Genomic DNA, 56,610 nt, shown 5'->3' with positions numbered 1-56,610 from the left:
CAAGGGCGAAACGACGACGGTCAATCCATCCAGCAACAACGCGGGGATTTGATAGCACAGAGATTTGCCGCCGCCGGTGGGCATGACGACCAGACAGTCGCGACCGGAGAGCGCAGTATCAATAATCGCTTCCTGGCCCGGGCGAAACTGTTGGTAGCCAAAGGTTTCCTGCAAAACCTGTTTGGCCCCTGATTCCAGATTCAACACTTCCGCCTGCGCCACATTAACCCCGTTCACCATAAATCAAAACAGGCGCTATTTTCAGCGCCTGCGAGAGAAACTGCAATGTTTAAAACACAATCCAATCAGAAGATATCGTTAAGCATCACGCCGACGCCGACACGTGTCTGATTAAAATTATAGTCGATCAGCGATTCGCCATAGCCGCTGTACACCTGGGTATAAAGCCGGACATGTTTGGTGACCGGATAGCTTAATCCAACTTCCGCGCCGCCGTAGCCTGTATTCCAGTTGTACTGGCCTTTGGCGCTTAATACCGCCTCGCCCAGGTGATAACCGATTTTAAGCTGGTAATAACCCATATATTTGGTGATGTCCGGATTATCATCGGTACTGCCAATCACGTACCACGGTTTGACCTCTACCAGCCAGTTACCGTTTTCGGCCATCAGACGGGTATACAGACGGTTCCAGCTACGCGAGGTGGGGTCCGAACGTCCGTTAGAGTCATGGTTGTAGCCCATCTCTACGTCGCGCAGCGTCCAGCCGGCAAAGCGATAATCGGTAGCAAAACCAAGAAAAAGCTGCGGTTCGTAGTTGGTTTCGCGAAACGGCGAAGACTCTTTACTGTTGGAAAGCTGCCACCAGGATTTCTGCGTATAGGAAGCGCCCAGTACCGAGTTCGGCCCCAGTATTCCGCGCCACAGCGGAAACGCCAGGCTCAACTGAAATTTCACTTCATCTTTACGTGCGTTTTCAGACCAGTTGTAGGTACTTATGGCCTCTTTGTTCAGATCGCTGGTGTTCGTGTAGATCAAGTAGTTCGTGTCATAAGGGTAAAGCGTAAAAGGGTTATCATGCTCCTGTAGCATGTTAGCGATGATACTTCCCCGTACTGCAGGCGCATCATGAACCTCTTTTATCGTAGCTTCTTGTGCATATGCCGCTAATGGCAGTAGCGTGGCTGGCAACAACCCTCTCAAAATCGCCCGCATTCTTGACGTTCTCCTGACGAAGTATTTTCAGCTTGAATCATTCTCTGCCAACCATTTTTACATATTTACACACATAGCCGTTAGTTATCCCTTCTTAAAGTAGAAAACAACAATTAAGAAGCATAATATCAACATTTCATTAACCAATGAGGTGTCAGGAATCTATGTCCGCTGTACTTACCGCTGAACAAGCTCTGAAATTAGTGGGTGAAATGTTTGTCTACCACATGCCGTTTAATCGGGCGTTAGGGCTGGAGCTGGAACGCTATGAAAAAGCGTTCGCCCAACTGGCCTTCAACAACCAGCCGATGATGGTCGGCAACTGGGCGCAAAGCATTTTACACGGCGGCGTGATCGCCTCTGCGCTGGATGTCGCCGCCGGACTGGTATGCGTCGGCAGCACGCTAACTCGCCACGAAACCATCAGCGAAGATGAACTACGCCAGCGCCTGTCGCGGATGGGTACGATTGACCTGCGCGTCGATTACCTGCGTCCGGGCAGAGGCAACCGCTTTACGGCCACCAGTAGCCTGCTGCGCGCAGGGAATAAAGTGGCCGTCGCCCGCGTGGAATTACACAATGAAGATCAGCTGTACATCGCCAGCGCCACCGCTACTTATATGGTGGGATAAAAGCAGGTAAACTGTTGTTACACTTCAGATACGAGTTTTCCGGATGGACGCAAAACAAACACGGCAGGGCGTATTACTCGCTCTTGCCGCCTATTTTATTTGGGGGATCGCCCCCGCGTATTTCAAGCTGATCTATTACGTTCCCGCAGATGAGATCCTGACGCACCGCGTGATTTGGTCATTTTTCTTTATGGTGGCGCTGCTTAGCGTCAGTCGGCAGTGGCGACAGGTTAAGCGCCTACTGAAAACGCCAAAGAAGATTTTCCTGCTGGCCCTGTCCGCCGTACTGGTCGGCGGTAACTGGCTATTGTTCATTTGGGCGGTAAATAATCACCATATGCTGGAGGCCAGCCTGGGTTATTTCATTAATCCGCTGGTTAACATCTTGCTGGGGATGATTTTTCTTGGCGAACGCTTCCGTCGAATGCAGTGGCTGGCGGTGATTCTGGCGGTGTGCGGCGTGCTGGTGCAACTCTGGACCTTTGGTTCACTGCCGATTATCGCGCTGGGGCTGGCGTTTAGTTTTGCGTTTTACGGCCTGGTGCGTAAGAAGATCGCCGTTGAAGCGCAGACGGGTATGCTGGTCGAAACGCTATGGCTGCTGCCGGTCGCGGCAATTTATCTGTTTGGCATCGCCGATAGCCCTACCAGCCATATGGGGCAAAACGCATTATCGTTGAACTTACTGTTAATGGCGGCGGGTGTGGTCACTACGATTCCGCTGTTGTGCTTTACCGGAGCGGCTACGCGTCTGCGTCTTTCTACACTGGGCTTTTTCCAGTATATCGGCCCAACGCTGATGTTTTTACTGGCGGTGACGTTTTATGGCGAAGTGCCGGGCGCGGATAAGATGGTGACATTTGCGTTTATCTGGGTCGCGCTGGCGATTTTCGTGATGGATGCGATTTATACGCAGCGGCGTAAGCATTAAATAATAAAATGGCAGCTATTATCTGGCTGCCATTTTATGTTATTTCTTCTTAGTAAATAGCAATACAATAAATAATATAATATTTGTTACTGGAAACACGCCCAACACACCAATAAACTTATTCCAACCAACAAACGTTAAATAGCGGGCATGGATCTGGCAAAAGCCGAATCCCAACGCTATTCCAATCCCCCTCAAATTTAATGAAGTACAAATCGACAGTACACCGAGCAGGACAATAGCAATCACCCACCATCCAATCCAGGCTTTAATGAATTCGGCTTTAGAAAAAGGGTCTTTACCAAAATAAATTTGCCAGAAATTTTTCTTTTGCATTTTATGAAATCCATTCATTGAAATTGTTAATTACCAGATAATATATTTAATTATTATCGATTGCTGTACAGCGTAATTATCATGACATTAATTACCATTGCTGTCATTAGAAAATTCAGTGTAATATATTTACATGTGAGATCTGAAGTTGGTTATCAATATGGAAAAAATAATATGATTAGGATTATTAAAGATATTTTTCACCCTTCCCCAAGGGATACATTGAAGCGAGCAAAGTTTGTTATTTATACATTATCATCATGGATAATATTATTTACTATAATGCCTAAAAACCAATATCTTAATTTAATATTTATTATTGCCAATACCTATATCTATATTAATATTGGCGCGAAGAGAATCAGAGATTCAGGTTGCAGGGCACTTTATTTCATCGCATTGTCTATAGGTGTAAATGTCTTCTGTACAGTCAGTGTCGCACTCAATGGGGCTGATTGCGATAACATTGGTATACAACTCAATATTGCCTGGGTAATACTCACAACACTACTGCTATCTTTCATCGCTTCTTCAAAACAAGAACTTTCCTCATGATGAAGAACTTCCAACGGACTGGCGGTTAAATCGCCAGTCCGTATATTTTACAGCCAGTTCTTGCGCTTAAAGTACAGATACGGCGCAAGCCCCGCCAGAATCATAAAGATAATCGCGCCTGGATAACCAAAGCTCCACTTCAGTTCCGGCATAAACTCGAAGTTCATCCCATAGCTGGAAGCGACCAGAGTCGGCGGCAGGAACACCACGGAAACCACCGAGAAGATTTTGATAATGCGGTTCTGCTCGATGTTGATAAAACCCATCGCCGCCTGCATCAGGAAGTTCACCTTCTGGAACAGCGATTCATTGTGCGGCAGCAGAGATTCGATATCGCGCAGGATCTCACGCGCCTGCTCCAGCTGTCCGCCCGGTAAGCGCGCCTTGCGCACCAGGAAGTTCAGCGCGCGTTGGGTATCCATCAGACACAGGCGTACCTTCCAGCCGATATCTTCCAGTTCCGCCAGCGTGGAGAGCGCTTCGTCGTATTCATCGCCCTGATGCCCTTCCATAATGACGCGGCTCAGTTTTTCCAGATCGCTGTAAATGTTTTCGATCTCATCCGCTAGCTGTTCAATTTTGGTTTCGAACAGATCGAGCAGTAATTCATAAGCATTACCGTCGACCATCGCCTGGCTGCGGGCGCGCATACGATACAAACGGAAGGCGGGCAGTTCGCGTTCACGCAGCGTAAACAGACGGCCATCGCGAATAGTGAATGCCACCGTAGAGTTACCGGCATGATCTTCCGCATCTTCGAAGAAGAAGAAGGAGTGGATATGCAGTCCGTCTTCGTCTTCAAAGAAGCGCGCGGATGCTTCGATATCTTCCAGTTCAGGACGCGTCGCCAGACTCTGGCCCAGCTCAGATTGTACGCGCAATCGCTCGTCGTCGTCCGGTTCGACCAAATCGACCCATACGGCATCAATCAGGCTTTGTGACTCCTCGACTTCCAGCCGGGTCAGTCGGTTTTTTTCCAGTTGAAATGCGCTCAGCATGACCGGGACTCCCAATGCGTAAAAATATCGGACAGTTCAGATGGGCACACAGAAACAAATTGGGTTTCAGACCATTAAACAGCCTGACTCAACGCGACGGGAAAAAATGAAAGGTCGCTGACAACCGCTAAGGCTATCAGCAAAAAGGGATAGCCTTAGGAGTTGATCCTGGATGACAGGATAATGAGCCAGTATCTACTGGGTGTGTCCAAGGCGAATGTCCTCTTAGCGTAATCGTGGGCGCATGTTACGCCAGCAAAAATTTGCCGTCAACACGCAACGAAACGCGAAAAAGCAATAATTTCCCCTTATGCAGAAAGGTTAGCAGAGTGAGAGTATTTATCTATGATTTCAGAATATTAACATCAATATATCGCCGGATGGCGGCTTCGCCTTATCCGGCCTACAAATCAAAATGTTAGCCAGCGCGTAGGCCGGATAAGACGCGCCATCCGGCACTATGAGAGTCGGTCAAACCGTTTCCAGCTTCGCATACGCGGCAACCAGCCATTTGATCCCTTGCCCCTGAAAAGCCACCTGCAACCGGCTATGCTCGCCGCTGCCCTCCAGGTTGACAATAGTTCCCTCGCCGAACTTCGCATGGCGCACGCGTTGGCCGAGTTTGTAGCCTGTGTCGTTTTCCGCCAGCGGCGTTCCCATTCGTTGATGGCTCACCGGACGACTGACGGTGGCGCGCAGACGGACCTCTTCCACGCACTCCTCCGGCAACTCGCCGATAAAACGCGACGGGCGATGGTAGACCTCTTTACCGTACAGACGGCGAGTTTCGGCATAGGTTAGCGTCAGTTTCTGCATGGCACGGGTAACGCCGACGTAGGCCAGACGACGCTCCTCTTCCAAACGCCCGCCCTCATCCAGCGACATCTGGCTGGGGAACATGCCCTCTTCCATGCCGACGATAAACACCTGCGGAAACTCCAGCCCTTTGGCCGAGTGCAGCGTCATCAGCTGTACCGCATCCTGCCAGGTATCCGCCTGCCCCTCGCCCGCTTCCAGCGCCGCGTGAGAGAGGAAGGCCTGCAACGGCATCAAATCTTCATCTTCGTCGTTGTAGCTGAACTGCCGCGTCGCCGTCACCAGTTCCTCTAAGTTTTCGATGCGCGTCTGGCCTTTCTCGCCTTTTTCTTGCTCATACATGGTGCGCAGGCCGGAATCTTTGATCACCCGGTCAGTCTGCACATGCAGCGGCATGTCGGCAGTTTCCTGCGCCAGGGCGTCGATCAGTTCCATAAAGCGTTGCAGCGCGCTGGCCGCACGCCCGGCCAGGGCTTTTTCCTGTAACAATTCACGGCACGCCTGCCACAATGTTAGCTGGCGATCGCGCGAGGTCTGGCGCACCACGTCCAGCGTGCGGTCACCGATGCCGCGCGTTGGGGTATTCACCACGCGTTCAAAGGCGGCATCATCGTTGCGATTGGCAATCAAACGCAGATAAGAGAGCGCATCTTTGATCTCCTGGCGTTCGAAGAAGCGCATACCGCCGTAAATGCGGTACGGCATACTGGCCTGTAATAACGCTTCTTCCAGCACGCGCGACTGGGCGTTGCTGCGATAAAGGATGGCGCATTGCGCAAGCGCGCCGCCGTTGTCCTGCCAGGTTTTGATACGGTTAACCACAAAGCGCGCTTCATCCAGTTCGTTGAAAGCGCAGTACAGAGATATCGGTTCGCCGTCAACGCCGTCAGTCCACAGCTTTTTACCCAAACGCCCGTTGTTGTTTTCAATCAGAGCGTTCGCCGCGCTAAGGATGTTGCTGGTCGAGCGGTAATTCTGCTCCAGACGAATGGTCTGCGCGCCGGGGAAATCATTGAGGAAGCGCTGGATGTTCTCTACCTGGGCCCCGCGCCAGCCGTAGATCGACTGGTCATCGTCGCCGACAATCATCACCTTACCAGTATCGCCCGCCAGCAGACGAACCCAGGCGTACTGAATGTTGTTGGTATCCTGGAATTCGTCCACCAGGATGTTAGTAAACCGCTCGCGATAGTGTTGCAGGATGTGCGGCTTGTTCAGCCATAGTTCATGAGCGCGCAGCAGTAGCTCGGCGAAATCCACCAGACCAGCGCGATCGCACGCTTCCTGATAGGCCTGATACACCTTCTGCCAGGTCTGTTCCACCGGGTTGCCATAGCTTTGAATATGGTGCGGGCGTAGCCCTTCGTCTTTCTGGCTATTGATGTACCACATCGCCTGACGCGGCGGCCACTGCTTCTCATCAAGATTCATCGCCTTAATCAGGCGTTTAAGCAAACGCATCTGATCTTCGCTGTCGAGAATCTGGAAATCCTGCGGCAAATTAGCGTCCATATGATGCGCGCGCAGCAGGCGGTGCGCCAGACCGTGGAACGTCCCTACCCACATTCCACCCTGGCTGGTCCCCATCAACTGGCCAATACGATGGCGCATTTCCGCCGCCGCTTTGTTGGTAAAGGTCACCGCCATGATGGAATATGGCGAGTTGTTTTCTACGCTCAGTAACCAGGCGATACGGTGCACCAGCACGCGGGTTTTCCCGCTTCCCGCGCCCGCCAACACCAGCATGTTGCTACGTGGCGCGGCCACCGCTTCGCGCTGTTTATCATTAAGGCTGTCGAGCAGGTAAGAAACGTCCATTGGCACCGCCGCGTAAAAACATGAAAACTAAAAACGCCCGGTGGCGCTTCGCTTACCGGGGCTACTTATCGTAGGGCGGATAAGCATAGCGCCATCCACCAGAATAACTGGGAATTTATACAGAACTACTGGTGATTATATCAGCGAGGTGAGAGATGCCAACCGAGAAATTTCGATATGCGGCAGTAAACGGCTGTCCTGCGTCCGCATCAGGTCGGCATTTTCAGGTTTAATCCAGCAGGCCTGCATCCCACAGCGAATAGCGCCAGCCACATCGGTAGTCAGATCGTCGCCGACATGCAGGATCTCGCCGATCGGCACATGCAGCTTTTCCGCCGCTAGGAAATACATGTCGCTAAACGGCTTGGAACGTCCATCCGGGCCGGCGCGCAGTACAAACTTAAAGTAATCGCCGAGACCAAACAGTTCCGGCTGGGCGTTGCCGTTAGTGATCGCCACCAGCGGCCATTTTTTCGCAAGCTGCTGTAATGTCTCATGGGTAGCCTGCGGAACCTCAATCTGGCTGCGCCATTTGGCAAAATGCATCATCGCCGCATTCGCGCCGGCAATGGCCTCCTGCGCCGATAATCCCGCATCCCGCATGGCCTGCTCTATCGCGCGATGGCGCCAGCGGGTAACGTCATGATAGATTTCCGGCTCCGCTTCACGCACCGCCTGCCGTATCCGCTGTAAATCGACGTTTTGAAACGAACGTAGCGACGGGTGATAATTTTGCATAAAAGCGAGCGCTTCCTGCTCAGTACGCAAAATCACCGGACGGTTATCATAAAGGGTATCATCCAGGTCAAAGGTGAGCGCGGCAATACGCCCCAAAGGCCGGTAAAAACGCATTATTTCCCCCGTTTAGCGCGCGGATGCGCCGCGTCGTACACTGAAGCAAGGTGTTGAAAATCAAGATGAGTATAAATTTGGGTGGTGGAAAGGTTGGCATGACCCAGCAGCTCTTGCACGCCGCGCAGATCGCCGCTCGATTCCAGCATATGGGTCGCGAACGAATGGCGCAGCTTATGTGGATGCACGTGGCTGTTTAGCCCCTGCTTTATGCCCCATTCGGCGAACCGTTTTTGGACATTGCGCGCGGAGATACGCTTGCCGAGCTTCGACAGGAATAACGCCTCTTCATCGCTGGCGAACAGGCCGCGCAGATCCAGCCAGTGCTCAATCCACGTCACCGCGTTACGGCCAATCGGCAGGCGTCGCTCTTTGCTGCCTTTACCCATTACCCACACTTCTCCGGTATCGAGATCGAGGTGCTTTATATCCAGGCCAACCAGTTCGGATAAACGCAGCCCCGCGCCGTACATGACCTCCAGCATCGCCCGGTCACGTACGGCGAGCGGATCGTTAAGATCGATGTCCAGCAGGCGGTTAACGTCGTCGACATCAATATTTTTCGGCAGATGACGCGGCGCTTTCGGTGCGGAGACGCCCTTCGCCGGGTTAGCTTTCAATTCGCCCTGACTGACTAACCAGTCAAAAAAGCTTCGCAATGCCGAGAGACGTAGCGCCAGACTGGCAGGGCCAAGCCCTTTACGCCGACTGCGCACCGCAAAACTGCGCACAATCGCAGCGTCACATTGTTGCCAGCTTTTCAGCCCGGCTTCTCCGGCTAAAGCGATAATGGCATCAAGCTGACGCTGGTAGTTCAGCAGGGTAATGGGGCTAAGCTGGCGCTCCACGCCTAAATAGCGCAGGAACCGCGAGACATCCTGAGAAAGCGCGACATCCGTCATACGCGTTTAATCCAGCGTTCCAGCAGTTCCGGCAGCATCAGCGCGATCTCCTGTAAAAGCTGCGTCCCCTGCCCCGGCTGATAGTGGTGCGGGTCACGGCTGCTGAAGAGAATCACCCCGAGGTCGCCATCGCTGCCCATCATCGACATAGCTACCGAGCCTACAGCCTTCGCCTCCGGCAAGACCACCAGCAGTTCCGGGCCGTTTAGCGGGCCAAGATAATGCTGCGACTGTCCCAGTCGTTGAATACGCAGCGGCTCGAAGGCCTGACGGTTTAAAGCCAGATGCGTATAGCGCGATGGCGCTCCAAGACGCCACCGATCCGGGAACAAACGCAGCGTCGCGCCGGCAAGCCCCAAATCGCGCGCCCAGCGGTGAAACCGCATCAGCATCTCATCCAGACTATCCGCGGCGACCAGACGGCTTTGCTGATGCAGCAAGCGATAAAACAGGCTTTCATTGGCATGAGCCTGTTCCATCAGCAGCGTCATATTTTCTTCAAGCACATTGATGTGATTACGCGCGCGGGCCATATGCCACTCAACGAGCGAAACCGTTCCCCGCACGGGATGTGGAACACGCATCGCTTCCACGGCATGGGCGTTACGGATAAAAAACTCAGGGTGGTGGCGCAGGTAATCGACGACCGCTCGATCGTCCAGTTCCGTGAGCGTTTCCTGTAGTTCTTCCTCTGGTTGCTTCATAAATGGATAAATCCGTCGTAGATATGTGCCGCCGGACCAGTCATGTATAACGGATGACCCGGACCTTTCCAGGCGATATCCAGCCGACCGCCCGGTAATTCCACGCGTACTTCTTCAGCCAGCAGCCCCTGCTGAATCCCCACGGCAACGGCAGCGCACGCGCCGCTGCCGCACGCGCGGGTCTCCCCTGCGCCGCGTTCATAGACTCGCAGCCGGATATGCTCGCGTCTTACAACCTGCATAAAACCAATGTTGGCGCGTTCGGGAAAACGCTCATGGCTTTCCAGAACCGGCCCCAGCGTTTCAACGGCCGCCGTGTCGACGTTATCAACCTGAATAACACAGTGCGGATTGCCCATTGAAACCACGCCGCACAGTATGGTCTGTTCCGCCGCTCGCATAATATACGTCTTTTCCGCTTTGTTGGCGCGAAAAGGCACCTGCGCGGGTTCAAAGTTTGGCTCCCCCATATTCACCCGCACCAGTTCATCTTCCGTGACGCTCAGTACCATCCGGCCATTCGCGGTACTGACCCGAATGTCGCGTTTATTGGTTAGCCCTTTCAGGCGAACAAATCGCGCGAAACAGCGCGCGCCATTGCCGCACTGCGAGACTTCACTGCCGTCGGCGTTGAAGATGCGGTAATGAAAGTCCAACTCAGGATCATAGGGCGGCTCAACCACCAGCAGCTGATCGAACCCTACGCCCAGGTGTCTGTCGGATAGCCGACGAATCAGTTCCGGCGAAAAAAAGACATTCTGCGTTACCGCGTCGACGACCATAAAATCGTTGCCAAGGCCATGCATTTTAGAGAATTGCATCATTCACTCCGTTCACGCGGGGACAGAAAACTATCCTCAGTAATTGACCTGGGACGGGCCATCTCCCGTTGCGCGATCGTTCTTATCGGGCATCGTGGACTGCGTTTGCGAATCGACTTTTTTCGTCGGCGGCGGCGCATTTTTATCGGCTGGCGGGAAATAAAGCGGCCCTTTCAAACCGCAGCCCGTCAGGCTGAACAGAGTCAGAAGTACAGCGAGTGTCTTAAACACGTTTTTCATTATGGATTGCCTGTAAGTTCATGCTTTCTATTTTCTATCATCGCAGGAGAAGGCGTAAAAGCAAGCGTTTAGGGGCTCTTTATAAAATCTGAAAAGCGGCGCGTTGCCATGATTATTGCGCATTTACATCAGGGAACATGCTTTGCTAATCACTTTAGGTTTACGTACCACGTCCGGATGACCTTATGCAATATCGTAATTTGTTTTGCCTTTTTTCGCTTTCACTTCTGCTGCCTCCCGCCTGGGGATACCGGCTGAGTGAATCTCCGCACAATGTTTATCAACGGCAAGGCAGCGGCGTGGTTTATCTCCAGCCAGAAGAGGAGAACAATCTTTCGTTGCCGGAGGTGAATTTCAAACGCCTGCGTCGGTTACCCAATTCATTGATTAACCCGGCAACTCAGGGCTGGAACTGGATAGCACAGCCCCCTTCCTGAACCAGAAAATTAACGCCGGAAAAGAGCATGGCTATTTTATGCGTGATAGCCAGCAAGGTCAGGGTATTCATGTCTTTAGCATCAATGGGCCGCTAAAAGTCACCGAGCGTTTTGCGTATGACAACCGCTATGTTTATACGTGGATTGGCAGCCAGCTTTACCGAACAGCATCCCCCTGCCCGGATAAGACGCATACTCTGAATAGGAACGTCATGTACACCAACAATAAAGACATCATCATAACGCAGGCACCGGAATGCCAAAAATGACGCCGCTAAACCGTTTTGCGCGTTTGAATAAACATCTGAAAAACGCCCTTCGGGGCGTGGGGATCGGTTCATGCATTTACGTCATTGTTGAAAGCGTTATGCACGGCACGATAAACGGTGTTGAAGCTGCCGGGGTTCTGACGATAAGCGCGGTACTCGGTCTGCTTAGCGCTCTTTTGGATATCAAAGCAAAGCCGCGCGCCCCCTTAATCCTGTTGCATTTTCTCCTCTGCAGCGGCTGCGTCGCGCTGATGGTGGCAATGCTGTCGGCTCTGAACCATTTCCCGGTTAACGCGTCCGTCATACTTATCACCAGTGCGCTATTTATCGTCATTTATCTACCGCTGGGTTTTATCCTTTACCGCTCACAACGGTAATTCGTATCGGTTCCAGAAGCTGACGCTTCCCCTTATACTAGCGCTATCACTAAATAGCGGGATAAAACAATGAACGACAGTGAATTTCATCGCCTTGCCGACACTCTGTGGTTAGCCATCGAAGAACGCCTCGATAGCTGGGACGGCGACAGCGATATCGACTGCGAAATCAACGGTGGCGTGCTAACCCTCAGCTTTGAGAACGGCAGTAAAATCATTATTAACCGTCAGGAGCCGTTGCACCAGGTGTGGCTGGCGACCAAACAGGGCGGCTATCACTTTGACCTGAAAGATGACGAGTGGGTTTGCGATCGCAGCGGCGAAACCTTCTGGGATCTGCTGGAGCAGGCGGCAACGCAGCAGGCGGGTGAAAAGGTGAGTTTTCGTTGATTTATTTGCCGGATGCGCTTTGCTTATCCGGCTTACTGTAGGCCCGGTAAGGCGTAGCCGCCACCGGGCGAAAATCCTCAGGAGAAATACTGCTGCAATAGCGGCGCGTCATGATCCTGGTTTGCTGGCGGCACGGTGTTGATAGGCTGCGTACGGAATGGGATCACCTGCGCGCGGCCATCGGTTTTCACTATCTGGTAGAACTGCGGCAGGTTGAAGTTGATAAAGCTGGAGCCATACGTGAAGCGATCGTGCGATGACGAATAGAAGCGACTGACGTCGCGCACCAGTTCTTCCTTGCTACCCTCGCAGTGGTGATACACTTCCGCCCGGTTACTTTCATCCAGAATATAAATATTAAAGCCTTTCTCATCGCCCGTTTCTTCAAAGAAGAACTGGATGATCCCTTCGCTGGCGAAGCCATCCACCACTGACGGCAATTTCACCTGGTTGGTTTCCACCTGTACCGACAGCCCGTGCAGCTTGTTATGCGAAATCGCGCCGTAGAATTCGATAGCGTTCTCCAGCTTCTGCACCGAGACATTCAAGCGTTCGAAGAATAGTCCCCACGTCTGCCCGGAAACCCGCAGCGCCTTGAAGCGACCGGTCTCCTGACGGGTGCTGGAAAGACGTAGCTCGATACATTCGGAGACCAGTTGCTGCACGCGGGTGCGAATCAGACCGCGAAGATGCTGACTGTAACAGAACACCTCCACGCTATCCGGCGGCGCGGCATCCTGGTGCATTTTCCCCAGAATCGTTTTCAGCGCTTCGATCATCGCCTGCTCGCCGTTAAAGTGCAGAGTACGCACTTCGTTCCACGAGTTGCGATATAACAAGTCGATACTGCCTATCAGACAGTTTTGCTCTTCGCCAAAGCTGAAAACGTCCAGCTTACGGAAGTCAAAATGGACCACTTTATTGCGAAACGCCGCCGTCGGGTCATATTCGAGGTTAACGATAATCGCCAGATGGCGAATTTCACAGGGGCTGTAGAACGCTTTCGGCGTCGGAGCAGGCAAGCGCAGCGGGAAATGGTGCGAAACATCGGCGACCATCTCCTGCAACTTAGGCAGGTCGACAATACCGTTGCCCTTAATAAACAGATGCGTTCGCGACGTCAGCAGGCCGTTGAACCACGCCCACGCGACCAGCTTATTAAGATAACGGTTATATTCCAGCGGCTGATGGCTGATGATGGAATCCATGTTCGGCGCGCGGTTGTAGAGATACCAGCCTGAACGGTTGGCGCGTCCCGGCGGCACATGGATAAAGGTTAAATTCGGCTCGGACAGATCCGGCGATATCTGCGGGTTCACCAGCGTGACTTTACCCGGCAACGCTTCAAAAGCCGCGTACAGCTTACGCGTCAGTACGCCGATATCCTGCGGGCTGGCACTCACGCTGAGGTTGTTGCGCCGCGCAAAGCGAATCAGATTACGATAGCTTTGCATCATGGCGTCGAGCAATTCGTTGTGGGCTTCGCGCACCTGATCGATTTTCCAGTTTGCGCGATTATCGAGCATGGTCAGACGCGCGTCGTCCCATCCCCACTCGCTGACTAACTGGCTTAATACTTCCCGACGCCAGCCTACGCAGGCGCGCTCGCGACTTAATTTCTCGCACACTTTCAGGTAAAAGCAGCGGCGGACTAAATCCAGCCGCGTCGGATCTTCAATCGCCGTCAGGTATTCAGTGACCCGTTCCAGCATCATGCAGTAGGGATCGAGTCCAAACGATACGATTTCACCGTCATGCAGACGTTGTTTAATATCTTTCGCCAGCAGACGTGGGTTGGGATATTCCCATGAGTAGGCTTCCAGCAGCAGCGTTTTCAGCACCGCTTTGTACGGCGAGTCAATGCTCTTGTATAGCTGCCACAGGCTGGCGCCAAAGTACTCTTCGGCGGAGAGCGAGCTTAAGCCCCCCAGATCCAGCCATTCGTTTGGCGTTAATACGCCCTGCGCGTAGAGCGTCATGACATAGTCGTCGTAATGCTCTTCTTCGTCGCACGGCACCATACTCCACAGGATACGCTTCCCGGCCAGGCGCACAGCGGTACGATAAAACTCATCAAGCAACAGGATATGCTGCGTAGAACCACAGTCTTCCCCGCCCAGACTGCCGCTTTCGTTATGGCGGAAACGGTTCTCGTCGATCAGGAAGAAGCTCACCTCAACGCCAAGCGAGGCGGCCCAGCTTTCCAGCAGGCTACACTTACGTTGCAGCAACTGACGCTCTTCGCCGTCGAGCCAGGACTGATGGCACACCCAGATATCCAGGTCGGACGAGCAGCTCTGCCCGACCGAGGAGGTGCTGCCCATGGTGTAAACACCGGTAATCGGCAGCTCGCCCTTCGGCGGGTCCTGCGGCGTCATACCGCGGTACAGCTCAAGTTCGTTCAGATAGTGGCGTTGGGTTTCATCAGGCGTGTAGAAGCAAATACCGCTGGGAACGTTACCATCAAGGTAACCCGGCATCAGTGGATGGTGATAGTGCAATAATGTCGGCAGAAGACTGTAAACCTGCTGAAAAGCGGGTCCCATGGCAGCAAGCGCGCGATCCACACGCAGTTGATTTATGGCATCCAGTCTCTGTTTCAGAGTCTCAATATAGAGGTACAAGACGTATCGCCTGATGTTGCTACCCGTCATGGTGCAGGTCAGTACTTGACCGTCGCCATTCGGGATAAACCGTATGTCAAAAATAACCGTTACCCTTTCTCGCCTGCATATTTTTATCTAATACCGACGAAAAAATGGTCTAAAACGTGATCAATTTAACACCTTGCTCATTGACCGTAAAGAAAGATGCGCTACATACAAGTGTAGCACCGTTCGCTGCGTGTAAATTCTTAAATACGGGCTGGCGGTTTCTCGTCATTATTCACTGTCCTTGACGACACTGCGCCTTATCCTCTCACTCACGGTGACCGGAAAACTAACATACTCTCTATAAGGATGTTAGGATGGTCAATGATTGATAATGACGGTAACAAGCATGTTAGACAATGTTTTAAGAATTGCCACACGCCAAAGTCCCCTTGCGCTTTGGCAGGCACATTATGTCAAAGACGCATTGATGGCAACCCATCCGGGACTGACGGTAGAACTGGTGCCGATGGTCACACGCGGCGACGTGATTCTCGATACTCCCCTGGCGAAAGTGGGCGGTAAGGGACTGTTTGTTAAAGAGCTTGAAATCGCGCTGCTGGAAAAACGCGCTGATATCGCCGTGCACTCTATGAAAGACGTTCCGGTGGCCTTCCCGGACGGTCTCGGTCTGGTGACCATTTGCGAGCGCGAAGATCCGCGCGACGCGTTTGTCTCGAATAAATATCACAGTCTGGACGATCTGCCCGCGGGTAGTATCGTCGGGACGTCCAGTTTGCGTCGTCAGTGTCAACTGGCGGAACGCCGTCCGGACCTCATTATCCGTTCGTTACGCGGCAACGTCGGCACACGTCTCGGCAAGCTGGACAACGGCGACTATGACGCCATTATCCTGGCCGTGGCCGGTCTGAAACGCTTAGGTCTGGAGTCGCGCATTCGCACAGCCTTGCCGCCCGACATTTCGCTTCCTGCCGTAGGCCAGGGCGCCGTCGGGATTGAGTGTCGTCTTGACGACGCGCGAACGCAGGCGCTGCTCGCACCGTTGAATCACTCGCAAACCGCGCTGCGCGTAACGGCGGAACGCGCTATGAACACCCGCCTGGAAGGCGGTTGTCAGGTGCCGATTGGCAGCTATGCAGAAATCATCAACGGTGAAATTTGGTTACGCGCGCTGGTTGGAGCGCCGGACGGTTCGGTGATGGTGCGCGGCGAACGTCGTGGTTCTCCCGAGCAGGCGGAGCAAATGGGCATCTCGCTTGCAGAGGAACTGCTGGAAAACGGCGCGCGCGCGATTCTGACGGAAGTTTATAACGGCGAGACGCCCGCATGAGTATTCTGATCACCCGCCCCTCTCCCGCAGGGGAAGCGTTAGTGAGCCGTCTGCGCGCACTGGGGCAGGTGGCCTGGAGTTTTCCACTGATTGAATTTGTCGCCGGTCGGGAGCTACCCACCCTGGCCGACCGCCTGGCGACACTGACGGAAAACGATCTGGTTTTTGCCCTTTCACAGCACGCCGTCGCCTTTGCTCACGCCCAGCTCCAGCGGGATGGCCGAAACTGGCCTGCGTCGCCGCGCTATTTCGCGATTGGCCGCACCACGGCGCTCGCCCTTCATACCGTTAGCGGGTTCGATATTCGTTATCCATTGGATCGGGAAATCAGCGAAGCCTTGCTACAATTACCTGAATTACAAAATATTGCGGGCAAACGCGCGCTGATTTTGCGTGGCAATGGCGGCCGCGAACTGCTGGGCGAAACCCTGACAGCGCGCGGAGCCGAAGTCAGTTTTTGTGAATGTTATCAACGATGTGCGAAACATTACGATGGCGCGGAAGAAGCGATGCGCTGGCATACTCGCGGCGTAACAACGCTTGTTGTTACCAGCGGCGAGATGTTGCAACGGCTCTGGTCGCTGACTCCCCAGTGGTATCGTGAGCACTGGTTACTACGCTGTCGGCTATTGGTCGTCAGTGAGCGTCTGGCGCACCTCGCCCGGGAACTGGGCTGGCAAGATATTAAGGTCGCTGATAACGCCGACAACGATGCGCTGTTGCGCGCATTACAATAACTCTCATAATGGGATGCCATAATGACGGAACAAGAAAAATCCTCCGCCGTGGTTGATGAGACCAGGGAGAGCGTGGAAACCACGCCACAGCCAGTTAATACCGAGAAAAAAAGTAAGAACGGCGCCGCGCTGGTATTAAGCGCGGTGGCGATTGCGATTGCCCTGGCGGCAGGTATTGGGCTTTATGGCTGGGGGAAACAGCAAGCAACCGCGCAAACGGAAACCAGCGATGCGCTGGCGACGCAACTGACCGCCTTGCAAAAGGCGCAGGAGAGCCAAAAAGCGGAGCTGGAAGGGATTATCAAAAAACAAGCGGCGCAGTTAGATGACGCGAATCGCCAACAGGCGGCGCTGGCGAAACAGCTTGATGAAGTACAACAAAAAGTCGCCACTATTTCCGGCAGCGATGCCAAAACCTGGCTGCTGGCGCAGGCTGATTTCCTGGTGAAACTCGCCGGACGCAAGCTGTGGAGCGATCAGGACGTCACTACCGCCGCTGCGCTGCTCAAAAGCGCTGACGCCAGTCTGGCGGACATGAATGACCCCAGCCTGATTACCGCACGACGCGCGATTACTGACGATATCGCCAGCCTGTCATCCGTTGCGCAGATCGACTACGACGGCATTATTCTCAAGCTCAATCAGCTCTCTAACCAAATCGATAACCTGCGTCTGGCGGATAACGATACCGATGGTTCGCCGATGGATTCAGACAGCAGCGAGCTGTCCAGCTCGTTAAGCGAATGGCGTGTTAACCTGCAAAAAAGCTGGCAGAACTTTATGGACAGCTTTATTACCATTCGCCGCCGCGATGATACCGCCGTACCGCTGTTGGCGCCCAACCAGGACGTCTATTTACGCGAAAATATTCGCTCCCGCCTGTTAGTCGCCGCGCAGGCCGTGCCACGCCATCAGGAAGAAACATACCGTCAGGCGCTGGATAACGTTTCGACCTGGGTTCGCGCTTATTACGATACTGACGACGCCGCGACAAAAGCCTTCCTGGAGGAGATCGATAAATTAAGCCAGCAAAATATCACGATGGATCTGCCGGAAACCCTGGGAAGCCAGGCGATTCTTGAAAAACTGATGCAAACCCGCGTGCGTAATCTGCTGGCGCAACCGACAGTCTCTACGGCAGCGCCTGCCACGCAGACAGACGCTCCGGCAGCCGCGCCGCAAGGAGAATAATGATGCTAAAAGTATTATTGCTCTTTGTGTTGTTGCTCGCGGGTATCGTGGTCGGCCCGATGATAGCCGGTCACCAGGGCTATGTGTTAATCCAGACCGATAACTACAACATTGAAACCAGCGTCACCGGCCTGGCGATCATTCTCATCGTCGCTATGGTGGTGCTATTCGCCATTGAGTGGTTACTACGCCGTCTGTTTCGTACCGGCGCGCACACCCGCGGTTGGTTTGCCGGTCGTAAACGCCGTCGCGCTCGCAAGCAGACCGAACAGGCGCTGCTGAAGCTGGCGGAGGGCGACTATCAGCAGGTTGAAAAGCTGATGTCAAAAAATGCCGACCATGCTGAACAACCGGTGGTAAATTATCTGCTGGCGGCAGAAGCGGCGCAGCAGCGCGGCGATGAAGCACGCGCTAATCAGCACCTTGAACGTGCGGCAGAGCTGGCGGGGAACGACACCATCCCGGTCGAGATCACGCGCGTGCGCTTACAGCTGGCGCGCAATGAAAATCACGCAGCGCGTCACGGCGTGGACAAACTGCTGGAGGTCACGCCGCGTCACCCGGAAGTTCTGCGTCTGGCGGAGCAGGCCTATATTCGCACCAGCGCATGGAGTTCGTTACTGGATATCATCCCATCCATGGCGAAAGCGCACGTCGGCGATGAAGCGCATCGCGCCATGCTCGAACAACAGGCGTGGATAGGACTCATGGATCAGGCGCGCGCCGAGCAGGGCAGCGAAGGATTACGCACCTGGTGGAAAAACCAAAGCCGTAAAACCCGCCATCAGGTGGCGCTGCAGGTCGCAATGGCCGAGCATCTGATCGAATGTGACGATCATGATATGGCGCAGCAGATTATCATTGACGGTCTGAAACGCCAGTATGACGATCGGCTGGTGCTGCCCATTCCTCGCCTCAGAACCAATAATCCGGAACAACTGGAGAAAGTGCTGCGCCAGCAAATCAAGACGGTAGGCGATCGCCCGCTGTTATGGAGCACGCTCGGCCAGTCGCTAATGAAACACGGTGAATGGCAGGAGGCGACCCTGGCTTTCCGCGCCGCGCTGAAACAACGCCCGGACGCGTATGATTATGCCTGGCTTGCCGATGCGCTTGATCGACTGCATCAACCGGAAGAGGCTGCCGCCATGCGGCGCGACGGCCTGATGCTGACATTACAGAACAATCCCCCGCAGTAATTCCCTCTTGCCCGGTGGCGCTTCGCTTACCGGGCCTACCGCCTACACAAAATCATTCGAGATGCATAAAAAAACGCCTGCCCGGTTAAGGGGCAGGCGTCAAAACAGGTCTGTATGACAACATAAAGGGGTGCTTCACTCAACGTTGTGTCCAGGGTGTTTGATGAGGCGTAAGCGACATCTGTCAGTGGACGATAAGCACCGTAAACGGCTCTGCATCATTCCTGAGTTTATGAGGCCAGAAGGCGAACATAAGAGATGGAATGAGCATCTACCCGTACATTATTGCACATAACGTGCCATCTTTGCACCGCTAAAAAACAGGCGCAGGCATTAAAAAAACGTAGACAATTCACGCGATTGTCATCCCCCCGCCGCTGGCGAGGTTTTAGCGTGTCGCCCGGCGGAGACAGAACAGGATGCTTTTTACAAAGTGATTATAAATCAATAGATTACTCGTCACCGAATAGCGACAAATGAAGCCTGGGATATCGCCAACAAATCATAATGGCAACACGTGCGGGATAAGGGGTTGAAAAGGAACAGAAAACAAAAAACCCCGCCGAAGCGGGGTTCAAAATTGGTCGGCGAGAGAGGATTCGAACCTCCGACCCACTGGTCCCAAACCAGTTGCGCTACCAAGCTGCGCTACTCGCCGATATACTGCTTTTTTGAATTTTTAGTTCAATTCATTGAGTCGTGGTGCGAGGGGGGGGACTTGAACCCCCACGTCCGTAAGGACACTAACACCTGAAGCTAGCGCGTCTACCAATTCCGCCACCTTCGCGTTTCACAACTCTATATTAATGGGGTGGCTAATGGGATTCGAACCCACGACAACTGGAATCACAATCCAGGGCTCTACCAACTGAGCTATAGCCACCACTGAAACTTTTTACGCGGTATTAAACCACCGCAGCTCAAGCACCTAAATAAATGGTACGCCCGACAGGATTCGAACCTGAGACCTCTGCCTCCGGAGGGCAGCGCTCTATCCAGCTGAGCTACGGGCGCTTAGCGCCGTTGCGGGGGTGGATAATACGGACTTCACACCCCGCTGTCCAGTGCCTTTTTAAATAAAATGCGCGTTTGGTTATGCTTTGCGCATTTTGGCGCTTATTCCCCCACCTTGTGGGCGGTTCCGTGACGATTCAGACCGAAAACTTTGTAGACCAGCGTGACGGCCAGCAGGAAGATGACGCCGACAAACAGCGACATGCGCGTATCTTCATTAAAGTACATGCCGATTAAAACGCAAACCAGAAACGCCATCGTCAAATAGTTCGCCCACGGAAACATAATGGAACGAAAAGGATGATCCGCAATCGCTTCTTTATGCGCCCGACGAAAGCGCAGTTGGCTAATCAGAATGACAAACCACGGCACCATCCCCGGCAGTACGCTGGCGCTATAAACGTAAACAAAGACGCGCTGCGGATTGGGGATGATGTAGTTCAGGCAAGAACCTACCAGCAAAATCAAAATAGAGAGCGCCACGCCCGCGACCGGCACGCCGTGGCGAGAGACTTTCGCGACTGCCGCCGGCAGTTGACGGTTTTTCGCCAGCGCGTAAAGCATACGCCCACAGCTATACATTCCGCTGTTACAGCCGGAGAGCGCCGCCGTCAGCACGACAAAATTGATAATGCCTGCCGCGGCGGTGATGCCGATTTTCGCGAAGGTGAGCACAAAGGGGCTGCCGTTGCTGCCAATCTCATTCCACGGGAAAATGGTGACGATCACGAAAATCGCGCCAACATAAAAAATCAGGATACGCCACAGCACTTTACCCACCGCGCTACGCAACGTCACCTGCGGATTCTTCGCTTCACCGGCGGTAATACCGATCAACTCAACCCCCTGATAAGAGGCCACCACGATACATAATGCGGTCAGAAAGCCTTTCCAGCCGCCGGCAAAAAAGCCGCCATGCTCGGTCAGATTACCAAAGCCAATCGCCTGGCCGCCGTTACCAAAGCCGAAGAAAATCACCCCCAAGCCGATGATGATCATCACAATAATCGTGGTGACTTTGATCATCGCAAACCAGAACTCGATTTCACCATACAGGCGCACCGCGGCCAAATTCGCCAACGCAACCAGTCCGACGGCAATCAGCGCCGGTATCCACTGCGCCATCTCCGGAAACCAGAACTGGACGTAGACCCCAATGGCGGTAATTTCCGAGATCCCGACCGCCATCCACATAAACCAGTATGACCAGGCGGTAAGATAGCCAAAAAAAGGACTCATATACCGGTGGGCGTACACGGCAAAGGAGCCGGTAACAGGTTCCAGAAAGAGCATCTCCCCCATCGAACGCATGATGAAAAAGACGAACAATCCGGCGATGATATACGCCAGCAGCACTGACGGGCCCGCCCATTTAAGCGTACTGGCGGCGCCCATAAAGAGTCCGACGCCGATGGTGCCCCCGAGGGCAATCAATTCAATATGACGAGCTTCCAGCCCACGCTGTAGCTCCGGTTTTTTCTCTGCCATAAATCCTCATGTCGTGTTTGCAACGGTTCCGGTAGTACCGGTTATTGTTATGGGTACATCGATTGTTGCGAATATTTTCTTAAATTTGGACAAATGGCAAATGGAGCATTAAAAAAATGCACTTATTGTGTAAGAAATCATCGATTATGTTGTAAATGAGCAGCACCATAAGCACAATCCGCTGCTCAAGTCATCAGAAGGGAGAATTAGAGATCGCCAGTATAGTGCCAGCGAAGATAGCGCAGCAGACGCATCTGGCGGGTAATACGCTTCGGTTGAGAAAGCAGACGATACAACCACTCCAGCCCCAGGTTCTGCCATATTTTTGGGGCGCGTTTGACGTGACCGGTAAACACATCATAGGTACCGCCCACCCCCATATATAACGCATGGGGATGCACTTCCCGACAATCGCGCATGAGTAATTCCTGTTTTGGCGATCCCATCGCGACGGTGACAATTTTCGCGCCGCTGGCATGGATACGCGCAAATAGCGCCTGACGCTGCTCCGGCGTAAAGTAACCATCCTGGCTACCCACAATATTGACGTTCCACTGCGTCCGCAGTTTTGCTTCCGTCTGCGCCAGCACCTCAGGCTTGCCGCCGACAAGAAATACCGGCGTGCCTTCTTTCCCCGCGCGCGCCATTAACGCTTCCCAAAGGTCGGCGCCAGCCACACGAGAAACCTGCGCCTGCGGAAATTTTTTACGTATTGAACGCACCACGCTGATGCCATCGGCATATTTAAATTCCGCCGCCGCTATCAACGCGCGGACTTCCGGATTATCTTCCGCCGTCAGCAGCTTTTCGGCGTTGATCGCCACCAACGTGCCTTGCTTCAGTTGACCATCGGCAAACAGATAATTCAGCGCGTGTGACATGTCGCGCCAGCCAATCAGAGGTAACCCGCGCAGCGAGTAAAGGGGCGCAGCGGCATTATTGGTCATAGTTTTCCTTCCACCTGTGCCTGAGGGAGCGAAGTTGTACGTTTATGAATCAGTCCGGCGCTATCAAATAACCAGAACAGAAGCTTAGCGACCAGCAGGCTGGCGCCAAAAACCACCAGGAAGAAAACCACGCGCGAAACAAACGAATCCAGCCCTTCTCGCGCCAGCACAATCATATTAAAGATGGCGCCAAAGCAGAAACTGTGCAGAATCGCCGCCTTATAGCGATTGGGCTCCCGGTTACCCAGTTCATACAGCCAGTCGAACCATTTGATAATCAACCCGACAACGATCGCGCCGAGCGGAATAAACAGCGCCCCGCCCATGACCACCAGCGATCCGATAAGCGTTGGCGATATCGCCAGGCCAGAATGGTTGTTCAGGACTTCCCAGGTGAAGTAATTCGCAGAATTCAGCACGATGCTGGGTCGTCCCGGCCATAACCAGGTGGGAATAAAGACGTAGAAATCACGCACGATAGGGGCCAGCCCCTGAAACTCGATATTGTGGTAATTTTGCAACAGCAGCGCCAGATTCTCCCACGGCGAAAAGGTATCGCGCGTCAGATAAAGAAACGTATAGAACGCCTCATCGCCGCTCACATTTAATCCGTAGCGTTTGAGCGCCAGCCAGAACATACCGACAATCCCCAGCACGCCCGCCGCCGCCAGCATCCACAGGCTGATCCAGCCCCGAATAATGCCGATAAACAGGAAGATAGCAAACGCAATAATGATGTTAGCGCGCGTGCCGCCGACAATCATGTAGGTCAACAGACCAAACGCGACGGTGCTCACCAGAAAGAACAGCCACGCTTTGCTGTCCTGGCGCAGGAAATAGACCACCAGCATCGCCGGAATGAAGAAATAGAAGAACCGTTTTAACGCCACGCCGGAGACTTCGCTGGAAAAGATCTGGCTGTAGGAGTGCAGCCGGAACAGCAAAAAGCCGTTATGCATAAAGAAAATCGCCACGCTCACCAGCGCGATGCCCATCAGGATCACCCAGGTAAGGTGGGTTTCCACCCGGTTCATGGTAAATAGCGGCTTGCGTGGTACATCCACAACGCGTTTGCGTAAACGCGTTTTATAGGTCACGTAATACACGCCGTAGAAACAGGCGGCGGATAATAGAGCCTGCAATAAGATTTCCGGCGGCGCGACGCCAACGTCGAAACGAAATACCAGCACGCTGGTTAGCGGAAAACCAAAAAAGAAGGTCAACAAAAACAGCAACGAAAAGAAAACGTTGAAGTTAAAACGCACGCGGCGGAATTCAAACCAGGTCAGCGTGGCGATAAACAGCGTAGAGAGCAGCCAGACCACCAGCAGCCCGCTGAATTGCATTACACTCATTCGGCTTCTCCTGCGGCGATTCTCAACGCATTATGCCACGGTTGCAGGTAGTTGGGGCTAAAGAAGGTGATGCCGCTTTTATCTACCGATGCGAGCTGACGCTGCGCCTCGCGCACGACCTGCTCATTAAGATCGTCCGTGGTAAACAGGACGGGCAGATGCTGTTCCGCCATATCCTGCCAGAAAGGATTGTCGCGATTCAGTACGCACGGGATATCGGCCTGAATTAGCAGACATAACGTCCCGATCCCCTGTTGGCGGGCAAAAATAAAATAACCGAGGTCGCACTGGCGCAACAGCGCAAGATAGGCATCAAATTCCATTTTTTCGCTAAGAATTTGTAAATTTTCGGCGCTAAATAGCGCCAGACCGGCCTGACGAACCTCATCAATATAGGCCTGGTTATTGGCCGGATAGCCCATCGGCACCACCACGTTTACCGTGTCGCCAAACTGCTGATACACCGCCCGTAACGCCGCAATATGTTGGTTACTGCGATCGCCGGAGTTCCCTACCAAAATGGTCAATTTCCCCGCACGTTGGCGCTCTTTTGCCATAGCATTCAGGGAAGGGTCCATGCGCGTCGGGAAATAGAGCAACTCGCCGCGTACGCCCGGGTGCTGGCGCGCAAAATAGCTGAGATCGCCGCGCGTCGCGAATACGCCCCCTACTCGCCCCTGCGCGATACGACGAAGCGGGTAGAAAAGGCGGAATTTCAGCCCGTGGGACACTTCGTAGAGATCCGCGCCCCAGATATGCCAGTAAAACTGAGCTGGCTTAATACCGCCGCTTAACAGCGCCAGCCACAGGCTGGTGTTGAACTGACCGTGAAAGAAGAATCTCTGTCGACGATTTGCTTTCGCTTTGGCGATGACCGCCTGCGCCAACACTTTCTTACTGCCATAAAAACGAAGCGAGAGCGCCGGACAGCTTTCCGTGAAACCGTTATCTTCGCCGGCAACCATAAATTCGCGCGCGTGCTCGCTTGTGGCGGCCAGCGTATCATTGAAAAACCGCAGCACGGTGTGGTTATGGTGAGGGATATCCGATCCCAGGACGTGAATCAGTACAGTCATGCTCGCCTACGCCAGAGTAAAAATACGCCGCAACAAAGTGAAAAATAGACAATATAGGTGGCCATATAAGCCTGTGCCGCACCCAGCGCGCCGTGAGCGGGAATCAGCCAGTGAGCGAACGCCGTTAACAGAATGAACTGACTAATTTCGGCCAGAATGTAAAATCGCAACGACGCTTTGGCAATCACCAGATAACCGAAAACATAGGCTCCGACTTTCAGCACGTCGCCCACTAACTGCCAGGCGAACAGATCGCGCATCGCGGTGAATTTGGCGGAAAAAAGCAGCCAGATAGCAAAATCGCGCAGTAGCCAGACGGTAAAACTCGCCGCCGCAACCGCCGGTAAAACAAATTTCAGCGCTTTTACCACTTCACGCGTAATGTCCTGTTTTTCCGTCAGGCGTGAGAGCGTGGGTAACAGGTAAACGCTGAAGGAGGCGGTGATAAATTGCAGATAGGCGTCAGAAATACTGCTTACGCCCTGCCAGATCCCGACATCGCTCCAGCTATAGTGCGCGGCCAGTTGGTTTCGCATCATCACATAGGCGACCGGCATCGTAACGGAGGTAATCAGCGCCATCAGGGTAAATTTACTGAGCTGCCCTGCCAGACCATTATCCCAGGAGGGCTTGAGATAGCGTAGCGGGACGGTGCCGCGCTTAATCAGTATTATACCGGCAGGTACTACTACCAGCGCCGGCACCAGCGCCAGGCCAAGCAGAGCGCCTTCATAGCCGCCGACACGGTAGCAGAGATACCAGGCGGCGACGCCCAAAAAGCTGCCGACAATTAACGATAAGGCATTACCCGACGCGTCACGAAAGCCCTTCATTAGCGCCTGCAGCAGGTTCGCCCAGGCGATCCCCATTTGTACCAGTGCAACCAGACGCACCAGCCCTTGATAGTCCGTGTGACCGAACAATCCCTGGCTAATCGGCGCCGCCGCCAGCAGGAAGACCAGCGCCAGCAGCGTAGAGAACCCCAATACCATCGCGGAGGAGGTTCCCACCACGGTACGTAACTGCGCCGGGTCATCATGATGTTGTGCGACGAGTTTGGTAACGCCGTTAAATATCCCCGCGCCAGCCAATACGCCCAGCACGGTGATCATCTGGCGGAAGTTACCCGCTTGTCCGACGCCCGCCGGGCCAAAAGAGACGGCCAGTAGTTTCACCACCAGCAGTCCGGCGCCAATTTTTACCAGCGTACTGACCGCCGTCCACAGGGAGGCTTTAGCAAGCGACATATCAGGAGAAATAATTTAGCAAGGTAGTAATCACCGTTCGTTGATCGACGGGCGCAAGGTTATAAAACAGCGGCAGACGCAGCAAACGTTCGCTCTCTTTTGTGGTGTAGACATCGTCCCCGATAAACTCGCCGAATTTATCGCCCGCCGGACAATCATGCAGCGGAATGTAATGGAATACCGCCATGATTTCCGCCTCTTTCAGAAAATTAATCAGCGCGCTGCGATCGGCGATATCTCGCAGTTTGATGTAAAACATGTGGGCATTATGCCCGCAGTTTTCCGGAATAGAAGGCAGCTCGATACGCCCGGCGCGCGCCAGCGGCGTTAACGCATCGTAGTAAGTCTGCCACAGCGACAGACGCTGTTGATTGATACGATCGGCGGCCTCCAGTTGCGCCCACAGATAGGCAGCCTGCAGATCGGACATCAAATAACTGGAGCCGATATCCCGCCAGGTGTATTTGTCCACCTGACCACGGAAGAACTGGCTACGGTTGGTGCCTTTTTCGCGGATGATCTCCGCGCGTTCAATTAGCGTACGATCGTTGATCAGCGTCGCGCCGCCTTCGCCGCCAGCGGTGTAATTTTTGGTTTCATGGAAGCTAAAACAGCCGATGTGACCGATCGTCCCTAATGCGCGCCCTTTGTACGTGGACATCACACCCTGGGCGGCATCCTCGACAACGAACAGATTATACTTATCCGCCAGCGCCATGATGACGTCCATTTCACAAGCGACGCCAGCGTAGTGTACCGGCACGATAGCGCGGGTTTTATCAGTAATCGCCGCCTCAATCAGCGTTTCGTCAATATTCATCGTATCCGGACGAATATCGACAAACACAATTTTCGCGCCGCGCAGGACAAAAGCGTTAGCAGTGGAGACAAACGTAAAGCTCGGCATGATCACTTCATCGCCGGGCTGAATATCCAACAACAGAGCCGCCATCTCCAGCGATGCGGTACAGGAAGGCGTTAGCAACACCTTCGCGCTGCCGAAATGTTGCTCCAGCCACTGCTGGCAACGACGCGTAAAGCCGCCGTCGCCGCACAGTTTGCCTCTGCTCATTGCAGACTGCATGTATTCGAGTTCGGTTCCCACCACCGGCGGCGCATTAAAAGGAATCATGTTGTCACCTGTATAACCAATACGCAGTGCTTTCGATGTTGGCACCGCTTTGTATGTAACGTTTAAGCGCGGCGGTGTTGCCCAACTGGGTCGCCACCCGCAATGTTGCTTTGCCGCGACTCTGCGCCCAACAGATCGCCGCCTGCATAAGTTCCGCTCCCGCGCCGCGTCCGGCCAACAGGCCAATGCGCGCGTCGGTATCATTCAATTCCCGCAGCGAGACGTAACCGCGGATAGCGCCTGTCTCCGTGCGAAGCACCAGGCATTGGTGATCAAACGTGCCGCGTACCGCATTCTCAATCCACTGGGCGTAAAAACGGGCGCTGGCGTCGGGCGCATACCACGGCGCGCGAAAACGACTCTGCGTAAACGCCTCTCCGGCCAACTGACGCAAAGCAGGAATGTCCGTAAGGTGTGCAATTTCCGCGCCATGCTGGTCGCGATGCCCTTTTACCGGCAACGCAAAATCCACCTCGCCTTCAACCAAAGAGAATCCCAGCGATTGCAACGCCGACAGCCAGGCGATGTTTTCAGCCGGCACTTTTACCTGCACGCGTTGCCACGCCTGCAGCGCTTCTGGCGTTAATTCGGGCGCTGAGGCATCGATACGCACAATGCCGCTATTCACGCCAAAAAACGTATTTTCCCAGAGTAACGGTTCAATACTGGCGCGGACGGGCACGGAGCAACTCCAGTAAATATTGGCCATAGCCGGTTTTTTCAAGCTGACTGGCGGCGCGTTTCAAACCATCATCATCCAGCCAGCCGTTGCGCCAGGCAATCTCCTCCAGACAGGCAATTTTGAAGCCCTGGCGCTTTTCCACCGTCTGCACAAAAGTGCTCGCCTCAATCAGACTGTCGTGGGTGCCCGTATCCAGCCAGGCGAAGCCGCGGCCCAGCAGTTCAACGGTCAGCTTACCTTCCTCCAGATACATCTGGTTGATAGAAGTGATCTCCAGCTCACCACGCCCGGACGGTTTCACGCGCTTCGCATACTCGACGACCTTGCTGTCATAGAAATAGAGGCCGGTGACCGCCCAGTTAGATTTAGGCTGTTTCGGCTTTTCTTCCAGCGAGAGCGCGCGAAAATCATCGTCAAACTCCACGACGCCAAAGCGTTCCGGGTCCATGACCTGATAGCCAAATACTGTGGCACCTTCGGTACGCGCCGCGACCTGACGGAGTTTGGGGCTAAAGCCCTGACCAAAAAAGATATTGTCGCCCAATACCAGGCATGAGGGTTCACCGTTGAGGAACGTTTCGCCAATGATAAAGGCCTGCGCCAGCCCATCCGGGCTGGGCTGCTCGGCATAATGTAAATCGATACCGAATGCTGCGCCGTCGCCCAACAAACGCTGAAAGTCGCGTTTATCCTCCGGCGTGGTGATGATCAAGATCTCACGAATGCCCGCCAGCATTAGCACCGATAACGGATAGTAAATCATCGGTTTGTCGTAGACGGCCAGAAGCTGCTTTGATACGCCGCGCGTAATGGGATGCAACCGGGTACCGGAACCTCCCGCCAGAATGATGCCTTTCATTCGTTTCTCCTCCAGGAGTAAGAACCTGTCGTTTAGCGTTTCAGTCCTAAGCGTTCGCCCTGATAACTGCCATCCTGCACGGGTTTCCACCAGGCCTCATTGGCGAGATACCACTGAACGGTTTTTCGCATCCCACTTTCGAAGGTTTCCTGCGGCGTCCAGCCCAGCTCGCGGGCGATTTTCGACGCGTCGATGGCATAGCGTAAGTCATGGCCGGGTCGATCGTCGACGAAGGTAATCAGATCGTGATAATTCGCCACACCCTGCGGTTTTTGCGGGGCCAGTTCCTCCAACAGAGCGCAGATCGTCCTGACCACATCCAGATTTTTACGTTCGTTATGACCGCCGATATTATACGTTTCGCCCACCGCACCGTTCGTCACCACGTGATACAACGCACGGGCATGATCCTCTACATACAGCCAGTCGCGAATTTGCTGACCGTTGCCATAGACCGGCAATGGTTTACCCGCCAGCGCGTTCAGAATCATCAGCGGGATCAGTTTTTCCGGAAAATGGTAGGGCCCGTAGTTATTAGAGCAGTTGGTGACAAGCGTAGGCAGACCGTAGGTACGTAACCAAGCGCGTACCAGATGGTCGCTGCTGGCTTTGGAGGCGGAATAAGGACTGCTTGGCGCATATGGCGTGGTTTCGGTGAAGAAATCGTCTGCAGTATGCAGATCGCCATACACTTCATCGGTGGAGATATGGTGGAAGCGGAACGCCGCTTTAGCGTCCGCGTCAAGCGCGGACCAGTAAGCGCGAGCGGCTTCCAGCAAGGTGTAAGTACCAACGATATTCGTTTCAATAAACGCCGCCGGGCCGTCGATGGAACGGTCTACATGGCTTTCCGCCGCCAGGTGCATCACGCTATTGGGCTGATACTGCTGGAAGACTCGCTCCAGTGATGCCCAATCGCAGATATCCACCTTCTCAAAGGCGAAACGGTCGCTTTGCGTCACCGATGCCAGAGACATCAGGTTGCCCGCATAGGTGAGTTTATCCACCACCACCACCGCGTCTGCCGTTTCATGGATGATATGCCGCACCACCGCAGATCCGATAAAGCCTGCGCCGCCGGTCACCAGAATGCGTTTCATCAGCGCCAGACTCCTTTGGTATCAACCACATAACGTTGATGAACCGCATCGCCGGGAATCGCTTTAAATTCGTCGTGATCGACCAGCATCACCAGCACATCGGCGGCGGTCAGCGCCGCGTCCAGTTTCGCCAGCGTGCAAAGTCCGTCCAATTTTTTCGGCAACTGACGGATATTCGGTTCGACGACCAGGGTTTCGCCGCTGTGCCAGCGGGCGATACTTTGGGCGATCCCCATCGCCGGGCTTTCGCGCAGATCGTCGATATTCGGCTTAAAGGCCAGCCCAAAACAGGCGATTTTCACTTCGCTGGCGCGTTTATCGGTGGCCGCCAGGCAATCTGCGACCGCGGCTTTTACCTGATCGACCACCCAGTGCGGTTTGCCGTCATTCACTTCACGCGCGGTGCGAATCAGTCTCGCCTGCTGCGGATTTTGCGCCACAATAAACCACGGATCGACCGCAATGCAGTGCCCGCCAACGCCTGGGCCCGGCTGCAAAATATTGACGCGCGGATGGCGGTTCGCCAGACGGATCAATTCCCAGACGTTAATCCCCTGTTCGGCGCAAATCAGCGACAATTCATTCGCAAAGGCGATATTCACATCACGGAAGCTATTTTCCGTCAGCTTGCACATCTCTGCGGTGCGCGAGTTGGTGACAACGCATTCGCCCTCAAGGAAAATTTTGTACAGCGCGCTGGCGCGAGCCGAACATACTGGCGTCATACCGCCAATCACGCGGTCATTTTTAATGAGTTCCACCATCACCTGACCCGGCAGCACACGCTCCGGACAATAGGCGATATTCACGTCGGCCTGCTCGCCCGCCTGCTGGGGAAAGGTCAGATCCGGGCGCATCCCGGCCAGCCAGCCAGCCATTTGCTCCGTTGCGCCGACCGGCGATGTTGATTCCAGAATCACCAGTGCCCCTTTTTTTAATACCGGCGCAATGGATTTCGCCGCGGCTTCCACATAGGCCATGTCAGGGTCGTGATCGCCTTTGAATGGCGTCGGCACGGCAATCAGGTACGCATCGGCCTCGACAGGTGTCGTCGTCGCACGCAGAAAGCCGCCTTCCACCGCCATCTTCACCACATTGCCCAACGCCGGCTCCACGATGTGAATTTCACCGCGATTTATGGTGTCTACCGCATGTTGGTTGATATCCACGCCGATAACCTGCTTCTGGCGGGAAGCAAAAGCGGCCGCAGTCGGTAATCCGATATACCCCAGCCCAATAACAGAAATGGTCGTAAAACTCATAACGATACCCGATAACTTTTTAACGCCTGTAAAATGCGCGCGCATGATTGCCCGTCACCATAAGGATTATGGGCGCGGCTCATGGTTTGATATTCATTTTCGTCGTGCAGCAGACGCATAACTTCCGCCACAATGCGCCGGGAGTCCGTGCCGATCAGTCTTACCGTACCAGCGGTAATGGCTTCCGGACGCTCTGTGGTTTCACGCATGACCAATACCGGCTTACCTAATGACGGCGCTTCTTCCTGAATACCGCCGGAATCGGTCAGAATGAGCCAGGCGTGATTCATCAGCCAGACAAAAGGTAAGTAGTCCTGCGGCTCAATCAGTACCACGTTTTCAACATGGCCGAGGATACGGTTGACAGGTTCGCTGACGTTGGGATTGAGATGCACCGGATAGACAATTTGCACATTCTGGTTCGCGGCGGCGATTTCCGCCAGCGCCTGGCAGATATGCTCAAAGCCCTGACCAAAGCTTTCACGCCGATGACCGGTCACCAAAATCATCTTCTTATTCGCGTTGAGGAAAGGATACTGCTCGGCCAGTTCAGCCTGTAATGTATCGCTCGTCAGAACGCGATCGCGTACCCAGATCAGCGCGTCGATAACGGTATTGCCAGTGACAAAAATGCGCTCATCCGGAATGTTCTCCCGCAACAGATTCTGCCGCGAGTTTTCCGTCGGCGCAAAGTGGTACATCGCCAGATGTCCGGTCAGCGTACGGTTTGCCTCTTCCGGCCAGGGGGAATAGAGATCGCCGGTTCGCAACCCGGCTTCTACGTGCCCTACCGGAATTCGTTGATAGAAAGCCGCCAGGCTGGTAGCAATCGTAGTGGTGGTATCTCCATGAACCAGCACCACATCAGGTTTAAAATCTGCCAGGATCGGCTTTAATCCCTCCAGAATTCGGCAGGTAATTTCCGTCAACCCCTGTCCCGGCTGCATAATGTTGAGATCGAAATCAGGCACAATAGAAAAAAGAGTTAATACCTGATCAAGCATCTCCCGATGCTGCGCAGTAACGCATACTTTGGCCTCGAAATGAGGATCTTTTTCCAGCGCATGGACCAGAGGCGCCATCTTAATGGCCTCCGGTCGTGTACCAAATACAGTCAGTACTTTCACATCGATTCTCTTCGAATAGACAGTATGGGCCCAGCCCCCTACTGCAGAGGTGTTGCTAAATCGTGCGGCGACGGGTTAAGGCAACGCCCGCACCGATTAGCGCCCCAACGATACCCCACATAATCATCAGGAAGGCTCGGCGTGGGCTATCACGTTTTACCGGTTCTTCCGGCGTACGCAAATAACGATAGGTCTGAAAACGAGGGTCCAGGGTCGGCCCCACATTAAGCGTATTCAACATTGCCCGATTTTGAAAGTAGTCCAAATCGAACGCAGGGCCAACCGCTTGCAGATTTTCAAGACGCGCCTGCAACATAGGGCGACCGAGTAAAAAAAGCTCTGAGTCCGGTAATTCATCTGCCGGGACATCCGTCGCGCTACGAGAAATATTATGTTGTTCCGCAATTTTGAGCGCCTGCTCAATACTGTTTACACGACGTGAATAGATCGCTTTCGCAACCTCTTCCTGCCGTTTGACCTGGGCTTTCATCTGCACGGTACGCGCAGCCCAGGCACCTTTTAATTCATCATTCAGATGGCTCGCCGCCCGCTGGCTGGCGAATGCGACATACTGACGCAGCAGATTATTGGCGTCCGGCGCAGTTTCAGCAATCAGCTTCACATTGTCGTTGATGGCGCGTGTAAAATCGCCGGGCGTAAACTGTATGTTATTGATCAGTTCATCAAGCATTGCCGCATCAGCTTTGCTATTCCCGACCATTCGCTGCTTGTAATAGTCCGTCTGTAACCAGAAATCGCGACGCGTATCCCAGGAGGCAAGTTGCATGATGAACTCTTTATACGCTTCATCCATCACCGAGGGCTTATCGGAAGAAGAGGGATCGGTCTTAATATCCAGGTTGCGCAGAAACTGCTGCTGGGAGTAATAACCGCCCAACATATTTACGGTTGGGCGATCGGTGATCGCCGTCGCACTCCACTCCTGACGAGCAAAAAAGGTATAGGCTAACGCGATAAGGGCAAATAGCAGGCCAATGCCGATAATCCAGAATTTGCCAGCCCATAAAGTACGAAACAACCCGCGAATATCCAGTTCATTTTCAGCGCTCACCGCGCGTGCCCCCGGTAATGGTTGTGTCATCGTATCCTCATTTACTTGGTTAAGTTTGGCCGGTTCTTACGGTGCCTGCGCAGGCGACGCTTCACACGCTTAATAAATCTCGCCACCTTCCAGGCCCGCTTAATGCAGTAGCCATAGAGGAAGAATGCTAGCAAAAAGAGCACCAACATAACCCATTCAGGAACAAAATGAGAATATTCTGCCGCTACGCCGACTCCCGCCAGAATGGCGGCGGCAAGCGTAATCAGTACAAACGCCTGACGAGAGGTAAATCCGGCGCGCATGATAAGATGGTGAATGTGCTGACGATCAGGGGAAAAGGGACTCATTCCTTTACGCAGACGGCGATACATAATCGCCACCATATCCATCAGCGGGATAGCGATAATCCATAGCGCGGTAACCGGACTGATAGGGTGAGTTTTCCCCTGCGTCGTTTCCAGTAAGATCCAGATAACGGTAAACCCAATCAGAGTACTACCGGCATCGCCCATAAAGACTTTATAACGCCGCCCCAAAATACCGAGATTAAGCATAATGTAAGGCAGAATCGCGGCGATCATGGCGAAGCACCATATTGCCAGGCTGGTTTGTCCGTCAAACCATAAAATCAGCCCCATCGCCGCGAATGAGACGCTGGATAGCCCGCCCAACAGGCCGTCAATACCGTCCACCATATTGAAAGCGTTGATCGCCGCCCATACGGCAAACAGAGTAAGGAAATAACCGAAGGGACCGAGCACCATCTCCCAGGAGCCAAAGATATAGCCGAGGCTGCTAAGATAGAGCTTACCGAATACCATCATAATGATACCGATCGCGGCCTGTATGGTCGCACGGATCTTTACGCTGATATCAAAACGGTCGTCCAGCGCACCGATAAAAACCAGTACGCCCGCACAAGAAAGATAAAGCGACGCATGAGGAATATAGTGATCAACAATTCCGAATGTGAAGCAAATCCCTGCGTAAACCGAAATCCCTCCAACCAACGGTATCAGCCCCTGGTGGCGTTTACGAAAGTTGGGTTTATCCACTAAACCGATTTTTTTTGCAACTTTACGCGCAAAAAACAGGAACAGTGTCGTGAATAAAAAAATACTGATGAGATCAGTACTCACGGTCAGTAAATTCACAATGCGTGCTCTCAGATAAAATTAGTACCAGAAGTATAACCATGAAGACCTTTATTCAGAAGGGAAACCCTGCTCTGAATCAGGCAGAATTGTTTAAATATCAACCACACGATACCGATAACGAATGGATGGCGAAGCCCGGACCCGGTTTATCATCGTTTTGTAAATGTGTCGTTAAGATTACAGATATAAAACAAAAACGCCACGTAAAAACGTGGCGTTTTCAGGTAAAGACCAGGTTATGAGCGCTTCATCATCTCGAAAAAGTCGTCATTAGTTTTGGTCATCGCCAGTTTGTTAATGAGGAATTCCATCGCGTCAATTTCACCCATCGGATGGATGATTTTACGCAGGATCCACATTTTCTGCAGCTCTTCCTGAGTGGTGAGCAGCTCTTCTTTACGGGTACCGGAACGGTTGTAGTCGATAGCCGGGAAGACACGTTTTTCAGCGATCTTACGCGAGAGATGCAGCTCCATGTTACCGGTGCCTTTAAACTCTTCGTAGATAACTTCGTCCATCTTGGAACCGGTATCGATTAGCGCCGTCGCGATGATAGTCAGGCTACCGCCCTCTTCCACGTTACGCGCCGCGCCGAAGAAACGCTTCGGACGATGCAGGGCGTTAGCGTCCACACCACCGGTCAGTACTTTACCGGAAGCCGGCACCACGGTGTTGTAGGCACGCGCCAGACGGGTGATGGAGTCGAGCAGGATGATAACGTCTTTCTTGTGTTCAACCAGACGTTTCGCCTTCTCGATAACCATTTCGGCAACCTGAACGTGGCGGGATGCCGGTTCGTCAAAGGTAGACGCAACCACTTCGCCTTTCACCAGACGCTGCATCTCGGTCACTTCTTCCGGACGTTCGTCAATCAGCAGCACCATCAGCACGCAGTCTGGGTGGTTATACGCGATGCTCTGCGCGATGTTCTGCAGCAGCATGGTTTTACCCGCCTTCGGCGGCGCGACAATCAGACCGCGCTGGCCGCGACCGATCGGCGAAGCCAGATCCAGAACGCGCGCCGTTAAGTCTTCGGTAGAACCGTTACCACGCTCCATACGCAGGCGAGAGTTTGCGTGCAGCGGGGTTAAGTTCTCAAAGAGGATTTTGTTACGGGCGTTTTCCGGTTTGTCGTAGTTAACTTCGTTAACTTTCAACAGCGCAAAATAGCGTTCACCTTCTTTCGGCGGGCGAATCTTACCAGAAATGGTATCACCAGTGCGGAGGTTGAAACGGCGGATTTGGCTGGGGGAAACGTAGATATCATCAGGACCGGCGAGGTAGGAGCTGTCTGCAGAACGGAGGAAACCAAATCCATCCTGCAATATCTCCAGCACACCGTCGCCAAAGATATCTTCGCCACTCTTTGCGTGCTGCTTCAGGATGGCAAAAATAATGTCCTGCTTGCGCATACGGGCCAGGTTTTCCAGCCCCATACTTTCGCCGAGAGTGATCAGCTCAGAAACCGGCGTATTCTTTAATTCGGTAAGATTCATAATGGTGTGAGTTCTTAAACTTGGGGTAAATCTCGAACTTAATGTTGTGAATGGTATGGCAGGGTCATCCATGCCTGTTTACGGCTATCAACTCATGTCTGTTCGCTGTCTGGTCACAGGAAAGTACGCAGAACTGAAACGACAAGACGGAATGAGCGAAGAGCCAGGAATCTTTCCACTTCTCGTGCGAGAAAAAACGGGAAGTGACGGATAAAACCAGATTCAAACTTAATAAGGTATGTTTAATTCGAAGTCAATACTAACTTAGCACGACTCAGACCGGGCGTCCAGAGATCCTGACAATTTAAGAATAACGTAAGGACAACAGACGCCACGAAACTGCCTGATACCTTAATCATTCGTCGAATGACAGACGCCTGACTATACAGCGCCTTTGTCATTCGACGTATAAAAGGTATTACGCCAGATTGGCGTCGAGAAACTCTTTCAACTGACCTTTAGACAGTGCGCCTACTTTGGTTGCCGCCACTTCGCCGTTTTTAAACAGCAGCAGAGTCGGAATACCGCGGATGCCATATTTAGGCGCAGTACCTGGGTTCTGGTCAATGTTCAGTTTGGCAACGGTCAATTTGCCCTGATATTCGTCAGCGATTTCATCCAGAATCGGAGCGATCATTTTACACGGCCCGCACCACTCTGCCCAGAAATCAACGAGGATAGCCCCGTCCGCTTTGAGTACATCCGTGCCAAAACTGTCGTCAGTCAGGTGAATAATTTTATCGCTCATATATAACTCCACAGGAATAAGCCTGGCGTGTTGGTGTAGCATTAACCAACGAGGTGCTGATGTTAACTTCGCCAACAAAGGTTGACTTTATTTCACCGGATACGCTTTCGTAAAGCAATAGTAAGCTGATATTCTACCACACTATGAGCAAAACACATTTAACAGAACAGAAGTTTTCCGACTTCGCCCTGCACCCACAGGTGGTTGAAGCCCTTGAAAAAAAAGGGTTTTATAATTGTACGCCCATTCAGGCACTGGCCCTTCCGCTAACGCTGGCGGGTCGTGACGTTGCAGGGCAGGCGCAAACCGGTACCGGGAAAACGATGGCGTTTCTGACGTCAACGTTTCATTATTTACTTTCTCATCCCGCGATCGACGATCGCAAGGTGAACCAGCCGCGCGCGCTGATCATGGCGCCGACGCGTGAATTAGCCGTACAAATTCACGCAGACGCGGAGCCGTTGGCGCAAGCGACAGGCTTAAAATTAGGCCTGGCTTACGGCGGCGATGGTTACGACAAGCAGCTTAAAGTGCTGGAAAGCGGCGTTGATATTCTTATTGGTACAACGGGCCGACTGATCGACTACGCCAAACAAAATCACATTAACCTCGGCACCATTCAGGTCGTCGTACTCGATGAAGCCGATCGCATGTACGATTTGGGCTTTATTAAAGATATCCGCTGGCTGTTCCGTCGTATGCCGCCGGCTGCGCAGCGTCTGAACATGTTGTTCTCCGCCACCCTGTCTTATCGGGTTCGCGAGCTGGCGTTTGAACAGATGAACAACGCCGAATATGTTGAAGTGGAACCGGAGCAAAAGACCGGCCACCGCATTAAAGAAGAGCTTTTCTATCCCTCTAATGAAGAGAAAATGCGTTTACTGCAAACGCTGATCGAAGAAGAGTGGCCGGATCGCGCCATTATTTTCGCCAACACCAAGCATCGTTGCGAAGATATCTGGGGACACCTGGCGGCAGATGGCCATCGTGTTGGTCTGCTGACCGGCGACGTCGCGCAGAAAAAGCGCCTGCGGATTCTGGATGAGTTCACCCGCGGCGATCTGGATATTCTTGTGGCGACCGATGTCGCGGCGCGCGGGTTGCATATCCCCGCCGTAACGCACGTCTTTAACTACGATCTGCCAGACGATTGTGAAGACTATGTTCACCGTATCGGTCGTACCGGTCGCGCTGGCGCCAGCGGGCATTCCATCAGCCTGGCTTGCGAAGAGTATGCGCTGAATCTGCCCGCCATTGAGAGCTATATCGGCCACTCGATTCCGGTCAGCAAATACAATCCGGAAGCGCTCATGAACGATCTGCCCAAGCCGTTGCGCCTGACGCGTTCGCGTCCTGGCAATGGTCCGCGCCGCGCTGGCGCTCCGCGTAATCGTCGTCGTTCAGGTTAAGAAAAGTTATGCCATACACAAAATCATTTAGCCTGTATCAAGGCGGCAAGAAAACAAATCCCGATGAGCTTAGGAAGAGTACGCAGCCAACACGGATACAGGTTGAAGGATGAAGTGTATGAATTCCACCTCGTTGTATGCCGCCATTGATCTCGGTTCCAATAGTTTTCATATGCTGGTCGTGCGCGAGGCGGCGGGAAGCATCCAGACGCTGACCCGAATAAAACGCAAGGTGCGTCTGGCCGCGGGTCTGAACAACGACAACCACCTTTCAGCCGAAGCGATGGAACGCGGCTGGCAATGTCTGCGCCTGTTTGCTGAACGTTTGCAGGATATTCCGCAGCCGCAAATCCGCGTGGTTGCCACCGCAACATTGCGTCTCGCCGTCAATGCGGGTGAATTTATCGCGAAAGCGCAGACTATCCTTGGTTGTCCGGTGCAGGTTATCAGCGGCGAAGAAGAGGCGCGGCTGATTTATCAGGGGGTCGCTCATACCACCGGCGGCGCAGATCAGCGACTGGTGGTGGATATCGGCGGCGCCAGCACTGAACTGGTTACCGGCACTGGCGCGCAAACCACGTCGCTATTTAGCCTGTCGATGGGCTGCGTAACGTGGCTTGAACGCTATTTTAGCGATCGTAATCTGGCGCAAGAAAACTTTGATGATGCGGAGAAGGCCGCGCGCGATGTACTGCGTCCGGTCGCCGATGAACTGCGTTTTCATGGCTGGAAGGTCTGCGTGGGTGCCTCCGGCACCGTACAGGCATTGCAGGAAATCATGATGGCGCAGGGGATGGACGAGCGCATTACGCTCGCCAAACTGCAGCAGCTAAAACAACGCGCGATACAGTGCGGGCGTCTGGAAGAGCTGGAAATCGAAGGCCTGACGCTGGAGCGCGCGCTGGTTTTCCCAAGCGGGCTGGCTATTCTGATCGCGATATTTACCGAGCTGAACATCCAGAGCATGACGCTGGCAGGCGGCGCGTTACGCGAAGGGCTGGTGTATGGGATGTTGCATCTGGCGGTAGATCAGGATATCCGCAGCCGCACGCTGCGAAACATTCAGCGTCGGTTTATCGTCGATACCGATCAGGCAAATCGCGTGGCGAAGCTGGCAGATAACTTCCTCAAACAGGTAGAAAATGCCTGGCATATTGAGCCTATTAGTCGTGAACTGTTGCTGAGCGCTTGCCAATTGCATGAGATCGGTCTGAGCGTTGATTTTAAACAGGCGCCCTATCATGCCGCCTATTTAGTACGCCATTTGGATCTGCCTGGCTATACGCCCGCGCAGAAAAAATTGCTCGCCACCCTCTTACTGAATCAGACCAATCCGGTCGATCTCTCTTCGCTTCATCAGCAAAACGCGGTACCGCCCCGTGTTGCGGAACAGCTATGCCGTTTGCTGCGCCTGGCGATTCTTTTTGCTGGTCGCCGTCGTGACGATCTGGTACCAGAAATTACGCTACGGGCGCTAAATGAAAATCTGACGTTAACCTTGCCTGGCGACTGGCTGGCGCATCACCCGCTGGGTAAAGAGTTGATTGATCAGGAAAGCCAGTGGCAAAGCTATGTACACTGGCCGCTGGACGTTCGCTAACCATCGTCTGATTGCCGGATGGCGCTTCGCTTATCCGGCCTACGATTTCGCTCGCTTTGCCGCCATCATGGCTTTCAGATTAGCCAGGTGACTTTGCCCTTTTTGCATTCGCTCCTCAGCGCTTACCACTTTGCGCTCCTGCTCCCAGATTAAATCATCCTGCGGGAGTTCTAACAGGAAGCGGCTGGGTTCCGGGCGCACCAGTTCCCCATACTGACGGCGCTCTTTACATAATGTAAAGGTGAGCTCTTTCTGCGCGCGAGTGATCCCAACATAGGCCAGCCGACGCTCTTCCTCAATATTATCTTCGTCAATGCTGCTTTGATGCGGCAAAAATCCTTCTTCCATTCCCACCATATAGACATACGGGAATTCCAGTCCTTTCGATGCATGAAGCGTCATCAACTGTACCTGATCCAGCTCTTCTTCGCTCTCGCCACGCTCCATCATATCGCGCAGCGTAAAGCGTGTAACCACCTGGGTCAGCGTCATCGGCTCATCGAGTTCGTTGCCTTCCAGCATCTCAGTCATCCAGCTAAAGAGCTGGTTAACGTTTTTCATACGCATTTCCGCCGCTTTGGGGCTCGGCGAGGTTTCGTACAACCAGGATTCATAGTCAATACCGTGGATGAGATCGCGCACGGCGGCGACAGGCTCGCGTTCGGCCAGACGCTGGATTTCCCCCAGCCAGTGGGTAAAACGCGTCAATGAATCGTAACCACGTCCGGTCAGCTTTTGGCTAAGTCCCATATCAAAGCTGGCGGTAAACAAGCTTTTATTACGCGTCATTGCCCATTCACCCAGCTTTTGCAGCGTGGCCGGACCGATTTCGCGTTTTGGCGTATTCACGATGCGCAGGAAAGCGCTGTCATCATCCGGGTTGGTCAACACCCGCAGGTAGGCCAGCAGGTCTTTAATCTCCGGACGGGAGAAAAATGAGGTGCCGCCGGAAATTTTGTACGGAATACGGTTCTGCATGAGGAATTTTTCAAATACCCGCGACTGATGATTCCCGCGATACAGAATGGCGTAATCCTTGTACTGGGTCTTGTTCACAAAGTGATGGGCAATCAGTTCGCCGGTAACGCGCTCAGCTTCATGCTCTTCATTGTTTGCGCTTAACACTTTGAGTTCCGCGCCGTAACCGAGCTCGGAAAAGAGGCGCTTTTCAAAGACGTGCGGATTGTTGGCGATGAGAATATTCGCCGCTTTCAGGATGCGGCCCGAAGAACGATAGTTTTGCTCCAGCTTAATCACCTGCAGCGCCGGAAAATCCTGGCTCAGTAACACCAGGTTTTGCGGACGCGCCCCGCGCCAGGAGTAGATAGACTGATCGTCATCGCCTACGACCGTAAAGCGCGCGCGTTGCCCGACCAGCAGCTTAACCAACTCATACTGGCTGGTGTTAGTATCCTGATATTCATCCACCAGCAGATAACGAATTTTATTCTGCCAGCGCTCGCGCACCTCGTCATTGCGTTGCAGCAGCAGCGTCGGCAGCAAAATCAAATCATCAAAATCGAGAACGTTGCATGCCTTCATATGGGCGTCGTAAAGCCCGTAGCAGTGGGCAAAAATACGATCGCGTTCACCTTTCGCCCCCGCCGCTGCCTGTGCAGGCGTTTTGAGATCGTTTTTCCAGTTGGAGATCGTGGAGATCAGCTGTTGCAACAGAACCTTGTCGTCTTCGATCAGGCCTTCAGTCAGCTCTTTGAGCAAGGCGACCTGGTCGCTATCGTCAAACAATGAAAAGTTCGATTTCATCCCCAGCGCAGCGTACTCGCGCTTAATAATATCCAGCCCTAGCGTATGAAAGGTGGAGATCATCAAACCGCGCGCTTCCTTACGGCCGAGCGTCTGCCCAACCCGTTCTTTCATCTCACGCGCTGCCTTGTTGGTAAACGTCACCGCCGCAATATGCCGGGCCTGATAGCCGCATCCGCGGATCAGGTGGGCGATTTTATTGGTAATTACGCGAGTTTTACCAGAACCCGCTCCTGCCAGCACCAGGCAGGGTCCGGTGACGAATTCGACAGCGTGTTGTTGGCCGGGATTTAAACGCATGGGAATAGTGCTCAATCTTCGAACGGGGGATGGATTGTAGCAGAAAGCGAGGCCCAGAGAAGACCAGGCTGCTTTTTCAGGCAGCCTGGAAAAGGTCAATCAGCAGGCTCTGGCGGCAAGCGGCATATAGCCATTACGCTGTGCGCTCTTGATCCAACTGAAAGAACCCATTAGCGCGATCGCCGTCAGCAGAACATACTCAAGCGACATCGCATAAACGCCCTGTACTGCATGATTTCCAACGGGCAGTATTTGAGTAATTCATAGAGCACTGGGTCGCGTACGACCTGGCGTAGCCCTAAAAGCCAGTCGTCTGGAAATTCTGCGTTTTTCATTATGTTCATGGTATCTCGCCCCTTGTCAGAAAGGACAGGACCGCCGTCCCGCACATCCGAAATACGCCCGCTAAAAATGCTGCTTATCTCCCGGTTCATTAAATCAGGCGGGACATCTGTCCTGTAATGGCGAAGAGTATATGTCTGACGGCCTAAGGAGTGATAAAGTGACGGCCAATCTTTGCGACGTGAGAACACAATAATGGCAAAAATGGCAGCAGCACTGCATATTCTTGTAAAAGAAGAGAAACTGGCTTTAGATCTTCTGGAGCAAATTAAAAACGGCGGCGATTTTGAGAAGCTGGCGAAGAAGCATTCTATCTGCCCATCCGGTAAAAAAGGCGGTCATTTAGGCGAATTTCGTCAGGGCCAGATGGTTCCGGCATTCGATAAAGTAGTCTTTTCCTGCCCGGTACTGGAGCCAACCGGCCCATTGCACACCCAGTTCGGTTATCACATCATTAAGGTATTGTATCGCAAATAAAAAGCCGGTTGGCGGCTACGCCTTACCCGGCCTACATCGTCTGCTTGATTTTGTAGGTCGGGTAAGCGCTAGCGCCCCCCGACAAGGTATATCAACCCGCTACCGCAATACGCTTCATATCCGTCATATAGCCGCGCAGTTTCTTACCTACCTGCTCAATCGCATGACTACGAATCGCGTCGTTCACGTCGCGAAGCTGTGCGTTGTCTACCGCGCCTTCCGGGATAGCACTACCCAGATCGCCCGGTTGCAATTCCGCCATAAACGGTTTCAGCAGCGGTACGCAAGCGTAAGAGAACAGGTAGTTACCGTATTCTGCGGTATCGGAAATAACCACGTTCATTTCGTACAGACGCTTACGGGCGATGGTGTTGGCGATCAGCGGCAGTTCGTGCAGTGATTCGTAGTAAGCGGATTCTTCGATGATGCCGGAATCGACCATGGTTTCGAACGCCAGCTCAACGCCCGCTTTCACCATCGCAATCATCAGCACGCCTTTATCGAAGTACTCCTGCTCGCCGATTTTACCCTCAAACTGCGGCGCGGTTTCGAACGCGGTTTTACCGGTCTCTTCACGCCAGGTCAGCAGTTTCTTATCGTCGTTGGCCCAGTCAGCCATCATGCCGGAAGAGAATTCGCCGGAGATGATGTCATCCATGTGTTTCTGGAACAACGGCGCCATGATCTCTTTCAGCTGTTCGGACAGCGCGTAAGCACGCAGTTTCGCCGGGTTAGACAGACGGTCCATCATCAGGGTGATGCCGCCCTGCTTCAGCGCTTCGGTGATGGTTTCCCAGCCAAACTGAATCAGTTTTTCGGCGTATGCCGGGTCGGTGCCTTCTGCCACCAGCTTGTCGAAGCACAGCAGAGAACCGGCCTGCAGCATACCGCACAGGATGGTCTGCTCGCCCATCAGGTCAGATTTCACTTCTGCCACGAAAGAAGATTCCAGTACGCCCGCACGGTGACCACCGGTGGCCGCCGCCCAGGCTTTAGCAATCGCCATACCTTCGCCTTTCGGGTCGTTTTCCGGGTGTACCGCGATCAGCGTCGGCACGCCGAAACCACGTTTGTACTCTTCGCGCACTTCGGTGCCCGGACACTTCGGCGCCACCATCACCACGGTGATGTCTTTACGGATCTGCTCGCCCACTTCCACGATATTGAAGCCGTGGGAGTAGCCCAGCGCCGCGCCGTCTTTCATCAGCGGCTGTACGGAGCGCACCACGTCGGAGTGCTGTTTGTCCGGCGTCAGGTTAACTACCAGGTCAGCCTGCGGGATCAGCTCTTCGTAGGTGCCTACTTTGAAGCCGTTCTCGGTCGCTTTACGCCAGGAAGCACGCTTCTCAGCAATGGCTTCTTTACGCAGGGCGTAGGAAATATCCAGACCGGAGTCACGCATGTTCAGGCCCTGGTTCAGACCCTGAGCGCCACAGCCGACGATGACCACTTTTTTACCCTGAAGGTAGCTCGCGCCGTCGGCGAATTCGTCGCGGCCCATAAAGCGGCATTTACCCAGCTGTGCCAGCTGCTGGCGCAGATTCAGTGTATTAAAGTAGTTAGCCATGATGGTGTACTCCGTGATGTTGTGTTGTCGCGCTTATTGTTCGGTTTACAGATTGCTATCTGTGCGAATGAACCCACATTACAACAGGAAATTTATTGCGGAAATTGATATATTCACAACGTTATGTTGCGGTTTATGCAACGTCAAAAACCGGAGGTCTGTCTGTGGATTTACGCGATCTAAAAACCTTCCTGCATCTGGCGGAAAGCCGCCACTTTGGCCGCAGCGCGCGAGCGATGCACGTCAGCCCCTCCACGCTTTCCCGGCAGATTCAGCGGCTGGAAGAAGATCTCGGCCAGCCGCTGTTTGTGCGCGATAACCGCACGGTCACGCTGACCGAAGCGGGTGAAGAGCTGCGAGTGTTTGCCCAACAGACGCTTTTGCAATATCAGCAGTTGCGCCATACCCTCGATCAGCAGGGGCCGTCCCTTTCCGGCGAACTCCATATCTTCTGTTCAGTGACCGCGGCATACAGTCATCTGCCGCCGATCCTAGACCGTTTTCGCGCCGAACACCCTTCTGTTGAAATCAAATTGACGACCGGAGACGCCGCCGATGCGATGGAAAAGGTGGTAACGGGAGAAGCGGACCTGGCAATCGCCGGCAAACCAGAAACGCTACCGGGCGCAGTGGCGTTTTCGATGCTGGAAAATCTGGCGGTGGTGCTGATCGCCCCGGCGCTGCCCTGCCCGGTGCGCAATCAGGTTTCGGTTGATAAGCCCGACTGGTCGACGGTGCCGTTTATCATGGCCGATCAGGGGCCGGTACGCCGCCGTATTGAGCTGTGGTTTCGCCGCCATAAAATCAGCAATCCGCAGATTTACGCCACCGTCGGCGGTCACGAAGCGATGGTCTCAATGGTGGCGCTGGGCTGCGGCGTGGCGCTGCTGCCGGAAGTGGTGCTGGAAAACAGCCCGGAACCGGTGCGCAACCGGGTAATGATTTTAGAACGTAGTGATGAAAAAACGCCGTTTGAGCTTGGCGTCTGCGCGCAAAAAAAGCGGCTGCATGAGCCGCTAATTGATGCGTTCTGGAAAATTTTACCGAATTAGTTTTACGGCCCTACCGTTACCCGAACAGGCTTCCCAATACGGCTAAGCATATTCACCAGAGCATCAATGGTGAATTTGCTGCATTTCTTGTTGACGATATCCGAAACGCGCGGTCGGGATATATGCAAAACTGTAGCAACCTCGGCTTGCTTCATCTGGTTTCGCGTAATCCAGAGGGTAATATCTTCCATGAGCTGTTGTTTAATGGCTAACGTGTTTTCGATTTCACTCAGGGAATCAGCGTAAAACTTTTCTGCGTCCTGCTTATGAAACCCCAAATCAGCAAAAACATTACCGCCAGATGGCGTCACATGGCGAATATCACTATCAGTTTTGGCAATCACAAGCTGTTTCTCCGTTGTTGCACCAGCCGGTTATAACGCGCTCTGGCGATGTTTTTATCGTGCTGACTGGTTTGTTGCATCTGTTTTTGGAAACTATGCAAAACGTAGAGTGCTTCTTCAAACTTAGCGACATACATAACGCGATAGATACCATTGTTGTCACGAATCCGAATTTCATTTACCCCAGCCCCAATTTCTGAAAACGGTTTCCAGTCATCGGGTTCAATTCCATACTGAATTTTGTGAAGCTGATAACCGACTGCTTTGCGTACCGTTATGGGAAAAGCCAGGAGATCCTCCAGAGAAGATCCCACCCATCGAATTTCTTTTTCATTGGAGAGAGCTCGGGTGAGTAACATAACATCCTTGTGTATAAAATTTTATACATTGTTTTTAACAGGTGCAAGTGATGGCGGTGCTAACGATATGGTGAGCCGAGTTTCACCACAAGCAGATTGGGCGCCTTCTGGAAAACGTCTCGCAAAATTAAATGAGTGGATGCTCCGGGCTGGCAGAAAAGCCCAATAACTGAGGGAAGATCATATCTGGATATCAGGCCCACTTTACTTTGTGGGCCTGAAAAACTAGACGCTGAATTAACCCGCCAGAAAGAACCGAAACGCCGGGTTATTGCTCTCATCATGGCATTCATAGCCCAGCTCATGCAGCCGGGTTTCGAAATCCGGCTCATGATCGCCTAACTCGAACGCCGCCAGCACGCGGCCATAATCGGTACCGTGGCTGCGGTAATGGAATAGCGAAATATTCCAGTGCGTGCCAAGCGTATGCAGGAATTTGAGCAACGCGCCGGGCGACTCCGGAAATTCGAAACTATACAAACGCTCCTGTAATGGCTTGGAGGGGCGTCCGCCGACCATATAGCGCACATGCAGCTTCGCCATTTCATCGTCGGAGAGATCCACTACGCTATAACCGCCGTCGCACAGTTGGGTGATAATCTCTTTTCGCTCCTCCAGCCCCTGACTGACGCGTACGCCGACAAAAATACAGGCATTTTTCGCGTCGGCAAAACGGTAGTTAAATTCGGTGACCATACGCCCGCCAAGCAACTGACAGAATTTGAGGAAGCTCCCCTTTTCTTCCGGAATGGTCACCGCCAGTAGCGCTTCGCGCTGTTCCCCCAGCTCGCAGCGTTCAGACACATAGCGCAAGCCGTGGAAGTTGACGTTGGCGCCGGAAAGGACGTGCGCCAGCCGTTCGCCGCGAATATTGTGCTGGGCGATATATTTTTTCATCCCCGCCAGCGCCAGCGCGCCGGACGGTTCCGCCACCGCACGCACATCTTCAAACAGATCTTTCATCGCCGCGCAGATAGCGTCGCTATCCACGGTGACAATATCATCAAGGTATTCCTGACACAGGCGGAAGGTTTCGTCGCCGATGCGTTTTACCGCCACGCCTTCAGCAAATAACCCAACACGCGGGAGATCCACTGGATGACCGGCTTCCAACGCCGCTTTCAGGCAGGCGGAATCCTCCGCTTCGACGGCAATCACTTTGATTTGCGGCATCAATTGTTTGATCAGTACCGCTACGCCCGCCGCCAGGCCGCCGCCGCCAACCGGCACAAAGACACGATCGAGATGCGAATCCTGCTGAAGCAGTTCCAGCGCCAGCGTGCCCTGCCCGGCGATCACCATTGGGTGATCAAACGGCGGCACCCAGGTAAAACCCTGCTGCTGCGCCAGTTCAATAGCTTTCGCTTTCGCTTCATCAAAATTAGCGCCGTGCAACAGCACTTCGCCGCCAAAACCGCGTACCGCATCGACTTTAATATCCGCCGTAGCTTTTGGCATGACGATCAGAGACTTCACGCCAAGCCGCGCGGAGGAGAACGCCACGCCCTGCGCATGATTGCCCGCCGACGCGGTAATCACGCCGTGGGCTTTTTGTTCTTCGGTCAATCCGGCCATCATCGCGTAAGCGCCGCGCAGCTTAAAGCTATGTACCGGCTGCCGGTCTTCGCGTTTGACGAGAATAACGTTATCCAGACGTGACGAGAGCTTTTCCATTTTTTGCAGCGGCGTCACCTGCGCCGCTTCGTATACTGGCGCGCGTAGCACCGCGCGCAGATACTCCGCCCCTTCCGGCGCGACTGACAGTGGTTGAGATTCCGCCATCATCAACCTCCCAGTTTCGATTTATCGCGCACCGCGCCTTTATCGGCGCTGGTCGCCAGGCTGGCGTAGGCACGCAGGGCAAACGAAACCTGACGCTGACGATTTTTCGGCGTCCAGGCTTTGTCGCCACGAGCTTCCTGCGCCTCGCGGCGTGCGGCGATTTCAGCCTCACTCAACTGCAACTGAATGCTGCGGTTCGGGATATCAATCGCAATAGTGTCGCCATCTTCAATCAACGCAATAGTGCCGCCGCTGGCCGCTTCCGGCGAAACGTGGCCAATAGAGAGACCGGAAGTCCCGCCGGAAAAACGCCCATCGGTGATGAGCGCGCAGGCTTTGCCCAGCCCCATCGACTTCAGGAAACTGGTCGGATAGAGCATTTCCTGCATTCCCGGCCCGCCTTTCGGCCCTTCGTAGCGGATCACGACTACATCGCCTTCCACTACTTTGCCGCCGAGAATCGCCTCTACCGCCTCATCCTGACTTTCATACACTTTCGCCGGGCCGGTGAATTTAAGGATGCTGTCATCGACGCCTGCGGTTTTCACAATGCAGCCGTTTTCGGCGAAGTTGCCATACAGCACCGCCAGACCGCCGTCTTTGCTATAGGCATATTCCAGCGAGCGGATGCAACCCGCTGCGCGGTCGTCATCCAGCGAATCCCAGCGACAATCCTGCGAGAACGCCTGAGTAGTACGGATACCGGCAGGGCCAGCACGGAACATTTTTTTAACCGCTTCGTCCTGCGTAACCGTGATGTCGTACTGTTCCAGCGTTTGCGGCAACGTCAGGCCTAATACGTTTTTCACGTTGCGGTTCAGCAGCCCAGCGCGATCCAGCTCGCCTAAAATACCCAGCACACCGCCGGCACGGTGAACGTCTTCCATATGGTATTTCTGGGTACTTGGCGCCACTTTACACAGCTGCGGCACCTTGCGGGACAGCTTGTCGATATCACTCATGGTGAAGTCGATTTCCGCTTCCTGCGCCGCCGCCAGCAGGTGAAGAACGGTGTTGGTCGAACCGCCCATCGCGATATCCAGCGTCATCGCATTCTCAAACGCCGCCTTGTTGGCAATGTTTCGTGGCAGTGCACTTTCGTCGTTTTGCTCGTAATAGCGTTTAGTCAGTTCAACAATCCGCTTACCGGCATTGAGGAACAACTGCTTCCGGTCAGCATGGGTCGCCAGCAGCGAACCGTTGCCCGGCTGCGACAGACCCAGCGCTTCGGTCAGGCAGTTCATGGAGTTAGCGGTAAACATGCCGGAGCAGGAGCCGCAGGTTGGGCAGGCGGAGCGCTCCACCTGGTTACTTTGATCGTCAGAGACTTTCGGGTCCGCTCCCTGAATCATGGCATCAACCAGATCGAGCTTGATGATCTGATCGGACAGTTTGGTTTTCCCGGCTTCCATCGGTCCGCCGGAGACAAAGATCACCGGAATATTCAGGCGCAGCGAGGCCATGAGCATCCCTGGGGTGATTTTGTCGCAGTTGGAGATACACACCATCGCGTCAGCGCAGTGAGCGTTCACCATGTACTCAACGGAGTCGGCGATCAGCTCGCGCGACGGCAGTGAATAGAGCATACCCCCGTGCCCCATGGCAATCCCGTCATCCACGGCAATAGTGTTGAACTCTTTCGCCACCCCTCCGGAAGCTTCAATCTGTTCGGCGACCAGCTTACCGAGATCGCGCAGATGAACGTGACCCGGCACAAACTGAGTGAATGAGTTCACCACGGCGATAATCGGTTTGCCAAAATCACTGTCGGTCATTCCGGTGGCGCGCCACAGCGCGCGGGCACCCGCCATATTACGACCATGGGTGGTGGTGGCGGAACGGTACTTAGGCATGCTTTATTTACTCCCCATCTTTTCCCTTCATACTTCACGCCACAGGTGCGTTGGCTGCCTCACTCACCCCAGTCACTTACTACAGTAAGCCCTGGGGATTCGCTGCGTTACCGCCTTCCTGTGACGCAAATTATTTTGGGAAAATATTAATTTTATTTATTATGAATTTACCGGATCCAACCAGCCCCATTTATCCTCGGTTTCTCCAGTGAAGAGACCAAAGAAGGCTTGTTGAATACACTTGGTAACAGGGCCGCAACGGCCTTCACCTACCTGGATACCATCAACGCTGCGTACCGGAGTAATTTCTGCCGCGGTTCCGGACATAAACACTTCGTCGGCCAGATACAGCGATTCACGGGACAGCACCTGCTCACGCACTTCAATACCCAGCTCTTTCGCCAGTTTGATGATCGCGTCGCGAGTAATGCCTGGCAGCGCGGAAGAGGTAAACGGCGGAGTAAACAGCACGCCATCTTTTACCTCAAACAGGTTTTCACCTGCGCCTTCGGAGATATAGCCGTTTACATCCAGGGCGATGCCTTCCTGATAGCCGTGGCGGCGCGCTTCGCTACCCACCAGCAGTGAGGAGAGGTAGTTACCGCCCGCTTTCGCAGCGGTTGGAATGGTGTTCGGCGCAGCGCGATTCCAGGAAGAAACCATCGCATCGATCCCCTGATCCAGCGCTTCGGCGCCCAGGTATGCCCCCCACGGGAACGCGGCGATGATGACGTCAGTGGTGTATCCCGGGGGCGGGTTAACGCCCATACCGACATCGCCGACAAATACCAACGGACGGATATAGGCGCTGGTCAGGTTGTTTTTGCGGATCACTTCGCGGCAGGCTTCCATCAGCTCATCAATACTCTGGGAAACCGGAAAACGATAAATTTTTGCTGAGTCGCGCAGACGCTGCATATGTTCACGATGACGAAACACTACCGGGCCTTTGTGAGAGTCGTAGCACCGAATCCCTTCAAATACCGACGTACCGTAGTGCAGCGCGTGGGACATTACGTGAACCTTCGCGTCTTCCCAGCGCACCATCTCGCCATTGAACCAAATGTAATCAGCTTTTTTCGTCGTCATTTTTCTTCCTTTTGCGCTCAGGCGCGGATTTGTTGTGATGTGGCAGCGCTCTGGCAGATCGCGACATGCGCAACATCTACCAGTTTACTTAACTGACTAAACAGTAAGTCGACCGACCGGGGACTGGCAACGGTCAATTCAATATTTATATTCTGCGCATCGGTCGCGGCTTCCATATTCATGGAGCACACCTGAAAACCACGATGGCGCACCACGCGTAAAACACGTTCTAAGGTTTCTGGATTAAAGCGTGCCGATACATTGACCTGATGTTGCATCATGATAATTTCTCCAGCATTTCAGAGTTACTGGCGCCAGGCGGCACCAACGGCCAGACATTTTCAAGTTCGTCGATTGAGACGTGAAGCAGGTACGGCCCTTCGCTTGCCAACATCGTGTCGAGTGCCGCTTCAACCTGGTCTTTACGAGTAATGTGCTGGCCTGGAATGCCGAAGGCGCTGGCCAGCATGAGGAAATCGGGGTTATCGGTCAGGGTGGTTTCGCTATATCGCTCCTGGAAAAACAGTTGCTGCCATTGTCGAACCATCCCTAACCGCTGGTTGTCGAGTAAGACTATCTTCAACGGTAACTGCTTGCGTTTTACGGTGCCCAACTCCTGAACATTCATCATGAAGGAGCCGTCACCGGAGATACAGATAACGGTATCATTCGGTCGCGCTACCTGCGCGCCAACGGCCGCCGGTAAGCCGAATCCCATCGTCCCCAGACCGCTGGAGGTGATGAAGTTCTCCGGGCGGGTGTAAGTCATATGCTGGGCTGACCACATCTGATGCTGCCCCACATCCGTCGTCACCACGCTGTCTGCGGGTTTGCGTTCCGACAATTGCTTCAACAACAACGGCGCATAGATAGTCTCGCCAGGATGGTCATAGCGCCAGGCGTGTTCTGCGCGCAGCTCTGCACAGGACTGACGCCATGCGTCGATCTTCAGCGGTTGCTGTAATGCCGACAACAGCGAATTTAAATCGCCCTGCAACGCGACGTGTGCCTGACGCAGTTTGTTCATTTCCGCCGGGTCGATATCCATATGGATTACGCTGGCGTTCGGCGCAAACGTATTCAGCTTACCGGTCACCCGGTCATCAAAACGTGCACCCACTGCGATCAGTAAATCACACTCTTGCACCGCGAAATTAGCCGCTTTAGTACCGTGCATTCCCAGCATGCCCAGATAGTACGGATAATCAGCTTCAACAGCCCCCAGCCCTTTCAGCGTGCAGGTAACTGGCATTTGCGTTACCGCGATAAATTTACGCAGCGCCGGAACCGCCTGCGCCATACCAACACCACCGCCGACGTACAGCATGGGTTTTTTCGCCTGTTCCAGCATCTGGCGCGCCTGTTCAACATCAGCCTGCGGGAAGATCGCTTCGTTAGCAACGGTAGTAAACCAGGGTTCCAGCTCACCGCTGGCCAACTGGATATCTTTCGGGATATCCACCAGAACCGGGCCAGGACGGCCAGCGTTGGCGACTTCAAAAGCCTCCGCCATGATGCGCGGCAACTCTTCCAGCGACTGCACCAGGAAGCTGTGTTTGGTACAGGCCAACGACAGCCCTAACACATCTACCTCCTGGAACGCATCGGTGCCGATGAACGGGGCGGAAACCTGACCCGTGATCGCGACGACGGGGACCGAATCTAACAACGCATCCGCCAGGCCAGTGATCAGGTTAGTGGCGCCAGGGCCGGAAGTGGCGATACAAACACCGGTTTTGCCGGTAGAACGGGCATAACCGATTGCCGCCATTGCGGCACCCTGCTCGTGTCGGCACAACAAATGCTCCACACCACCGTCATACAACGCGTCGTAAACCGGCATAATTGCGCCGCCAGGATAACCAAATACGGTTTTCACCCCCTGCGCTCGCAAAGCATGTACCACCCACTGTGCCCCGTTCATAGTTACATCCCCGTCGTAAATCTTGAGAAACAGAATTTTATGCTGTTATTCACGCTCTGCTCCTCGCTTAAGTTTTTCAGGCCAAAAAAAACCCCCGGACCTTTCGGTGCGGGGGTCTTAGTTCGTTAAGGCTTGATTTCTAAGCCTTTCCTCGTCCAAGTGCAGCCCCGCACGGTGGGATAATAATCACCACCACGCTAATCACTCGTAGAAGGGCTGTCATTTTTGTCTATTCTTGCATCTTGTTCGAAGGAATACCTAAAGAGTTACCATAGGTTTTGCCAATAGCACAAGATATTTTTTTAACCACGTTTCAGATAATGCAGGTGAATGCCTAAAAGTGCTTTGTTTTTTATAAGAAAAATTAGCAACTGAAAAATTTTCACGTTTTCCTCCCCCTTTTGGCGCGCTTTACACCCTGTTTTCCTTCTTTTCGCTTCTGCGAGCGTTCTTCCAGTTTGATGTTTCTTACCTGAAAATGACGCCAAAATTCAGGAATCAGCCGCTAAAAAACAAAAAGTCAGTAATTCGACTTTCTCTTCTATTCCGCATAATCCACGTAACAGGAGGGATTATGTCACTGGCGATTGTTCATACTCGCGCCGCACTTGGCGTCAATGCGCCGCCTATCACTATAGAGGTGCATATCAGTAATGGATTACCGGGATTAACCATGGTTGGCCTACCGGAAACCACGGTAAAAGAGGCGCGTGACCGGGTACGTAGTGCGATTATTAATAGCGGATATGAATTTCCGGCTAAAAAAATAACCATTAACCTTGCTCCAGCCGATCTACCGAAAGAGGGTGGAAGGTATGACCTGCCTATTGCTGTTGCGCTTCTGGCCGCGTCTGAGCAGCTTACAGCGTCGAATCTTGAGGCATATGAGCTGGTGGGTGAGTTAGCGCTTACAGGCGCATTACGCGGCGTTCCTGGCGCAATATCAAGTGCAACGGAAGCCATCAGGGCCGGCAGAAATATTATCGTCGCAACAGAGAACGCGGCGGAGGTTGGGCTTATCAGCAAAGAAGGTTGTTTTATCGCCGATCATCTACAAACCGTCTGCGCCTTTCTGGAAGGGAAACACGCCCTGGAAAGACCTTTAGCTCAGGATATGGCATCGCCTACCGCAACTGCCGATCTTCGCGATGTGATCGGTCAGGAGCAGGGTAAACGCGGCCTGGAGATTACAGCGGCAGGGGGACATAATCTGCTATTGATCGGCCCGCCGGGTACGGGTAAAACCATGCTGGCCAGTCGACTGAGCGGGATTCTTCCACCATTAAGCAATGAAGAGGCGTTGGAAAGCGCCGCGATCCTCAGTCTGGTTAATGCCGATACGGTACAAAAACGATGGCAGCAACGTCCCTTTCGCTCACCTCATCATAGCGCCTCGCTTACTGCTATGGTCGGCGGCGGCGCAATACCCGCCCCGGGAGAGATATCGCTGGCGCACAACGGAATTTTGTTCCTTGATGAATTGCCTGAATTTGAGCGACGCACACTGGATGCGCTACGTGAACCTATAGAATCCGGTCAAATTCATTTATCCCGTACCAGAGCGAAAATAACGTACCCTGCCAGGTTCCAGTTAATCGCCGCAATGAATCCCAGCCCGACCGGACATTATCAGGGAAACCATAATCGCTGCACGCCAGAACAGACACTACGTTACCTTAATCGGTTGTCAGGCCCGTTTCTTGATCGTTTTGACCTTTCGCTTGAGGTACCGCTTCCACCGCCCGGGATTCTTAGCCAACACGCCTCAAAGGGTGAGAGCAGCGCTACGGTAAAAAAGCGGGTCATCGCCGCCCATGAACGGCAGTACCGACGCCAGAAGAAGTTAAACGCGCGTCTGGAGGGTCGCGAAATCCAAAAATATTGTGTTTTGCATCACGATGACGCTCGCTGGCTTGAAGACACGCTGGTGCATCTTGGGTTATCCATTCGCGCCTGGCAGCGTTTACTAAAAGTGGCCAGAACCATTGCCGACATAGAACTGGCTGACCAGATCTCGCGTCAGCATTTGCAGGAGGCGGTAAGCTATCGGGCGATAGACAGGTTGTTAATTCATTTGCAAAAGCTGTTGGCGTAAAAAAAGGGCATTACGCCCTTTTTATTAATCATCAGCTTCGGTGTAGTCTTCTGCGCCTTCAACTTGCGGCTTGCCGCCAGACAAGGTGTGGAAGCGTTTTGGACGCTTGATACGCGTCATATACTTGGACCAGACGCGTTCTGCATCCGTTACCGGCTCGCGTTCACCGCGACATACCGCTACAAACAGCTTCTCTTCTTCAGTCACAGGCTCACGCTTGCCAAGATCCAGATCATTAAAGGCATGACCATGACGCTCAAGCAGTTGTGCCTCTTTAATCGTGAAATCACCGTGACGAGAGAATCCACGTGGATAATGTTTATTGTCAAAATATCGATTAGTCGTCGTAAAGCTTTCCGCCATCCTGCACGCTCCTAATTCTTTGTCTGAGCTATTTATGGCGCGGAGTATTAGTTACGCTTGACAGAGTGTAAAACAAAACATTTAAATCATAACGACAAATAATTTTGTGGAGAGCACAGTGGATACGGAATTGTTAAAAACTTTCCTGGAAGTTAGCCGGACACGCCATTTCGGGCGGGCCGCAGAAGCACTTTACCTGACGCAATCCGCGGTGAGCTTTCGTATCAGGCAACTGGAGAATCAACTGGGCGTAAACCTTTTTACACGGCACAGAAACAATATCCGTTTAACCACGGCTGGCGAAAAACTTTTACCGTATGCGGAAACGCTGATGAATACGTGGCAGGCGGCACGTAAAGAGGTGGCGCATACCTCACGCCATAACGAGTTTTCCATCGGCGCCAGCGCGTCTTTATGGGAGTGTATGCTTAACGCCTGGCTGGGGCGACTGTACCAACTACAGGAGCCACAAAGCGGCCTGCAATTCGAAGCCAGAATCGCTCAACGGCAATCGCTTGTGAAGCAACTTCATGAACGCCAGCTTGATCTCCTCATTACTACCGAAGCGCCCAAAATGGATGAGTTCAGCAGTCAGCTGTTAGGGCACTTCACTTTGGCGTTATATTGCAGCAGCCCTGCCCGTAAGAAATCAGAACTCAATTATCTGCGGCTGGAGTGGGGCCCAGACTTCCAACAGCATGAAACCGGGCTGATCGCAGCAGATGAAGTGCCGGTATTAACAACCAGCTCAGCCGAACTCGCCCGACAGCAGCTTAGCGCATTAAATGGCTGTAGCTGGCTTCCTGTAAACTGGGCAAATGAAAAGGGCGGATTACATACCGTTGCCGACAGCGCAACGCTTTCACGGCCGCTATACGCCATTTGGCTGCAAAACAGCGATAAATACTCGCTGATCTGCGATCTGTTAAAAACGGATGTGCTGGATGAACAATGAAAATGATGAAAAGAAAAGGAAGGGAACTCACGATTACCTGATCAGATAATCAGGTAATTTTAGGCAAAAAAAATCCTTAGCAGATGCTAAGGATTATTTCTGGCAGGGGCGGAGAGACTCGAACTCCCAACACCCGGTTTTGGAGACCGGTGCTCTACCAATTGAACTACGCCCCTAATTAGGGTGGCGGAACGGACGGGACTCGAACCCGCGACCCCCTGCGTGACAGGCAGGTATTCTAACCAACTGAACTACCGCTC

Annotated in this window: 56 protein-coding genes, 5 tRNA genes and 3 pseudogenes (1 of these 64 only partly in view); 17 read left to right on the top strand and 47 right to left on the bottom strand. The window is 53.4% G+C overall.

Annotation, left to right across the window (positions count from 1 at the left end; translation table 11 throughout):
• Positions 1–222, bottom strand: the 5' portion of a protein-coding gene (gene recQ, locus ACLJRU_RS20475) for an ATP-dependent DNA helicase RecQ (protein WP_001533487.1). The gene continues 1,608 nt to the left of window position 1, outside the view; 222 of the gene's 1,830 nt are visible here — the first part of the coding sequence; it begins with the start codon at positions 220–222; the stop codon falls past the left edge of the window.
• A gap of 83 nt (positions 223–305) precedes the next feature.
• Positions 306–1,175: a phospholipase A gene (gene pldA, locus ACLJRU_RS20470; protein ID WP_001201692.1), complete on the bottom strand. Its 870-nt coding sequence runs from the start codon at positions 1,173–1,175 to the stop codon at positions 306–308.
• Positions 1,176–1,339: 164 nt separating this feature from the next.
• On the opposite strand from pldA, the gene yigI reads away from it, so the two are divergent.
• The gene (gene yigI / locus ACLJRU_RS20465; RefSeq protein ID WP_001277136.1) at positions 1,340–1,807 is read left to right on the top strand and encodes an acyl-CoA thioesterase YigI; all 468 of its coding nucleotides are present in this window, start codon (positions 1,340–1,342) and stop codon (positions 1,805–1,807) included.
• 43 nt (positions 1,808–1,850) lie between these two features.
• Positions 1,851–2,738 carry an EamA family transporter RarD gene (gene rarD / locus ACLJRU_RS20460; RefSeq protein ID WP_000339081.1) on the top strand — a complete coding sequence of 296 codons (888 nt, stop codon included), beginning with the start codon at positions 1,851–1,853 and terminating at the stop codon, positions 2,736–2,738.
• A 39-nt stretch (positions 2,739–2,777) separates the two neighbouring features.
• Here rarD and ACLJRU_RS20455 read toward each other — a convergent pair whose 3' ends face one another.
• Positions 2,778–3,074, bottom strand: coding sequence for a hypothetical protein (locus ACLJRU_RS20455; protein WP_001170054.1), 297 nt, complete (start codon positions 3,072–3,074; stop codon positions 2,778–2,780).
• Positions 3,075–3,248: 174 nt separating this feature from the next.
• Here ACLJRU_RS20455 and ACLJRU_RS20450 point away from each other — a divergent pair, with 174 nt between their 5' ends.
• The gene (locus tag ACLJRU_RS20450; RefSeq protein WP_023235412.1) at positions 3,249–3,629 is read left to right on the top strand and encodes a hypothetical protein; all 381 of its coding nucleotides are present in this window, start codon (positions 3,249–3,251) and stop codon (positions 3,627–3,629) included.
• Positions 3,630–3,676: 47 nt separating this feature from the next.
• Here the strand turns inward: ACLJRU_RS20450 and corA are convergent, their stop codons facing one another.
• The 8 genes from corA to lptM form a co-directional block, all read right to left on the bottom strand.
• The gene (gene corA / locus ACLJRU_RS20445; protein WP_000947139.1) at positions 3,677–4,627 is read right to left on the bottom strand and encodes a magnesium/cobalt transporter CorA; all 951 of its coding nucleotides are present in this window, start codon (positions 4,625–4,627) and stop codon (positions 3,677–3,679) included.
• Positions 4,628–4,782: 155 nt separating this feature from the next.
• Complete coding sequence (gene ysgD / locus ACLJRU_RS20440; RefSeq protein ID WP_212723238.1) at positions 4,783–4,839, bottom strand: YsgD/CorL family protein; 57 nt, start codon at positions 4,837–4,839, stop codon at positions 4,783–4,785.
• A gap of 259 nt (positions 4,840–5,098) precedes the next feature.
• On the bottom strand, positions 5,099–7,261 hold the full coding sequence (uvrD, locus tag ACLJRU_RS20435) for a DNA helicase II (RefSeq protein ID WP_000383436.1): 2,163 nt from the start codon (positions 7,259–7,261) through the stop codon (positions 5,099–5,101).
• Positions 7,262–7,396: 135 nt separating this feature from the next.
• On the bottom strand, positions 7,397–8,113 hold the full coding sequence (yigB, locus tag ACLJRU_RS20430) for a 5-amino-6-(5-phospho-D-ribitylamino)uracil phosphatase YigB (protein ID WP_001213560.1): 717 nt from the start codon (positions 8,111–8,113) through the stop codon (positions 7,397–7,399).
• Positions 8,113–9,015, bottom strand: a complete 903-nt coding sequence (xerC, locus tag ACLJRU_RS20425) for a tyrosine recombinase XerC (protein ID WP_000132872.1) — start codon at positions 9,013–9,015, stop codon at positions 8,113–8,115. Before xerC ends, yigB begins: the two co-directional genes overlap by 1 nt.
• Positions 9,012–9,719, bottom strand: a complete 708-nt coding sequence (locus ACLJRU_RS20420; RefSeq protein ID WP_001541196.1) for a DUF484 domain-containing protein — start codon at positions 9,717–9,719, stop codon at positions 9,012–9,014. The genes xerC and ACLJRU_RS20420 overlap by 4 nt, the downstream gene beginning before the upstream one ends.
• Entirely contained in the window at positions 9,716–10,540 is an 825-nt protein-coding gene (gene dapF / locus ACLJRU_RS20415) for a diaminopimelate epimerase (protein ID WP_001160671.1), read from the bottom strand. The genes ACLJRU_RS20420 and dapF overlap by 4 nt, the downstream gene beginning before the upstream one ends.
• Before the next feature lie 36 nt (positions 10,541–10,576).
• A complete protein-coding gene (lptM, locus tag ACLJRU_RS20410) occupies positions 10,577–10,780 on the bottom strand; it encodes an LPS translocon maturation chaperone LptM (protein ID WP_000799903.1) in 204 nt (67 codons plus the stop codon).
• 185 nt (positions 10,781–10,965) lie between these two features.
• Here lptM and ACLJRU_RS20405 point away from each other — a divergent pair, with 185 nt between their 5' ends.
• From ACLJRU_RS20405 to cyaY, 4 genes and pseudogenes are all read left to right on the top strand, one after another.
• Complete coding sequence (locus ACLJRU_RS20405; protein WP_001541195.1) at positions 10,966–11,217, top strand: hypothetical protein; 252 nt, start codon at positions 10,966–10,968, stop codon at positions 11,215–11,217.
• Positions 11,187–11,486: pseudogene (locus tag ACLJRU_RS20400) on the top strand (hypothetical protein); the annotation flags it as partial. The gene ACLJRU_RS20405 and the pseudogene ACLJRU_RS20400, both read left to right, overlap by 31 nt.
• Positions 11,474–11,863 (top strand): DUF3021 family protein, encoded by a 390-nt coding sequence (locus ACLJRU_RS20395; protein WP_001125567.1) that lies wholly within the window; start codon positions 11,474–11,476, stop codon positions 11,861–11,863. The pseudogene ACLJRU_RS20400 and the gene ACLJRU_RS20395, both read left to right, overlap by 13 nt.
• Before the next feature lie 69 nt (positions 11,864–11,932).
• Positions 11,933–12,253, top strand: coding sequence for an iron donor protein CyaY (gene cyaY, locus ACLJRU_RS20390; RefSeq protein WP_000999962.1), 321 nt, complete (start codon positions 11,933–11,935; stop codon positions 12,251–12,253).
• Positions 12,254–12,330: 77 nt separating this feature from the next.
• Here cyaY and cyaA read toward each other — a convergent pair whose 3' ends face one another.
• Positions 12,331–14,877 carry a class I adenylate cyclase gene (gene cyaA, locus ACLJRU_RS20385; RefSeq protein ID WP_023235411.1) on the bottom strand — a complete coding sequence of 849 codons (2,547 nt, stop codon included), beginning with the start codon at positions 14,875–14,877 and terminating at the stop codon, positions 12,331–12,333.
• 376 nt (positions 14,878–15,253) lie between these two features.
• Between cyaA and hemC the strand changes: the two genes are divergently transcribed.
• From hemC to hemY, 4 genes are read left to right on the top strand one after another with little or no spacing between them, the layout of a single operon-like run.
• On the top strand, positions 15,254–16,195 hold the full coding sequence (gene hemC / locus ACLJRU_RS20380) for a hydroxymethylbilane synthase (protein WP_023235410.1): 942 nt from the start codon (positions 15,254–15,256) through the stop codon (positions 16,193–16,195).
• Positions 16,192–16,932: a uroporphyrinogen-III synthase gene (hemD, locus tag ACLJRU_RS20375; protein ID WP_000025495.1), complete on the top strand. Its 741-nt coding sequence runs from the start codon at positions 16,192–16,194 to the stop codon at positions 16,930–16,932. Before hemC ends, hemD begins: the two co-directional genes overlap by 4 nt.
• A 21-nt stretch (positions 16,933–16,953) precedes the next feature.
• On the top strand, positions 16,954–18,123 hold the full coding sequence (gene hemX / locus ACLJRU_RS20370; protein WP_000138959.1) for a uroporphyrinogen-III C-methyltransferase: 1,170 nt from the start codon (positions 16,954–16,956) through the stop codon (positions 18,121–18,123).
• 2 nt (positions 18,124–18,125) lie between these two features.
• Complete coding sequence (gene hemY, locus ACLJRU_RS20365; protein WP_001546072.1) at positions 18,126–19,322, top strand: protoheme IX biogenesis protein HemY; 1,197 nt, start codon at positions 18,126–18,128, stop codon at positions 19,320–19,322.
• A gap of 581 nt (positions 19,323–19,903) precedes the next feature.
• On the opposite strand, the gene ACLJRU_RS20360 is transcribed toward hemY, so the two are convergent.
• The 20 genes from ACLJRU_RS20360 to trxA all read right to left on the bottom strand — a co-directional run bounded on the left by ACLJRU_RS20360 (position 19,904) and on the right by trxA (position 37,075).
• Positions 19,904–19,980, bottom strand: a tRNA-Pro gene (locus tag ACLJRU_RS20360).
• Positions 19,981–20,022: 42 nt separating this feature from the next.
• Positions 20,023–20,109: transfer RNA gene (locus tag ACLJRU_RS20355), tRNA-Leu, on the bottom strand.
• A 20-nt stretch (positions 20,110–20,129) separates the two neighbouring features.
• Positions 20,130–20,205 (bottom strand) — tRNA-His (locus tag ACLJRU_RS20350).
• 54 nt (positions 20,206–20,259) lie between these two features.
• Positions 20,260–20,336 (bottom strand) — tRNA-Arg (locus ACLJRU_RS20345).
• A 102-nt stretch (positions 20,337–20,438) separates the two neighbouring features.
• A complete protein-coding gene (gene thrP, locus ACLJRU_RS20340) occupies positions 20,439–21,824 on the bottom strand; it encodes a bifunctional threonine/serine APC transporter ThrP (RefSeq protein ID WP_000818378.1) in 1,386 nt (461 codons plus the stop codon).
• Between the two features lie 206 nt (positions 21,825–22,030).
• A complete protein-coding gene (gene wecG, locus ACLJRU_RS20335; RefSeq protein ID WP_000183617.1) occupies positions 22,031–22,771 on the bottom strand; it encodes a lipopolysaccharide N-acetylmannosaminouronosyltransferase in 741 nt (246 codons plus the stop codon).
• Positions 22,768–24,126 (bottom strand): ECA oligosaccharide polymerase, encoded by a 1,359-nt coding sequence (gene wzyE / locus ACLJRU_RS20330; RefSeq protein ID WP_000115412.1) that lies wholly within the window; start codon positions 24,124–24,126, stop codon positions 22,768–22,770. Before wzyE ends, wecG begins: the two co-directional genes overlap by 4 nt.
• Positions 24,123–25,202: a TDP-N-acetylfucosamine:lipid II N-acetylfucosaminyltransferase gene (locus ACLJRU_RS20325; protein WP_001541192.1), complete on the bottom strand. Its 1,080-nt coding sequence runs from the start codon at positions 25,200–25,202 to the stop codon at positions 24,123–24,125. The genes wzyE and ACLJRU_RS20325 overlap by 4 nt, the downstream gene beginning before the upstream one ends.
• Positions 25,199–26,449, bottom strand: coding sequence for a lipid III flippase WzxE (wzxE, locus tag ACLJRU_RS20320; protein WP_000050292.1), 1,251 nt, complete (start codon positions 26,447–26,449; stop codon positions 25,199–25,201). Before wzxE ends, ACLJRU_RS20325 begins: the two co-directional genes overlap by 4 nt.
• 1 nt (position 26,450) lies before the next feature.
• Positions 26,451–27,581: a dTDP-4-amino-4,6-dideoxygalactose transaminase gene (gene rffA / locus ACLJRU_RS20315; protein ID WP_023235409.1), complete on the bottom strand. Its 1,131-nt coding sequence runs from the start codon at positions 27,579–27,581 to the stop codon at positions 26,451–26,453.
• 4 nt (positions 27,582–27,585) lie between these two features.
• Positions 27,586–28,263, bottom strand: a complete 678-nt coding sequence (gene rffC, locus ACLJRU_RS20310) for a dTDP-4-amino-4,6-dideoxy-D-galactose acyltransferase (protein WP_001145156.1) — start codon at positions 28,261–28,263, stop codon at positions 27,586–27,588.
• Complete coding sequence (gene rfbA / locus ACLJRU_RS20305) at positions 28,241–29,122, bottom strand: glucose-1-phosphate thymidylyltransferase RfbA (RefSeq protein WP_001541189.1); 882 nt, start codon at positions 29,120–29,122, stop codon at positions 28,241–28,243. Before rfbA ends, rffC begins: the two co-directional genes overlap by 23 nt.
• Before the next feature lie 32 nt (positions 29,123–29,154).
• On the bottom strand, positions 29,155–30,222 hold the full coding sequence (rffG, locus tag ACLJRU_RS20300) for a dTDP-glucose 4,6-dehydratase (protein WP_000822155.1): 1,068 nt from the start codon (positions 30,220–30,222) through the stop codon (positions 29,155–29,157).
• On the bottom strand, positions 30,222–31,484 hold the full coding sequence (gene wecC / locus ACLJRU_RS20295; RefSeq protein ID WP_000011238.1) for a UDP-N-acetyl-D-mannosamine dehydrogenase: 1,263 nt from the start codon (positions 31,482–31,484) through the stop codon (positions 30,222–30,224). Before wecC ends, rffG begins: the two co-directional genes overlap by 1 nt.
• Positions 31,481–32,611, bottom strand: coding sequence for a non-hydrolyzing UDP-N-acetylglucosamine 2-epimerase (gene wecB / locus ACLJRU_RS20290; RefSeq protein WP_000866676.1), 1,131 nt, complete (start codon positions 32,609–32,611; stop codon positions 31,481–31,483). Before wecB ends, wecC begins: the two co-directional genes overlap by 4 nt.
• A 55-nt stretch (positions 32,612–32,666) precedes the next feature.
• A complete protein-coding gene (gene wzzE, locus ACLJRU_RS20285) occupies positions 32,667–33,713 on the bottom strand; it encodes an ECA polysaccharide chain length modulation protein (RefSeq protein ID WP_000193417.1) in 1,047 nt (348 codons plus the stop codon).
• An 11-nt stretch (positions 33,714–33,724) separates the two neighbouring features.
• Positions 33,725–34,828 (bottom strand): UDP-N-acetylglucosamine--undecaprenyl-phosphate N-acetylglucosaminephosphotransferase, encoded by a 1,104-nt coding sequence (wecA, locus tag ACLJRU_RS20280; RefSeq protein WP_001050945.1) that lies wholly within the window; start codon positions 34,826–34,828, stop codon positions 33,725–33,727.
• A 239-nt stretch (positions 34,829–35,067) separates the two neighbouring features.
• The gene (gene rho / locus ACLJRU_RS20275; protein ID WP_001054532.1) at positions 35,068–36,327 is read right to left on the bottom strand and encodes a transcription termination factor Rho; all 1,260 of its coding nucleotides are present in this window, start codon (positions 36,325–36,327) and stop codon (positions 35,068–35,070) included.
• An 87-nt stretch (positions 36,328–36,414) separates the two neighbouring features.
• The gene (locus ACLJRU_RS20270) at positions 36,415–36,498 is read right to left on the bottom strand and encodes a rho operon leader peptide (protein ID WP_134820045.1); all 84 of its coding nucleotides are present in this window, start codon (positions 36,496–36,498) and stop codon (positions 36,415–36,417) included.
• A gap of 247 nt (positions 36,499–36,745) precedes the next feature.
• Positions 36,746–37,075, bottom strand: coding sequence for a thioredoxin TrxA (gene trxA / locus ACLJRU_RS20265; protein WP_001553683.1), 330 nt, complete (start codon positions 37,073–37,075; stop codon positions 36,746–36,748).
• A 143-nt stretch (positions 37,076–37,218) separates the two neighbouring features.
• Here trxA and rhlB point away from each other — a divergent pair, with 143 nt between their 5' ends.
• Both rhlB and gppA read left to right on the top strand, forming a co-directional pair.
• Positions 37,219–38,484 (top strand): ATP-dependent RNA helicase RhlB, encoded by a 1,266-nt coding sequence (gene rhlB, locus ACLJRU_RS20260; RefSeq protein WP_023235408.1) that lies wholly within the window; start codon positions 37,219–37,221, stop codon positions 38,482–38,484.
• Positions 38,485–38,602: 118 nt separating this feature from the next.
• Positions 38,603–40,084, top strand: coding sequence for a guanosine-5'-triphosphate,3'-diphosphate diphosphatase (gppA, locus tag ACLJRU_RS20255; RefSeq protein WP_001089450.1), 1,482 nt, complete (start codon positions 38,603–38,605; stop codon positions 40,082–40,084).
• A gap of 39 nt (positions 40,085–40,123) precedes the next feature.
• Here the strand turns inward: gppA and rep are convergent, their stop codons facing one another.
• From rep to ACLJRU_RS20240, 3 genes and pseudogenes are all read right to left on the bottom strand, one after another.
• The gene (gene rep, locus ACLJRU_RS20250; protein ID WP_001238828.1) at positions 40,124–42,148 is read right to left on the bottom strand and encodes a DNA helicase Rep; all 2,025 of its coding nucleotides are present in this window, start codon (positions 42,146–42,148) and stop codon (positions 40,124–40,126) included.
• Between the two features lie 99 nt (positions 42,149–42,247).
• Positions 42,248–42,385 (bottom strand): annotated as a pseudogene (locus ACLJRU_RS20245) (nicotinamide riboside transporter PnuC); the annotation flags it as partial.
• Positions 42,337–42,492 (bottom strand): annotated as a pseudogene (locus ACLJRU_RS20240) (Crp/Fnr family transcriptional regulator); the annotation flags it as partial. The pseudogenes ACLJRU_RS20240 and ACLJRU_RS20245, both read right to left, overlap by 49 nt.
• 193 nt (positions 42,493–42,685) lie before the next feature.
• On the opposite strand from ACLJRU_RS20240, the gene ppiC reads away from it, so the two are divergent.
• The gene (gene ppiC, locus ACLJRU_RS20235; RefSeq protein ID WP_001096806.1) at positions 42,686–42,967 is read left to right on the top strand and encodes a peptidylprolyl isomerase PpiC; all 282 of its coding nucleotides are present in this window, start codon (positions 42,686–42,688) and stop codon (positions 42,965–42,967) included.
• Positions 42,968–43,058: 91 nt separating this feature from the next.
• Here ppiC and ilvC read toward each other — a convergent pair whose 3' ends face one another.
• A complete protein-coding gene (ilvC, locus tag ACLJRU_RS20230) occupies positions 43,059–44,534 on the bottom strand; it encodes a ketol-acid reductoisomerase (protein ID WP_000024943.1) in 1,476 nt (491 codons plus the stop codon).
• A gap of 164 nt (positions 44,535–44,698) precedes the next feature.
• Between ilvC and ilvY the strand changes: the two genes are divergently transcribed.
• Positions 44,699–45,586, top strand: a complete 888-nt coding sequence (ilvY, locus tag ACLJRU_RS20225; protein ID WP_000365798.1) for an HTH-type transcriptional activator IlvY — start codon at positions 44,699–44,701, stop codon at positions 45,584–45,586.
• Between the two features lie 2 nt (positions 45,587–45,588).
• On the opposite strand, the gene ACLJRU_RS20220 is transcribed toward ilvY, so the two are convergent.
• The 9 genes from ACLJRU_RS20220 to ACLJRU_RS20180 all read right to left on the bottom strand — a co-directional run bounded on the left by ACLJRU_RS20220 (position 45,589) and on the right by ACLJRU_RS20180 (position 53,160).
• Entirely contained in the window at positions 45,589–45,930 is a 342-nt protein-coding gene (locus ACLJRU_RS20220; RefSeq protein WP_023235407.1) for a helix-turn-helix domain-containing protein, read from the bottom strand.
• Positions 45,927–46,244, bottom strand: coding sequence for a type II toxin-antitoxin system RelE/ParE family toxin (locus ACLJRU_RS20215; protein ID WP_001541182.1), 318 nt, complete (start codon positions 46,242–46,244; stop codon positions 45,927–45,929). Before ACLJRU_RS20215 ends, ACLJRU_RS20220 begins: the two co-directional genes overlap by 4 nt.
• 282 nt (positions 46,245–46,526) lie before the next feature.
• Complete coding sequence (gene ilvA, locus ACLJRU_RS20210; RefSeq protein ID WP_001524959.1) at positions 46,527–48,071, bottom strand: threonine ammonia-lyase, biosynthetic; 1,545 nt, start codon at positions 48,069–48,071, stop codon at positions 46,527–46,529.
• A 2-nt stretch (positions 48,072–48,073) separates the two neighbouring features.
• Positions 48,074–49,924 carry a dihydroxy-acid dehydratase gene (ilvD, locus tag ACLJRU_RS20205; RefSeq protein WP_001127444.1) on the bottom strand — a complete coding sequence of 617 codons (1,851 nt, stop codon included), beginning with the start codon at positions 49,922–49,924 and terminating at the stop codon, positions 48,074–48,076.
• A 159-nt stretch (positions 49,925–50,083) separates the two neighbouring features.
• Positions 50,084–51,013 carry a branched-chain-amino-acid transaminase gene (ilvE, locus tag ACLJRU_RS20200; protein WP_000208531.1) on the bottom strand — a complete coding sequence of 310 codons (930 nt, stop codon included), beginning with the start codon at positions 51,011–51,013 and terminating at the stop codon, positions 50,084–50,086.
• A 17-nt stretch (positions 51,014–51,030) separates the two neighbouring features.
• The gene (gene ilvM / locus ACLJRU_RS20195; RefSeq protein WP_000983260.1) at positions 51,031–51,294 is read right to left on the bottom strand and encodes an acetolactate synthase 2 small subunit; all 264 of its coding nucleotides are present in this window, start codon (positions 51,292–51,294) and stop codon (positions 51,031–51,033) included.
• Positions 51,291–52,937, bottom strand: coding sequence for an acetolactate synthase 2 catalytic subunit (ilvG, locus tag ACLJRU_RS20190; protein WP_023235405.1), 1,647 nt, complete (start codon positions 52,935–52,937; stop codon positions 51,291–51,293). Before ilvG ends, ilvM begins: the two co-directional genes overlap by 4 nt.
• A gap of 2 nt (positions 52,938–52,939) precedes the next feature.
• Positions 52,940–52,990 (bottom strand): peptide IlvX, encoded by a 51-nt coding sequence (ilvX, locus tag ACLJRU_RS20185; protein WP_192930503.1) that lies wholly within the window; start codon positions 52,988–52,990, stop codon positions 52,940–52,942.
• 86 nt (positions 52,991–53,076) lie between these two features.
• Positions 53,077–53,160: an IlvGEDA operon leader peptide gene (locus ACLJRU_RS20180; protein WP_031606660.1), complete on the bottom strand. Its 84-nt coding sequence runs from the start codon at positions 53,158–53,160 to the stop codon at positions 53,077–53,079.
• A 351-nt stretch (positions 53,161–53,511) separates the two neighbouring features.
• Between ACLJRU_RS20180 and ACLJRU_RS20175 the strand changes: the two genes are divergently transcribed.
• Positions 53,512–55,032: a YifB family Mg chelatase-like AAA ATPase gene (locus ACLJRU_RS20175; RefSeq protein ID WP_000050217.1), complete on the top strand. Its 1,521-nt coding sequence runs from the start codon at positions 53,512–53,514 to the stop codon at positions 55,030–55,032.
• Between the two features lie 24 nt (positions 55,033–55,056).
• On the opposite strand, the gene maoP is transcribed toward ACLJRU_RS20175, so the two are convergent.
• Complete coding sequence (gene maoP / locus ACLJRU_RS20170) at positions 55,057–55,395, bottom strand: macrodomain Ori organization protein MaoP (protein WP_000840996.1); 339 nt, start codon at positions 55,393–55,395, stop codon at positions 55,057–55,059.
• A 106-nt stretch (positions 55,396–55,501) separates the two neighbouring features.
• On the opposite strand from maoP, the gene hdfR reads away from it, so the two are divergent.
• Complete coding sequence (gene hdfR, locus ACLJRU_RS20165; RefSeq protein ID WP_001541181.1) at positions 55,502–56,350, top strand: HTH-type transcriptional regulator HdfR; 849 nt, start codon at positions 55,502–55,504, stop codon at positions 56,348–56,350.
• A gap of 100 nt (positions 56,351–56,450) precedes the next feature.
• Here the strand turns inward: hdfR and ACLJRU_RS20160 are convergent.
• Positions 56,451–56,526: transfer RNA gene (locus ACLJRU_RS20160), tRNA-Trp, on the bottom strand.
• Positions 56,527–56,610: the final 84 nt, after the last annotated feature.

Origin of the sequence: Salmonella sp. SAL00653 (genome assembly GCF_046552515.1) — a bacterium.
GTDB classification, from domain to species: domain Bacteria; phylum Pseudomonadota; class Gammaproteobacteria; order Enterobacterales; family Enterobacteriaceae; genus Salmonella; species Salmonella enterica.
Note: the sequence above shows the minus strand (reverse complement) of the source record. Positions and strands in the feature narration are given on the sequence as shown.

Excerpts from the sequence above, each read along its gene's own strand:
- pldA (WP_001201692.1), bottom strand. The coding sequence starts at position 1,175 with ATGCGGGCGATTTTGAGAGGGTTGTTGCCAGCCACGCTACTGCCATTA.
- yigI (WP_001277136.1), top strand. The coding sequence starts at position 1,340 with ATGTCCGCTGTACTTACCGCTGAACAAGCTCTGAAATTAGTGGGTGAA.
- rarD (WP_000339081.1), top strand. The coding sequence starts at position 1,851 with ATGGACGCAAAACAAACACGGCAGGGCGTATTACTCGCTCTTGCCGCC.
- ACLJRU_RS20455 (WP_001170054.1), bottom strand. The coding sequence starts at position 3,074 with ATGCAAAAGAAAAATTTCTGGCAAATTTATTTTGGTAAAGACCCTTTT.
- ACLJRU_RS20450 (WP_023235412.1), top strand. The coding sequence starts at position 3,249 with ATGATTAGGATTATTAAAGATATTTTTCACCCTTCCCCAAGGGATACA.
- corA (WP_000947139.1), bottom strand. The coding sequence starts at position 4,627 with ATGCTGAGCGCATTTCAACTGGAAAAAAACCGACTGACCCGGCTGGAA.
- uvrD (WP_000383436.1), bottom strand. The coding sequence starts at position 7,261 with ATGGACGTTTCTTACCTGCTCGACAGCCTTAATGATAAACAGCGCGAA.
- yigB (WP_001213560.1), bottom strand. The coding sequence starts at position 8,113 with ATGCGTTTTTACCGGCCTTTGGGGCGTATTGCCGCGCTCACCTTTGAC.
- xerC (WP_000132872.1), bottom strand. The coding sequence starts at position 9,015 with ATGACGGATGTCGCGCTTTCTCAGGATGTCTCGCGGTTCCTGCGCTAT.
- ACLJRU_RS20420 (WP_001541196.1), bottom strand. The coding sequence starts at position 9,719 with ATGAAGCAACCAGAGGAAGAACTACAGGAAACGCTCACGGAACTGGAC.
- dapF (WP_001160671.1), bottom strand. The coding sequence starts at position 10,540 with ATGCAATTCTCTAAAATGCATGGCCTTGGCAACGATTTTATGGTCGTC.
- lptM (WP_000799903.1), bottom strand. The coding sequence starts at position 10,780 with ATGAAAAACGTGTTTAAGACACTCGCTGTACTTCTGACTCTGTTCAGC.
- ACLJRU_RS20405 (WP_001541195.1), top strand. The coding sequence starts at position 10,966 with ATGCAATATCGTAATTTGTTTTGCCTTTTTTCGCTTTCACTTCTGCTG.
- ACLJRU_RS20395 (WP_001125567.1), top strand. The coding sequence starts at position 11,474 with ATGCCAAAAATGACGCCGCTAAACCGTTTTGCGCGTTTGAATAAACAT.
- cyaY (WP_000999962.1), top strand. The coding sequence starts at position 11,933 with ATGAACGACAGTGAATTTCATCGCCTTGCCGACACTCTGTGGTTAGCC.
- hemC (WP_023235410.1), top strand. The coding sequence starts at position 15,254 with ATGTTAGACAATGTTTTAAGAATTGCCACACGCCAAAGTCCCCTTGCG.
- hemD (WP_000025495.1), top strand. The coding sequence starts at position 16,192 with ATGAGTATTCTGATCACCCGCCCCTCTCCCGCAGGGGAAGCGTTAGTG.
- hemX (WP_000138959.1), top strand. The coding sequence starts at position 16,954 with ATGACGGAACAAGAAAAATCCTCCGCCGTGGTTGATGAGACCAGGGAG.
- hemY (WP_001546072.1), top strand. The coding sequence starts at position 18,126 with ATGCTAAAAGTATTATTGCTCTTTGTGTTGTTGCTCGCGGGTATCGTG.
- thrP (WP_000818378.1), bottom strand. The coding sequence starts at position 21,824 with ATGGCAGAGAAAAAACCGGAGCTACAGCGTGGGCTGGAAGCTCGTCAT.
- wecG (WP_000183617.1), bottom strand. The coding sequence starts at position 22,771 with ATGACCAATAATGCCGCTGCGCCCCTTTACTCGCTGCGCGGGTTACCT.
- wzyE (WP_000115412.1), bottom strand. The coding sequence starts at position 24,126 with ATGAGTGTAATGCAATTCAGCGGGCTGCTGGTGGTCTGGCTGCTCTCT.
- ACLJRU_RS20325 (WP_001541192.1), bottom strand. The coding sequence starts at position 25,202 with ATGACTGTACTGATTCACGTCCTGGGATCGGATATCCCTCACCATAAC.
- wzxE (WP_000050292.1), bottom strand. The coding sequence starts at position 26,449 with ATGTCGCTTGCTAAAGCCTCCCTGTGGACGGCGGTCAGTACGCTGGTA.
- rffA (WP_023235409.1), bottom strand. The coding sequence starts at position 27,581 with ATGATTCCTTTTAATGCGCCGCCGGTGGTGGGAACCGAACTCGAATAC.
- rfbA (WP_001541189.1), bottom strand. The coding sequence starts at position 29,122 with ATGAAAGGCATCATTCTGGCGGGAGGTTCCGGTACCCGGTTGCATCCC.
- rffG (WP_000822155.1), bottom strand. The coding sequence starts at position 30,222 with ATGAAACGCATTCTGGTGACCGGCGGCGCAGGCTTTATCGGATCTGCG.
- wecC (WP_000011238.1), bottom strand. The coding sequence starts at position 31,484 with ATGAGTTTTACGACCATTTCTGTTATTGGGCTGGGGTATATCGGATTA.
- wzzE (WP_000193417.1), bottom strand. The coding sequence starts at position 33,713 with ATGACACAACCATTACCGGGGGCACGCGCGGTGAGCGCTGAAAATGAA.
- rho (WP_001054532.1), bottom strand. The coding sequence starts at position 36,327 with ATGAATCTTACCGAATTAAAGAATACGCCGGTTTCTGAGCTGATCACT.
- trxA (WP_001553683.1), bottom strand. The coding sequence starts at position 37,075 with ATGAGCGATAAAATTATTCACCTGACTGACGACAGTTTTGGCACGGAT.
- rhlB (WP_023235408.1), top strand. The coding sequence starts at position 37,219 with ATGAGCAAAACACATTTAACAGAACAGAAGTTTTCCGACTTCGCCCTG.
- gppA (WP_001089450.1), top strand. The coding sequence starts at position 38,603 with ATGAATTCCACCTCGTTGTATGCCGCCATTGATCTCGGTTCCAATAGT.
- rep (WP_001238828.1), bottom strand. The coding sequence starts at position 42,148 with ATGCGTTTAAATCCCGGCCAACAACACGCTGTCGAATTCGTCACCGGA.
- ppiC (WP_001096806.1), top strand. The coding sequence starts at position 42,686 with ATGGCAAAAATGGCAGCAGCACTGCATATTCTTGTAAAAGAAGAGAAA.
- ilvC (WP_000024943.1), bottom strand. The coding sequence starts at position 44,534 with ATGGCTAACTACTTTAATACACTGAATCTGCGCCAGCAGCTGGCACAG.
- ilvA (WP_001524959.1), bottom strand. The coding sequence starts at position 48,071 with ATGGCGGAATCTCAACCACTGTCAGTCGCGCCGGAAGGGGCGGAGTAT.
- ilvD (WP_001127444.1), bottom strand. The coding sequence starts at position 49,924 with ATGCCTAAGTACCGTTCCGCCACCACCACCCATGGTCGTAATATGGCG.
- ilvE (WP_000208531.1), bottom strand. The coding sequence starts at position 51,013 with ATGACGACGAAAAAAGCTGATTACATTTGGTTCAATGGCGAGATGGTG.
- ilvM (WP_000983260.1), bottom strand. The coding sequence starts at position 51,294 with ATGATGCAACATCAGGTCAATGTATCGGCACGCTTTAATCCAGAAACC.
- ilvG (WP_023235405.1), bottom strand. The coding sequence starts at position 52,937 with ATGAACGGGGCACAGTGGGTGGTACATGCTTTGCGAGCGCAGGGGGTG.
- ACLJRU_RS20180 (WP_031606660.1), bottom strand. The coding sequence starts at position 53,160 with ATGACAGCCCTTCTACGAGTGATTAGCGTGGTGGTGATTATTATCCCA.
- ACLJRU_RS20175 (WP_000050217.1), top strand. The coding sequence starts at position 53,512 with ATGTCACTGGCGATTGTTCATACTCGCGCCGCACTTGGCGTCAATGCG.
- maoP (WP_000840996.1), bottom strand. The coding sequence starts at position 55,395 with ATGGCGGAAAGCTTTACGACGACTAATCGATATTTTGACAATAAACAT.